The following is a 56,179-nucleotide window of genomic DNA, read 5'->3' as shown; positions in this document are numbered from 1 at the left end:
TTCGTCGAGAAGTTCACCGAGCGCACGCTCGCGCAGGCCCAGGGCCTCGCCCCGCTGTCCTCCGTCGCGGCGGCCGAGCGCCTCGAGCAGCAGGTCCAGCGGGCCGTCGCCGCAGGTGCGACGCTGACCAGCGCCGGCCCGCGCACCGGCGCCTACTTCCCGCCCGGCGTGCTGACCGGTGTCGAGCCCGGCTCGCCGGCCGCCGCCGAGGAGCTCTTCGGGCCGGTCGCGACCGTCTACAAGGTCGCGTCGGAGGACGAGGCCGTCGAGCTCGCCAACGCCACATTGTTCGGCCTCGGCTCGTACGTCTTCACCACCGATCCCGCGCAGGCCGAGCGCATCGCGCACGCGCTCGAGGCGGGGATGGTCTTCGTCAACGGCGTGAGCCTCGAGTCCGTCGAACTGCCCTTCGGCGGCGTCAAGCGGTCCGGCTTCGGCCGCGAGCTCGGCCGCTACGGCATCGACGAGTTCGCCAACAAGAAGCTCATCCGGAACGCCACGGCGTAGCCGGCGCACCACCTCTCCCCCTCACACAAGGAACCACGACCATGACCATCGAATTCAACGCCGCCGTCTTCCGGACACCGAACGAGCCCATGACGATCGAGCGCGTGACGCTCCCGTCGACCCCGCCGCCCGGCGACGTGCTCGTCAAGCTCTCCGCCAGCGGCCTGTGCCACAGCGACCTGCACGTGCTGGTGGGCGAGTGGGACGCGCCCGCGCCGATGATCCTCGGCCACGAGGGCGCCGGCGTCGTCGAGGCCGTGGGCGAGGGCGTGACGAACGTGCAGGTGGGCGACCACGTCATCCTGTCCTGGACGCCCTCGTGCGGACGGTGCCGGTACTGCGTGAGCGGCCGGCCGGTCCTGTGCGACATGGCGGCCGAGCACTCGGCCAACCACCTCTCGTTCGACGGGAAGACGCGGGTCCGCAGCGCTGACGGCGACGAGGTCTACAGCTTCGCAGGGCTGGGCACCTTCGGCGAGTACACCATGGTGCCCGCGTCGGCGGCGATCGCGGTCCGCAAGGACGCGCCCTTCGAGCAGTCGGCCCTGGTCGGCTGCGCCGTTACCACCGGCGTCGGCGCGGTCGTCAACACCGCGAACGCCCGACCCGCCGACGTGGTCCTGGTGATCGGTTGCGGCGGTGTGGGACTCAATGCCGTGCAGGGCGCCCGGCTGGTCGGCGCCCGCCGGATCATCGCCGCGGACATCTCGGACGACAAGCTCGAGCAGGCCCGCAAGTTCGGCGCGCACGAGACGATCAACACCCGGACCGAGGACTTCGCGGCACGGATCGCGGAGCTCACCGACGGCCGCGGTGTCGACATCGCGGTGGAGGCGATCGGCCTGCCGCAGACCATCGAGGCGGCGTACTCGGTCCTGGCCCGCGGCGCCACGGCCGTGGTCGCGGGCCAGGTCGCCGACGGCGTCACCATCACCATCGACCCGTTCGTCATGTCCGACCAGGAGCGGCGCCTCATCGGCTCGAACTACGGTTCCAGCCGCGCCGAGGTCGACTTCCCCGTCCTCGTGGACCACTACATGAACGGCCGGGTCGACCTGGACTCGCTGGTCACCGATGTCATCACGCTCGAGCAGATCAACGAGGGCTACGAGGGCATGAAGCGCGGCGAGGGCATCCGCTCCGTGATCCGCTACAGCTGATTCCGCCCGGGCCGAGACACAAGGAGAAACATGGCGATCGCCTCTTCCCGGACCGCCTTCGAGCGGACCCGAAACAGCCTCGCCGGGGGCGTCAGCTCCGGGCTGCGCGCCACGATGCGGCCGACACCGCTGTTCGTGGACCGGGCGCACGGCGCCCACGTCTGGGACCTCGACGGTGACCAGTACATCGACTACGTGATGGCCTGGGGGCCGCTGGTCCACGGCCACAGCCATCCCCACGTGCTGGAGTCGGTGCAGCGGGTGCTGACCGACATGCAGGTGGTGGGCATGGGGCACCCGCTCGAATACCAGGCGGCCGAGGCCGTGCTGGAATCCGTCCCGGGCGCCCAGCGGCTGGTGTGGGCGAACACCGGCACCGAGGCGGTCCAGGTGGCACTGCGGTTCGCCCGCGCGGCGAGCGGACGCAATCGTTTGGTCAAGTTCGCCAAGGCGTACCACGGCTGGCACGACAGCGTGTACGCGAGCATCGGCGCCGACGACACCGGGGAGACCCCGGTCGGCGCGAGCCGCGGCCAGAGCCCCAGTGCCTACGCGGATCTGATCGTCGGCCGGTTCAACGACATCGACGCGGCGACCGCGCTGCTCGAGCGCGCCGAGGAGCGCGACATCGCGGCGGTGCTCATCGATCCGATCATGAGCAACGCCGGTGTCACCGACCCGGCGCCGGGCTTCCTCGAAACCCTACGGGCCCTGTGCGATGCGCACGGTGTGGTCCTGATCTTCGACGAGGTCATCACGGGGTTCCGGATCGCCCGCGGCGGCGCGGCGGAGCGCTTCGGCGTGACCCCGGACCTGTCGGTCTTCGGCAAGGCGATCGCCGGCGGATTCACGCAGAGCGCCGTGGTCGGCCGCGCCGACATCCTCGATCTGGTGACGGACGGGGTCATGCACGCCGGGACCTTCAACGGGAACCCCGTCGCGCTGGCGGCCGTCACAGCGTCCATGGAACTCTGTGCCGCGCCGGACGTGTACTCGATCCTCGAGGACCGCTCCGCGCTCTTCGAGGCGGAGGTCGGCGCGGTCCTGCACGCCGCGGGGTCCGTCGGCGAGCTGCGCCGGGTGGGCTCCCTGCTCCAGTTCGTCCCCCACGGCCGGGCGACGAGCCTGCACGGCACGGGCGGCACCTGGTCCGAGATCGCCGGCGCGATGCTCGAATCCGGCGTCGCCTTCATGCCGTCCGGGAAGATCTTCCTCAGCACGGCGCACACCGCCGAGGACATCCGGCTCACCGCCGAGCGCTTCGACGCGGCACTGCGGCGGGTGTCCGCATGACCCGCATCGGAGTCGCCGCGCCTACCGCCCCGGACCCGTTGCACGCGTGGTCGGCACTGACGCCGACGGCCTTCCTCGACCGGGCGGCCGCGGCCCACGGGAGCCGGATCGCGGTGATCGACGGGGACCGGCGCTGGACCTACGACGAGTTCCGGAGCAGATGCCTGCGGCTGGCCGGCGCACTGCGCGACCTGGCCGGCGGATCGCCCGTCGCGGTCCTGGCCCCCAACAGCCACGTCCTGCTCGAGGCGCACTACGGCGTCCCGTGGGCCGGGGTACCGCTGGTCGCGCTGAACACCCGGCTCGGCACCCGGGAGCTGGCCTACATCCTGCAGCACTCCCGATCGGGTCTCCTCATCGCCGATCGGCAGTTCGCCGCGTTGGTCGCGGAGGTCGTCGGCGCGATGGCCGCCCCGCCGCGGGTCGTCATCGCCGACGGGGACGGTTCGGAGTACGAGGCCCTGCTGGCGGAGGCCGAGGAGTTCCGTGCGGAGGTCGACGACGAACGGGGCGTCCTCGCCATCAACTACACGTCGGGGACCACGGGATCGCCGAAGGGCGTGCAGTACCACCACCGCGGTGCGTACCTCCAGGCTCTCGCGATGTCCAGCCACTTCGACTTGAGCCCCGACACCGTGCACCTGTGGACCCTGCCGATGTTCCACTGCAACGGCTGGTGTTTCACGTGGGCCGTCACCGCGGTGGCCGGAACGCACGTCTGCCTGCGCAAGGTGGACGCGGAGGAGATCTGGCGCCTGATCGACGAGGAGAAGGTGAACAGTCTCAACGGCGCGCCCGCGGTGCTCGACATGATCGCGCACTCGCCGTCCGCCGTGCCGCTCGAGGGCGGCATCAGACTCGGGACCGGCGGAGCCCCGCCGGCGCCGGCGGTCCTGCGCCGGATGGGCCGCATCGGTTTCCAGGTCACCCACCTGTACGGCCTGACCGAGACCTTCGGCCCCGCGCTGCTGTGCGAGGTCCCGCCGGAGTGGCGTGGACTCGACGACGAGACGCGCGTCCGGCTCACCGCACGACAGGGGGTCGGCAACGTCGTCTCCCTGCCGCCGCGGGTGGTCGCGGCGGACGGGTCGGACGTCCCCGCCGATGGGACGACGATCGGCGAGATCGCGCTGCGCGGCAACAACGTGATGCTCGGCTACCTCGATGACGACGAAGCCACCCGCCGGGCCGTTCCGGACGGCTGGTTCCGCACCGGCGACCTCGGGGTGCGCCACGCGGACGGGTACATCGAGCTGCGTGACCGCAGCAAGGACATCATCATCAGCGGGGGCGAGAACATCGCCAGCGTCGAGGTCGAGCACGTGCTCGCGGAGCACCCCGCCGTCCTCGAGTCGGCCGTCGTCGGAACGGCCGATGCGCGGTGGGGCGAGATCCCGGTCGCCTTCGTCCAGCTCGTCCCCGGCGCCGAAGCCACCGCGGACGAGCTGATCGAGCACGTCAAGAAGCACATCGCGCGGTACAAGGCGCCCCGCCTGGTGATCTTCACCGACCTGCCCAAGACCACGACCGGCAAGACGCAGAAGTTCCTCCTCCGGGACCGAGCCGCACAGGAGCACGACCCGGGCGCGTGAATCCCTCGGTGCCGGTCAGTACACGGGCAGCGACGGGTCCACCTGCCGGGCGTACGCGGTGATGCCGCCCTGCAGGTGCACCGCGTCGCGGTAGCCCGCGCCCTGGACGGCGGCGAGCACCTCCGCCGACCGGATGCCGGTCTTGCAGTACAGGACCAGCTTCTTGTCCGCGGACACCTGGGCCAGGCCCTCGCCGGTCTCGAAGGCACCCTTGGGGACCAGCTTCGCGCCGTCGAGGTGCACGATCTCCCACTCGACGGGCTCGCGTACGTCCACCAGCTCGTAGTCGACGCCCGCCGATCCCATCTCGACGAGTTCCTTCGGCGTGATGGTGCTGCCGGCGGCGGCGCGCTGCGCCTCGTCGGAGACGACGCCGCAGAACTCGTCGTAGTCGATGAGGCCCGTGATGCGCGGGGCGTCGGGATCCTTGCGGATGGACAGGGTGCGGTAGCTCATCTCCAGGGCGTCGTAGACCATGAGCCGGCCGAGCAGGGACTCGCCGATGCCGGTGATCAGCTTCACCGCCTCGGTGCCCATGATCGAGCCGATCGAGGCGCAGAGGATGCCCAGGACGCCGCCCTCCGCGCAGGAGGGCACCATGCCGGGCGGGGGCGCGACCGGGTACAGGTCGCGGTAGTTCAGGCCCTGCTTCTCGCCGTCCGGGCCGTCCGGCGCGTCCTCCCAGAACACGGACACCTGGCCCTCGAACCGGAAGATCGAACCCCACACGTAGGGCTTGTGCGCCAGCACCGCCGCGTCGTTGACCAGGTAGCGGGTGGCGAAGTTGTCGGTGCCGTCGAGGATGAGGTCGTACTGCTCGAAGAGCTCCACCGCGTTCTCGGGCTCGAGCCGGATCGGGTGCAGGTTCACGGTGACCAACGGGTTGATCTCGGCGATCGAGTCGCGGGCGCTCTCGCCCTTCGGGCGTCCCAGATCCGAGACGCCGTGGATCACCTGGCGCTGCAGGTTGGACTCGTCGACCTCGTCGAACTCGACGATGCCGATGGTGCCGACGCCCGCGGCGGCCAGGTAGAGCAGCGCCGGGCTGCCGAGCCCGCCGGCGCCGATGACCAGCACTTTCGCGTTCTTGAGGCGTTTCTGCCCCGTGACCCCCATCTCGGGGATGATCAGATGCCGCGAGTAGCGCGCGACCTCGTCACGGGTCAGTTCGGCGGCGGGTTCCACAAGCGGGGGCAGCGTGCTCACCTTCAGTGGAACGACGGTGCGCTGCCCGCCATTCCCGGGCCCGTCACCGTCGGGCCGGACGGACCGTCACTTGAGGACCGGGGCGACCCAGGCGTTGGGCCGGCAGGCCAGGTCGTTGCCGAAGCCCTCGGACTTGTCGAGGTCGAAGATGTCGCGGTTCTTCACGCCGAAGGACTGCTGCATCATGATCGGCGCGAGCGCGCCCTGCGCGGGGCACGGCACGTGCTGCGGGTAGCCGATGGCGTGGCCGACCTCGTGGTTGATGGCGTACTGCCGGTAGCCGGTGAGATCGCCCTCGAACGCCGTGGCGCCGCGCACCCAGCGGGCCAGGTTGAGGACCACCCGACCGAGTTCGCCGTTGTAGCAGGACGACTCGAGCTGGATGGTGTAGCCGCAGGCCGACCGGGTGGTGATCGGCGAGGTCAGCGAGATGGTGAAGGTGGGCGTGCCCTTGTCGATGCGCTGGAAGGCGACGGCGGGGTCGTGGATCCAGCTGCGCGGATCGGCCAGGGTGCGGTCGATCATGGTGGCGAAGGGCTGATCGCCGCCGAGTGCCCCCATGTCGACGCCGTCCTCGACCGCGATCATGTATGTGAAGAGCTGCTGCTTGCCCTCGTCCTGCTTTCCGATGCGCGGCGTGCTGCCGGGCACGACGTGCCAGATGCCCTGGCCCTTCTCCGTGAACGGCCCGCCCTCGGGGAGCATGCCCGCCGGGGGCACCGGTCCGGGCACCGTCTTACTCGGCGCGCCGACGATCGTCTTGCCGGGCGTCGGGTTGCGGGAGAGCTGGCCCTCGGGAGAGGTGTCGGTGGTCTCCTTGGTCCCCAGGGTGTCGCCGCCGAAGGTCAACACCAGGGCCACCACGGTGAGCACCGCGAGCACGGGCACGGCGTAGGCGCGCCACCCGTAGGTGCGCAGCAGGCGGCCGAGCCGCCCCTGCTTGGCGTAGACCCGCTCGCGCGGCGGCCGGTTGCGGTGATCGCCCGAGGTCGCGGACGGGGAGTTGATGGGGTCCCACTCAGCCCGAAGCGGCGCACGCCCGTCCGGCCGGGGACGCCTCGGGTTCGAAGGACTACTCACGTCGTCAACGATTCCACGATCAGGGCCCTCGGAGTGGAACCGACACGCGCCACGGTCCGGTCAGCGCGGCCGGTCGGTGCCGGCGATGAGGTCCGAGACGATCCGGGCGGTCTCCGCGGGCCGCTCCATCTGCGCGACGTGGCCCACGTCCTCGAAGACCGTGAGGGTGCTGCCGCGGATGTGGCGCACCACCTTCGGGGCGACGCCCACGCTTACCAACAGGTCGCGTGCGCCCCACAGCACCGCGGTCGGCACCGACACCGATCGGGCCGCCGCCCAGTGCGTGGCGCCGAAGTCGACGATCCAGCTGCGCACCAGCGCGTTGAAACTCGCGGCGAGCGCGTCGGGCGCCCATCGCATGGACGCGCGCGCCGCGGCCTGGTCGACGGCCTGCTGCCGCCGCACGGGCCCCATCACCGCCGGGTCGACGAGGATCTCGCGGAAGGTCTGATCCACCTGCCGCTCCGGGTAGGCGCTCGCGATGAGCCGGAAGCCCGCGGGGCCGACGCCGGGGACCCGCACCAGCGACAGCGGGAGGAACTGGAGCCGTCGCACCCGGGGCCGCAGGTCCGGGAACGCCGGGGAGATCAGGGTGAGCGAGCGCAACAGGTCGGGCCGCAGCATCGCGACCCGGACCGCGATCGCGCCGCCGAGGGAGTTGCCGAGCAGGTGCACTCCCCCGCCGCGCACCGCCACGATCGTCTCGAGATAGGCGATCACGGTCTGGGCGAACTCCTCGATGGAGTAGTCGCCGTCGGCAGGCGGATCCGAGAGCCCGAAACCCGGCAGGTCGAGCGCGTACGAGGCCGCGACCGGCGCGAGCACCTGCCCGAGGTCGGTCCAGTTGATCGACGAGCCGCCGAGCCCGTGGATCATCACCGCCGTGGGTCGCGGATCGGGCGGCGCCGTGATCGCCGCCGCCTCGTCGACGTGACGCGCGAAGACGCGTCGGCCGCGGAGGGTGAGGAACTCCCCGGGCCAGACGTCACTGGTCCGATTCACCTGTGCGAGTGCCGACACACCGGGCAGCTTGCCAGAGCAAGCGGAGGTCGGCGCGACGGTCGGGAGTATTGTCGACGGGTCAGGACCGAGCGCGGCCCTGGGAAACGGTGAGGTGGACTACATGGCGGACCTGGGCGCGACGACCGCGGCGGGCGATCCCCGCGGCGGGACGAATCCTGCGCCGCGCCGCACCGCTCGCCTGCCGCGGAGCGCACGCCGCATCCAATTGCTGGAGGCGGCGAGCAGTGTCTTCGTCGACCTCGGCTACCACTCCGCGGGCATGGACGAGATCGCCGTGCGGGCCGGGGTCAGCAAGCCGGTGCTGTACCAGCACTTCCCCGGCAAGCTGGAGCTGTACGTCGCGGTCCTCAACTCGCACAGCGAGGCGCTGGTGACCGGCGTGCGCGAGGCGCTGAGCAGCTCCACCGACAACCACGCGCGCGTGATCGGCGCCGTCCGCTCCTTCTTCGACTTCGTCGATCGGGACAGCATGGGCTACAAGCTGATCTTCGAGTCCGACGTGCTCGAGCCCGTCGTGCAGGAGCGCGTCGAGGGCGCGGTGGACGCGTGCATCGACGCGGTCTACGACCTCGTCTCCGAGGATTCCGGCCTCGACCCCTACCGCGCGCGGATGCTCGCCGTGGGCCTCGTGGGCGCCAGCCAGGTCAGCGCGCGCTACTGGCTGTACGCCGACCGCCCCATCCCGAAGGAGGAGGCGGTGGCGACCACCGTCGAGCTGCTCTGGGGCGGCCTGAGCCACGTCCCGCTGCAGGCCCAGCGCCGCGCCCAGTAGCTCGCTCGTCGCTCACGCCACGCGGTGCATCATCATCTCGATCGGACCGCGGGAGAAGCGGCGGGTCCACAGCGCCGAGGCCACGAGTAGGCAGATCATCACCGCGACGTAGACCGCCACCGTGAAGGCCAACCGGTGGTCGCCGCCGTAGCGCGCGGCGAGCCCGAGGCCCCAGCCGTAGCAGAGCGCCGAGGCGATCACGTTCTGCAGCACGTAGCAGCTCAGCGCGGTCCTCCCGACGTTGCTCAGCGCGCCACCGATGCGGCCGACGCTCCGCCGCTGGTAGAACTCGGCGATCAGCGCCAGTAGGCCCAGCGCCACCAGCGGGGCCACGACGTACCGTCCGACGAAGACGGCGGGCCCCGACAGTCCCAGCGGCGCACCGGCGATCCCGATCGCGAGGTCGACCGGGGCCGCGATGCCGCCGATCCACATCATCCGGCGGCGCAGCGCCGCGCCCTCGGGCGCGAAGAGCCCACCCTGGAACAGGGCCGCGCCCGTGAGGAACATCGCGATCGTCAGCGGGATCATGAAGATCGTCTCCGCGCGGAAGAGCAGCCCGTGGTCCACACGGAAGAGGACCAGGTCCCAGAACGAGCCGTCGGCGTACGGATTCCACGCCGAGCGCTCGGGCCTGGACATCCCGCCGCCGCCCAGCATCATCCCGGCCACCGCGAGGCTGACCACCGCGAGGTGCACGGCGACGGCGCCGATCGCCCAGCGCATCCGCACCCGGGGCCGCAGGATGAGCAGCGCGGAGACCAGGAAGGAGACGAGCGCGTAGCCCATGAGAACGTCGAATTCGGCGACCAACACGAAGTGCACGAGCCCGTCGAGGAACAGGACCAGGGCGCGGCGCCAGTAGCGGCCCGGCCACGGACGGTCGTGGCGCGCCGCGGAGGCCTGCTGGATCGCCAGGCCCACACCGAACATCAGGCTCAGCAGGCCGAGGAACTTGCCCTGTGCGAGGGTCTGCAGCACCCGGATCGGCAGCGATTCGCCGCCCACGGTCTCGAGGTAGCCGACCATGCCGCGGGGCTCGGTGAAGATCCACACGTTGGTGCCGAAGGTCCCGAGGATCGCGATGCCGCGGGCGACGTCGAGGGAAGCGATGCGGCGCGTCGTGGATGCCTGAGCGCCGACGGTGCCGATGGGGGCGGGGGTCGAGGTCATGGCGACCACCTTCCCCCGGAAAGCGAGGACCCCGCGACCACCGGATGGTGATCGCGGGGTCCGTCGTTCGGGGGACCTACTCCGCCGAGGCCTCGGCGGTCGCGGTGCCGTCGGCCTTCTTCGCGCCGGAGCGGCGACGGCGGCGGCGCTTGCGGGCGGGGGCGTCGCCCTCGGCGCCGTCGTTCGACGGTGCCGGCGACTCGGGCCCGGCGGTGGCGGGCTTCGCCTCGGCGGGCGCGCCGTCGGCCTTGCGGCCACCGCGCGTCCGGGTGCGGGTGCGGGTGCTCTCGCGCTTCTCGCGCGGCTTGCGCTCGACGACCTCGCCCTCGGCGCGCTTGCGCACGCCGGGCAGGCTGCCCTTGACCTTGGGGTCGATGCCCAGGTCGGTGAACAGGTGCTCGCTCGAGCTGTAGGTCTCGACAGGCTCCGGCCGGCCGAGGCCGAGGGCCTTGTCGATGAGCTCCCAGCGGTGCAGCTCGTCCCAGTCGACGAAGGTCACGGCGGTGCCGGTCTTACCCGCGCGGCCCGTGCGGCCGATGCGGTGCACGTACGTCTTGTCGTCCTCGGGGCACTGGAAGTTGATGACGTGGGTGACGTCGTCGATGTCGATGCCGCGCGCCGCGACATCCGTGGCGACCAGCACGTCGATGGAACCGTCGCGGAACTTGCCGAGCGCCTTCTCGCGCGCGACCTGGCCGAGGTCGCCGTGCACGGCACCGACCTTGAAGCCGCGCTCGGCCAGCTCGTCGGCCACCTTCTGCGCGGTGCGCTTGGTGCGGGTGAAGATCATCGTGGCGCCACGGCCCTCGGCCTGCAGGATCTTCGCCACCATCTCGACCTTGTCGAGGGCGTGCGCGCGGTAGACGAACTGGGTGGTGCGCTCGTGCACCGCGGAATCGTCATGGTGCTCGGCGCGCACGTGCGTCGGCTGCTTGAGGAAGGTGCGGGCCAGCGTGATGATCGGCCCGGGCATGGTGGCCGAGAACAGCATGGTCTGCCGGTCGGTGGGCACCATCGTGAGGATGCGCTCGATGTCGGGGAGGAAGCCCAGGTCGAGCATCTCGTCGGCCTCGTCGAGCACCAGGATCTGGATCTTGCCGAGCACCAGATGGCCCTGGTTCGCGAGGTCGAGGAGGCGGCCGGGCGTGCCGACGACCACGTCGACGCCCTTCTGCAGCGCCTCGATCTGCGCCTCGTACGGGCGGCCGCCGTAGATCGACGTGATCTTCAGGTCGCGCTCGCCCTTGGTGGTCTGCACGCGAACGCCGTCGGCGGCGCGCTCCAGGTCCTCGGTGACCTGCACGCACAGTTCACGGGTGGGGACGATGATGAGGGCGCGCGGGGTGCCGTCGAGCGCACGGAGGCCGTCCTCGCCGACCTCGGCGCGAGCCTGTGTGATGAGGCGGTTGAGCAGGGGCACGCCGAAGCCGTAGGTCTTGCCCATACCCGTGCGGGCCTGGCCGATCAGGTCGTTGCCGGCCAGGGCGAGCGGGAGGGTCAGCTCCTGGATGGCGAAGGTGCGCTCGATCCCGCGCTTGCCGAGGGCGTCGACGATGCCCTGATCGACGCCGAGCTCGGCGAAGCTGGGCGAGACGTGATCGTCGCCGATGACGTGGACGTCGGGCATGCCCTCTTCGGTGGCGGGCTCGGTGTGGATGTCGTTGTTCGCGGTGGTGATGGTTCTGCCTTTCATCGGCGGCGAATGCGTCGCGTTCATGTCTCACGCGCGCACTGTTCCGGCCAATGAATCCCCGGCCCGCTCACGGGCCGTCATCGTCGCCTCGACACCCCTGCCGTTTCGGCGACGGAGGCGGAGTGCGCGCACAACTACCGGCGACCGAAGTCGATCGCTGCAGACCATGGTACCCCGCGGAGCGGCCCGCACTAGCATGTGCACCATGAGCGAACAGTCGCAGGACCCGGGAATCACGACGGAGCACCCGGGCGTCGCGGCCCTGTTCGCGGTGCTCGCGTACGGCGAACTCGCCGCCTTCGAGCGTCTCGCCCGGGAAGCCGAGATGGCGCCGGACCTGCGCGGCCGGATCGCCGTCTCGTCGATGGCCTCGGCGCAGATGCGCAACTTCGAGCTGCTGGCGACCGAGCTGGACCGTCGCGGTCAGGACGTGGAGACCGCGACCGCGCCGTTCGCGCCGGTGATCACCCGCTACCACGAGCGCACGACGCCGCGGAACTGGAACGAGTCGCTGGTCAAGGCGTACATCGGCGACGGCCTCGCCGCCGACTTCTACTCCGAGGTCGCGCGGGCGCTGCCGGGCGAACCGGCGACGATCGTCGCCGCAGTGCTCTCCGACACCCGGGAATCCGACTTCGCGGTCGAGCGGGTGCGCGCGGCCGTCACCGCGAACCCGGCGCTGCGCTCCCCGCTCACGCTGTGGGGCCGGCGCCTGCTCTCGGAGGCGATCACCCAGGCGCAGGAGGTGCTCGCCACGCGCGACGAGCTGGCCGCGCTGCTGTTCGAGCACTCCGGCGACCTCCCCGGGGTGGCGCAGTTCTTCGAATCGCTGCAGACCCGGCACGCCGAGCGGATGAGCACACTCGGGCTGGCCTGAGCCGCCGGGGCGAAGACACTGCCGAGAACCACGAGCGCTGCCGAACGGTGGCAGCGTTCACCGATTCCGGCAGCTCGAGCGCCGTGCACGCTGCCCTCAGCGGAAATCCGCGGTCCGGCGGCGCGAGTACTCGGCCTGGACCGATAGCCTCGTGCCATGGAGATCAAGATCGGTATCGCGGACTCGAACCGCGAACTCGTGGTGCAGAGCAAGGACTCGACGGACGACGTGAAGAAGGCCGTCGCCGACGCGCTGGCGGGCCGCACGGAGCTGCTGGAGCTGACGGACGAGAAGGGCAAGCAGTACCTGGTCCCCGCCGCCCGCGTCTCGTACGTCGAGGTCGGGACGAACGAGAGTCGCTCGGTCGGCTTCAACGCCAGCTGACGGATCTCGGCACGGCGCGCCAGTAGGCTCGGGCGCGTGGTGGAACCCGAACGCAGGACCCGCGTCGATCTCGCGGTCTCGGCCGTGATCCTGGTCGCGGCGGTCGTCGCGGGCGTCGTGGCGTGGAACGTCGGCTCCGCGAGCAAGGCCGTGAGTGAGACCGCCCCCGCACCGTCGACGGTGCCCGCCTCCCTCGTCGAGTTGCCCGCAACGCTCCGCGAGGCGTGGACCGCGGTGTCCGACCGCCCGGCGCTGTCACTGAACGGCTCCCTCGTCCTCGCGCGCGGCGGCGAGGTCACCGGCCACGATCCGGCGACCGGCCAGCGCACCTGGCGCTACCAGCGCGAGAGCGGGCTCTGCGGCCTCACCGACAACGCCGGTCTCGTGCTGGCTTTCTACCGCGACGTCCGCGGCTGCGGCGAGGTCATGGCGCTCGATCCCGCCACGGGACAGCGGCGCGCCAGCCGCACCGGGCGCGAGGACCACGACGTCACTCTCACCGGCGACGGCAACTACGCCGTCGTGCAGGGGCCCACGCGGGTCGACGTCTTCCGCTCGGACCTGGTGCGCACCGTCGAATACGGCAAGCCCGACGTCCCCGTCAACCCGGGTGTCCAGCCCCGCTCCGGGTGCACGATCGGTTCCGCGCTGCCCGCCGGCGCATCGATCGCCGTTCTCGAGGCCTGCCCCACCGAACCCTTCCCGCGGCTCACCGTGATCGGCGCCTCGCCCAAGGAGGCGGCCGAGCCGCAGGAGACCTCGTCGGTCGTCAGCCCGGACCTCGGCGCCGCGGTTCCCGAGGAGAGCACCGAACGGCCGCGGCTCATCACCGCCACCGCGAACGGCGCGGTGGTCTACGTGCCCGCCCAGGACGGGCGTCCCGCGCGCGCAACCACCGTCGACCTGCAGGGCCGAACGCTGCGCTCCGTCGACCTCACGACCGGTCCGGGAGGGGCACCGCCCACGGTCCCGGTGGTGACCGAGGCCGGCATCGCCGCGTTCTACACCGGAACGTCGACGGTGGTGGTCGACGCCGCCTCGTTGGCCGTGGAGATGGTGATCCCGGGGACGCTCGGGCCGGGCGCGGTGGTCGGCGGCCAGCTCGTGGTGCCGGGCCCCACGTCGCTCAGCGCGTACGACCTGACCACGCGGGCCATGACGCGCTCCACCCCGATCGCCAAGCCCGGCTACACCGAGGGCCCCGTGCTGTTGACCGAAGCGGGCACCACACTGCTCGCGCAGTGGGGATCGACGGTCCAGGCCTACCGGGCGGCCTGACCCGGACCGCTACTCGGACGCCCAGGTGGCCAGCGGCGCACCGTCGGAGACGTGGGCCTTGATGCTCTGCGCGAGCTCGCGGTAGGCGGTGGCGCCCTTGTTCTTCCGGCCCGCGAGGACGGTGCGTCCGGCGGCGTTCGCCTCCGCGAACCGCACGGTGCGCGGGATCGGCGGCGACAGCACGGCGAGGTCGTAGCGGTCCGCGACGTCCGAGAGGATGTCGCGGCTGTGCGTGGTGCGGGCGTCGTAGAGGGTGGCGATGGCGCCGAGCATGGTGAGCTCGGGGTTGGTGATGGCCTGCACGTCGCGGACCGTCTTGAGCAGCTGCCCGACGCCGCGGTGCGCGAGGGTCTCGCACTGCAGCGGGATGGCGACCGCGTCGGCGGCGGTGAGGCCGTTGAGCGTGAGTACTCCCAGGCTGGGCGGGCAGTCGATGATGACCACGTCGAACCGGTCCGCCACGTCGGCGAGGGCCCGCTTGAGCGCGTACTCCCGGCCCGCGCGCATGAGCAGGAGCGCCTCGGCGCCGGCGAGGTCCAGTGTGGCGGGCAGCACGGTGACGCCGTCCTCGGTCTCGAGCAGCACGTCGCCGATCGCGTGATCGCCCAGCAGCACGTCGTGCACGCTGCGCTCGATGCGGTCGGGGTTGTGGCCGAGCGAGAAGGTCAGGCAGCCCTGCGGATCGAGATCCACGACGAGCACGCGCGCGCCGAGCTCGACGAGGGCCGCCCCCAGGCTGGCGACGGTGGTGGTCTTCGCGACGCCGCCCTTCTGATTGGCGACGGCGAGGACGAAGGGCGTGTCACCGGTCATGGTGCGAGGGTACCCACCGATGCACCACGATGAACGGATGAGCACCGGACACCGCCTCGTGTACATCCGCCACGGCGAGACCGCCTGGTCCCGCTCGGGCCGCCACACCGGCGCCACCGACGTCCCGCTGACCGACACCGGCGTCGAACAGGCGAGGGCCCTCGGCCCGGTCCTGTCCGACCTCGCCCTAATCGATCCGACCGTCCTGGTGAGCCCGCGTGCGCGTGCGGCGGCCACCGCGGAACTCGCGGGGCTGACCGTCACCGCGGTCGACCCGGACCTCGCGGAATGGGACTACGGCGACTACGAGGGCCGCACCAGCGCGGAGATCCGCGTCGACGATCCGGGGTGGACGGTGTGGGAATCGGACACACCCGGCGGCGAGACGATGGCGCAGGTGGCGGTGCGGGCCGACCGCGTGCTGGCGCGGGCGCGGGCCGCGATGGCCGACGGTGACGTGGTCCTCGTCGCGCACGGCCACCTGGGCCGCGTGCTCACCGCGCGGTTCCTGGGCCAGCCGGCGGAGTTCGGCCGCCACGTGATGATCCTGCCCGCGTCCGCCGCCGTCTTCGGCGACGATCGCGACGGCGTCCCCCAGATCAGCCGCTTCGGCCTCACCGGGTACGCGGCCGCGCACTACGCGGGCCGGTAGGCGTATCACCGGGCCGCCGCCCGCGAAGAACGCCGTCAGTCCCGGCGGTACTCGCCCTCGAGCCAGGCCACCGTCGGCGGACTGAACAGCAGCACGAGCACCGCGGCGGCCACCGCGACGAGCGGCAGTCCGATCTCGGGGCGACTCTGCGCGAACGCGCCGCTGATGCCCGCGCAGCCCAGCAGCAGATTGGTGAGCACGCCGACGGTGCGCCCCCAACGCCGGCCGCGGAGCAGGGCGATGCCGCCCGCGAGCACGCCGAGGCCGATCGGGATCATCCAGAAGGCCATGCCGTAGGCACCGGTCGTGGTGTCGGCCGCGCCGGTGATGCCGCGGATCAGCTCCACCACGCCGAGCGCCAGGGCCGCGAGGCCCTCGAGCGCGACGATCGCGCCCGCGGCGCGGACGGTGCCGGGCGCGGCGGTGCGCGTGTCACCGGAGCGGGCGGTGCGGGAGCGGGTAGCGGCCGGGCGGGGGTCGCCGCCGCTTCCGTTGGTCGATGTCACGACCCCAGGGTATCGGGACGGCCTGGGTAGGCTGCTCGGTGTGCGCGCGCTGCTGATCGTCAACCCGAACGCCACGTCCATCACCCCCGCCGGCCGGGACCTCGTGGCGATGGCGCTGGCCTCCACCCTCGATGTGCAGCTGGTGCAGACCGAGCGCCGCGGTCACGCCGCCGAACTCGCGGCCGCGGCGCGGGACGACGGCACCGAGTTGGTGATCGTCCACGGCGGCGACGGCACCGTCAACGAGGTGGTGTGCGGCATCCTCGGCCGGGAGGGGCTGCCGGGCGGCGACTCCCCCGCCCACCCCGACGCCCTGCCCGCCGTGGCGGTCATCCCCGGGGGCAGTGCGAACGTCTTCGCCCGCTCCCTCGCGGTGCCCCGCGACCCGCTGCAGGCCACCGTCCATCTCACGGATCTGTTGGCGCGCCGCAGTTTCCGCACCATCGGCCTCGGCTGCGCCGACGAACGGTACTTCCTGTTCAACGCCGGCGTCGGCGTGGACGCCGAGGTGATCGCGAACATGGAGGAGCTGCGCGACAAGGGCAAGGCCGCCACCCCGTCGCGGTACGTGCGCACCGCGGTCCGCACCTTCTTCTCCGCCGCGCGGCGCGAGCCGCAGCTCACCGTCCACCTCCCCGGTGAGGAGCCCGGCACGTGGCAGGACATCGACGGGGTGCACTTCGCCTTCGTCTCGAACGCGAGCCCGTGGACCTTCCTCAACAATCGCGCGGTGTTCACCAACCCGGGGACGGATTACGGCACCGGGCTGGGGGTGTTCGCGTCACGGTCGATGCGCACCCTCCCGAACCTCATGCTGGTGCGCCAGATGCTGTCGTCCCGCCGCACGAAGGGCCCGACGGTGCGCCACCTCGTCCGGCACGACGACCTGCGCGAGCTGCGGGTGAGCAGCGCGGTTCCCGTCCCCGCGCAGGTCGACGGCGACCATCTCGGCGACCGCACGGAGGTCCGGTTCTGGTACTCCCCCGAACGGATCCGCGTGGTCGCCGATCTGCCGCCGCTGCCCCGCGTGCGCTGACCCTCACGGGGCCGCCGCAGCGACCCTTCCCGACGACTCGGGGTGATGCGATCGGAGGGGCGGATTGAGCGATTCGTCACGACGGCGCAGATACCTATTGCAAACCCGCAGCTTGTGAGGATATTCTTGCGGGCACGCCGCTGAACCGGCAGGAGTGTAGCTCACCTCTCGGAAGGGGGTACTCACCGCCCCCGCTGTGAGATCCCCCACCTCTGAGTCGGAATCTATTGACTCTCGTCGGGAACGTGGAAACATTCATGACGTAACAACGCGGAAACAGTTCGGTTCTCTCTGCGTTAACAGCCTGGAAATTCGGTGTCGGATCGGCACCTGCGATGAGTGGCGCGCCCGCGCGCCTGAAGGAGTGTACTGACATGGATTGGCGCCATAAGGCCATCTGTCGCGACGAGGATCCCGAGCTGTTCTTCCCCGTGGGCAACAGCGGTCCGGCCATCGCGCAGATCGCGGACGCCAAGCTGGTCTGCAACCGCTGCCCCGTGACCGCCGAGTGCCTGTCCTGGGCCCTCGAGTCGGGCCAGGACGCCGGCGTGTGGGGCGGCATGAGCGAGGACGAGCGTCGCGCGCTGAAGCGCCGCAACGCGCGTACCCGCACGCGCACCGCTGTGTGACACAGCTCTACCTGACGAAGGCCCGGTGGTTCGCCACCGGGCCTTCGTCGTGCGCGGGCACGGCGGACCGGCGCCGATCGGCCCGCCCCGGGCCGGCTGCACCCCTCAGACCGGCTGGAGCGGCACGTGGAGCAGGGCGTCCGTGCCGCCGTCGCGCGACGTCAGGGTCAGGGTCCCGCCCAGCTCGGACTTCACCAGGGTCTGCACGATCTGCAGACCCAGCCGGTCGGAGCCCGCGAGGCTGAAGCCGGGCGGGAGTCCGGCACCGTCGTCCCGGACCGTGACCTCCAACATCCTGGTGGACCGGTGCGCCAGGAGTTCGATGGTGCCCGACTCCCCCGGCTCGTAGGCGTGCTCGATCGCGTTCTGGATCAGCTCGGTGACGACCATCACCAGCGGCATCGCCCGGTCCGCGTCGAGGAGGCCGATGTCCCCGCGGCGCACGACAGTGACGGCCGCCGACCCGCCCGCGGGGGCCACGTCGCCCATGATCGGGATCAGCCGGTCGACGACCTCGTCGATGTCGACGTGCTCGTCGACGCTCATGGAGAGGGTCTCGTGCACGAGGGCGATGGACGCGACGCGGCGCACGGACTCCAACAGGGCCCGCTTGGCCTCGTCGTTGCGGGTGCGGCGGGCCTGCAGCCGCAGCAGGGCCGAGACCGACTGCAGGTTGTTCTTCACACGGTGGTGGATCTCACGGATCGTCGCGTCCTTGGAGATCAGGGCGCGGTCGCGGCGCTTGAGCTCGGTGACGTCGCGGAGCAGGACCACCGCACCGTCGTGCCGGCCGCCCGGATGCAGCCCCAGGACGCGCAGCACGACGGTGACGCCGCCCTTCGTGAGCTCGATCCGGGAGCCCTCGCCGCGGTGCAGCGCCCCGTCGAGGGCGGCGGCGAGGTCCTCGGACTCGAAGCTGTCGCCGACGAGCTCGGCGGTGGCGACCGCGAGCTCGCTGCTCTCGAGGTCGGTGGGCGCGCCCATGCGGCGGTACGCGGATTGCGCGTTGGGGCTCGCGAAGACCACGCGGCCGTTGCCGTCGAGGCGGATGAAGCCGTCCCCGGCGCGGGGCTCCGCCTCCCCCGTGGGCAGTTCCTCCGGCTCGGGGAAGGTCCCCTCGGCCACCATCGTGCACAGGTCGTCGGCGCACTCCGTGTAGGCGACCTCGAGCGGGCTGGGGGTGCGCGGGTGGGTGACGTTGAAGTCGCGCGTGAGCACCGCGACCACCTCGCCGTCCGAGGGCACCGGGACCGCCTCGCGCCGCACCCGGGCGGGCCCCGTCCAGGCCGGGGTCACGCCGCGCACCACGACGCCGCCCTCGAAGGCGGCGTGCAGCGTGGGCGCCTCCCACGGGGGGACCACGACGCCGACCCCGTCGGAGTCGTAGACGGTGGAGGTGGTGTTGGGCCGGCACTGCGCGATGCAGATGTACGCCGGATCGGTGGTGTCGCCCTCGGGGTCGTTGCGGACCCACAGCCGCAGGTCGGCGAACGACAGGTCGGCCAGCAGCTGCCACTCGCCGGCGATCCGCTGCAGATGCCGCGCGGCCCGACCGGGGAGGTCGGTGTGGATCGCCAGGAGGTCGGCGAGGGAGGCCATGGGACCGCCTTTTTGTCGTCGTCGGTGCCGTCGTGAAACAATAGCCGGTACTGCGAAGATCCTCGGGACAGGAAGGAGACCGCCATGGGCAAGCGTGGACGTAAGAAGCGCGCGCGCAAGAAGAACGCCGCCAACCACGGCAAGCGCCCGAACTCCTGATCCCTCAGGTTTCATGTGACTTGCGCACGAGGGCCCGTCGACGATCATCGTCGACGGGCCCTCGTCATGCGTGCGGCGTCACGACGCCGCGCGGGTCACTACTCCGGGCGGAAGCGCACCTCGGTGTGCCGGATGCTGATGGTCAGGCGCTCGCGCAGTCCCTCGGGCGCGCGCTCGCCGCCGCACTTGCGGTTCACCAGCGACTTGATCTGCTGCTCGATGCCGTAGTGCGACAGGCACTGCGAACAGCCGTCGATGTGCGCCTTGAGGCGCTCCTTGGCGGCGGCGTCGCATTCGTTGTCCAGGAGCAGCCAGATGTCCGCCATCACGGCGGAGCAGTCGAGCTCCAGGTCCGGGTTCCCGTCCGACGAGTACGTCACTTCTCATCCTCCTGCTCGGCGGAGCCCTCGGCACCGTCGGAATCCTGACCCCGCAGGAAGCCGCGCTCCCGCGCGACGCCCTCCAGCTCGGCGCGGAGCTGCCGCCGGCCGCGGTGCAGCCGCGACATCACGGTGCCGATGGGGGTCCCCATGATCTCGGCGATCTCCTTGTAGGGGAATCCCTCCACGTCGGCGTAGTACACCGCCATGCGGAACTCCTCCGGGAGCTTCGCGAGAGCCTGCTTGATCTCGTCGTCGGGCAGCGCGTCCAACGCCTCGATCTCCGCGGAGCGCAGGCCGGTGGAGCTGTGCTCCGCCGTGGCCGCGAGCTGCCAGTCGGTGATCTCGTCGGTGGGGTACTGCGCGGGCTGCCGCTGCTTCTTGCGGTAGCCGTTGATGTAGGTGTTGGTGAGGATGCGGTACATCCACGCCTTGAGGTTGGTGCCCTTCTTGAAGCTGCGGAAGGCGCTGTAGGCCTTCACGTAGGTCTCCTGGACCAGGTCCTCCGCGTCGGCCGGGTTGCGGGTCATCCGCAGCGCGGCACCGTACAGCTGGTCGAGCAGCGGCAGCGCCTCGGCCTCGAAGCGGGCCGTGAGCTGTTCGGGCGTCTCGGTCACCTCGTCGGGGGCCGAGTCCAGTTCCGCTACGTCCGCGTTCTCCTGGTCGGTCATACCGACGAAGGCTACCGGTCGCTCGAGGACCGCTGCTCCGCTACCTGCACTCACGACCTCTGCAACAGCGCCGCACGTCGGCTTGTTCCCGCCGTGTCCGGATCAGTGCAGGCGGAGCCGAACCATGGGCAGACCGTCGACGGTGTGTCCCACGGCGTGCTCGATCGCGCCGCGCAGCCGCTCCCAGGCGGCGGGGTGCGCGGCGCGGTACCGGTCCAGGACCGCGGCCGAGTCCGCGCCGCCGAGGAGGTCGGCGTGCGCCGCCCGCTCGCGCCGGCCGACGGTGACCCGGCACTCCGGCTGCGCCCGCAGGTTGCGGTACCACTGCGAGGTCTCGCCGAAGCCGCTGCACACGATCACGGTGTCCGGATCCGGCCGGTCGACGACCTCGAGGACGACGAAGCGGGGCTCGCCGGACTTCCGCCCGGTGTGCTGGATCATCACCATGCGCGGCCCCAGCACCGGCCCCAGCCCGTGCCGGAACAACCAGATGGGCGCCCGGACCAGCCGTCGCGTCCGCAGCGCCCGCGCCGCCAGCGCGGTGGGACTCAGGTTCTCCATCATCGACGCCACCGCCACGACGGTACGCCCGCTCCCGCGGGGCCATCCGCACACGTCCAGCGACCGTTCGCGCGCGGCACGTGCACGGGGCCCGGCGCCGCCGGGTCTGATTGACTGGCGACATGGGTAAGAAGAGCGCCGCGGCGACGCCGGCGATCGCGGCGCTGCAGGCCGCGGGCGTCGAGTTCGCCACGCACGAGTACGTGCACGATCCCCGCGCCGAGTCCTTCGGTGGTGAGGCCGCGGAAGCCCTCGGCCACGACCCGGCGCGGGTCTTCAAGACCCTGGTCATCGGCGACGGCACGCGGCTCGCGGTGGCGATCGTGCCCGCCTCGGGCAAGCTCAGCCTCAAGGCGGCGGGCGCCGCGCTGGGGCTGCACCGCCCGGCGATGGCCGACCCGGCGGACGTGCGACGCGTCACCGGCTACGTGCTCGGCGGCGTCTCCCCGCTGGGGCAGCGCAAGCGGCTGCCGACCGCGATCGACGAGTCCGCGCTGGGCTTCGCCACCGTCTTCTGCTCCGCCGGCCGACGGGGCCTGGAGATCGAGGTGGCACCGTCGGAGCTGGTACGACTGACGTCGGCGACGGTGGCGCCGCTCGCCGCGCCGTGATAATCAGGGGATGACAAGCGGCCCGCCCGGGTGAGGCGGCGACCGCAGCGGAAAGTAGGTTCGTGGTATGGCCAGCTACTTCGTCACGGGCGGGACGGGCTTCATCGGCCGTGCCGTCGTGGCGCGGCTCGCTGCCGCGGACCGCGACGGCACGATCTACCTGCTGGTGCGCGACGCCTCCCTGCCCCGGTTCGAGCGGCTCATCGCCGACCTCGGGCACGAGCTCGCGCCGCAGGTGGTCCCCGTCGCGGGCGATATCACCGAGCCGGGCCTGGGCATCGCCCCCGGCGATCTGCCCGAGCACGTCGACCACGTGGTCCACCTCGCGGCCGTCTACGACATGGAGGCCTCGGAGGAACTGCAGCAGCGCGCCAACGTCGATGGGACGCGCAACACCCTCGCGCTGGCGGAGCGGCTCGGCGCCACGATGCACCACGTCTCCTCGCTCGCCGTCGCGGGCAACCACGAGGGCTGGTTCTCGGAGGCCGACTTCGACGTCGCGCAGTTCTTCCCCACCCCGTACCACCGCACCAAGTACGAGGCCGAGCGCCTCGTCCGCGAGTCGGCGGTGCCCTGGCAGATCTACCGGCCGTCCATCGTGGTCGGCGACTCCATGACGGGCGCGGCCGACAAGATCGACGGTCCCTACTACTTCTTCCCGTTCCTGCGGCTGATGGGGACCATCCCGCACCACCTGCACGTGCCCTTCGCCAATCTCGGATACACGAACATCGTGCCGGTGGACTTCGTGGCGGCGGGCATCGCCGCACTGGTCACGGCTCCGCCGGCGCCGGGCTCCGTCTACCACCTGGCGGATCCCAAGGGCCAGAGCATGGCCACGATCTACGAGGCGATCGCCCCCGCCTTCTCGGGCCCGAGGACGCTGCCGGTCCCCAGCGCGCCACTGGGCGAGTTCGCGGCGCGGATCGGCCGGCGCGGCGAGGTGCGGGCCCTGCGGGACACCATCGCCCGCCAGATCGGGATCCCGCCGACGATCCTGGACCACCCGTTCTACAACACCCGGTTCGACTCGGAGGCCACGTTCCGCACGCTCAGCCGCCTGGGCGTCGCGCTGCCGCGCCTGAAGTCCTACGGGCCGCGGCTGTTCCGTTACTGGGCCGAGCACCTCGACCCGTCCCGCAACCGCCGCGACGATCCCCGCGGACCGCTCGTGGGCAAACACATCCTGTTGACCGGCGGCTCGTCCGGCATCGGGCGCGAGGCGGCGAAGCAGGCGGTCCTCAAGGGCGCCAACGTCTTCATCGTCGCCCGCAAGCCCGAGGACCTGGCCGACGCGGTGCAGCGGATCGAGGCCGAGCCCGGTATGCCGGGGGTCCCGAAGGGCATCGTCCGCGCCTACCAGTGCGACGTCACCGACCCCGAGGCCGTGCGCACCACCGTCGCGCAGATCCTGGCCGAGCACGGTCACGTCGACGTCCTGGTCAACAGCGCCGGCCGGTCGATCCGGCGGGCCACCGTCGACTCCGTGGACCGCGCGCACGACTACCAGCGCACGATGGCGGTGAACTACTTCGGTGCCGTCTACCTGATCCTGGAGCTGTTGCCGCACATGGTCGCCCGCAAATCGGGGCACGTGGTCAACGTCTCCTCGATCGGCGTCCAGGTGCGCGGCCCGCGGTTCGCGGCGTACATCGCCTCGAAATCGGCGCTCGAGGCGTTCAGCGACATCACGGCGGCCGAGACGATGTCGGACCACGTGACCTTCACCAACATCCACATGCCGCTCACCCGGACCCGGATGATCGAACCGACCGACGCCTACGACAACGCGATGGCGCTGTCCGTGGAGAAGGCTGGGCAGATCGTGGTGCGCGCCATCGTCGAACGGCCCCGTCGCATCGACACCCCGCTCGGCACCCTGGCGCAGTTCGGCCAGTTCCTCTCGCCGCGGATCGCCGCCGCCGCGCAGCACCAGGGCTACCTGCTCTTCCCGGAACCCGAGGGCGACGAGGAGGGCGCGGCGAAGGTCCTGGAGGTCGACGTGGCCGAGGTCGACACGCCCCGGGGACGGCTCGCGGCCACCCGCGCGGCGACCAAGGACCTCTCGAAGGACATCTCCACCGCCGCCGTCAGCCCGCTGTTCGGCATCTCCGGCGATCAGGGCCTGCGGCGCCTGGCCCGCAAGACCCTCAACCGGCTTCCCGGCATCAACTGGTGACTCGGCGCAGCGCAGTGGGTGGGGAGCCCGTGAGCGCCTTCACCTCCCGGGTCAGGTGCGCCTGGTCGGCGTAGCCGGACGACGCCGCGACCTCCGCCAGCGCCCGGCCCGCGCGGATCGGCCCGACGGCCCGTTGGAAGCGCTGGATCCGCGCGAGGGTCTTCGGGCCGTAGCCGAAGGAACGCCGGGACAGGCGGTGCAGTGCGCGCTCCCCGAGCCCGGCCTCCGACGCGATCTCCCCGACGGTGCGCCCGGCCCGCAGTCGCGCTGCGATCGCGCCGATCCGGGGATCCAGGTCCACCCCGTCGAGAAGTGCGACCGCGAGCGCCACCGGGTCGGACGTGCGCGGAATCCTCCTGCGCGGCACGATGTCCGCGAGGCCGACCCGCATGCCGGTCAGTTCGTCGGCGGCGATCCCCAGCAGCTGCGGCAGCATACCCGAGGGGAGGCGCAGGCCGTCGATCCGGGCCCCGCCGAAGCCTTCCACCCGGGCGGCCACGGCGTCCGGCCCCGCGACGATCGGCGCACCGTCGACGACGATGACGTCCATGCACCCGTCGGGCAGGACGAGCGCCGGACCGGCCCCGCCCACCGAGGTCCACCGGACCGCTCCGGGGACCGCCGACGGCCACTCGCTGTACACGCCTCGAGTATGTCCGAAACGTTCAAGACGCGGGCCGCGCCGCGGCATACCGTGGCCGCATGACAGAACGACTGCGCTTCGACGCGATCGGCATGGTGACCGAGGACCTGCCCGCCTCCCTCGCCTTCTACCGGCGGCTGGGTCTCGCGATCCCCGACGGCGCGGAGAACGAGCCGCACGTGGAGGCAGAGCTACCGGGCGGGATGCGGCTGATGTGGGACTCCGTCGCGGTGGTCCGCTCGATGGAGCCCGACTGGGTCAAGCAGCCCGGCCAGAACGCCACGCTGTGCGTCAGGTGCGCCTCGCCCGCGGTCGTCGACGAGGTGCACGCGGAGCTGGTCGCCGCGGGCAGCCCGAGCGCCATGGACCCCTTCGACGCCCCCTGGGGACAGCGGTACGCGGGGGTGCTCGACCCCGACGGCTACCAGGTGCAGCTCTTCGCGCCGCAGTAGCGCGGCACGGGTCCGGCCGAGCGGGCGCGCGGACGTCGCGAACTGCCTATCGTGGGAAGGGAACCGTTCCCGTGTCCCCCACAAGGAGATCCGACGATGCCCGACATCCAGTACGCCGTGACCGACCCCGCCACCGGCGAGGTGCTGCAGACCTACCCGACCGCCGAGCCCGCCGAGGTCGAGGCGGCGATCGACGCGGCATCGCGGGCGGCGCGGACGTGGCCGCGGGAGTCGACGGTCGCGGAGCGGGCCGCGCTGGTGCGTCGCGTGGCCGAGTTGCACACGGAGCGCCGCGAGATGCTCGCCGGCATCATCCAGCGGGAGATGGGCAAGCCGCTCGAGGACGCCCTCGGCGAGGTCGACTTCTCGGCGGCGATCTACACCTACTACGCGGACAACGCGGAGAAGTTCCTCGCGGACCAGCCGCTGGACCTGCTCGAGGGCGACGGCACCGCGGTGATCCGCCGCAGCCCCATCGGCGTGCTGTTCGGCATCATGCCGTGGAACTTCCCGTACTATCAGGTGGCGCGATTCGCCGGCCCGAACCTGGCCGCGGGCAACACGATCCTGCTCAAGCACGCGCCGCAGTGCCCCGAGTCCGCCGAGGCGATGCAACTGATCTTCGACGAGGCGGGCCTGCCGTCGGGCGCGTACGTCAACATCCGGGTGGGCAACGAGCAGGCGGCCGAGATCATCGCCGACCCGCGGGTCGCCGCGGTCTCGCTGACCGGCTCGGAGCGGGCCGGCGCCGCGGTCGCGGAGGTCGCCGGCCGGAACCTCAAGAAGTGCGTGTTGGAACTCGGCGGCTCGGATCCGTTCATCGTGCTGTCCACCGACGACCTGGACGCGACCGTCGACGCCGCCGTCGCCGGAAGGCTCGACAACACCGGCCAGTCGTGCAACGCGGCGAAACGGTTCATCGTGGCCGCCGACCTCTACGACGACTTCCTCGCGAAGTTCACCGGCAAACTGCTCGCCGCGGGCGACGGGATCGCGCCCCTCTCCTCCGAGCGCGCCGCGGAGAACCTGGAGAGGCAGGTCAACCAGGCCGTCGAGGCGGGCGCGAATCTCGCGATCGAGGGCCGCCGTGACGGCGCGTTCTTCCCGCCCGCCGTGCTCACGAACGTCACCGAGGACAACCCTGCGTTCGGTCAGGAACTGTTCGGCCCCGTCGCCACCGTCTACCGGGTGGAGGGCGAGGGCGAGGCGCTGGCGCTCGCCAACGACACCCCGTTCGGCCTCGGTTCCTACGTCTTCACCACCGACCCGGAGCAGGCCGCCCGCGTCGCCGACGGCATCCAGGCGGGCATGGTCTTCGTCAACGGCGTGCTCGCCGAGGGCGCGGAGCTGCCCTTCGGCGGCGTGAAGCGCTCCGGCTTCGGTCGCGAGATGGGACCGCTCGGCATCGAGGAGTTCCTCAACAAGAAGCTCATCCGCACGCTCCGGTGACCCGGCGGGGCGGTTCCCCGGCCGGACGCGGAACCGCCCACCGCACCGGTGCATCACCGGCGTCTCTGCGATTACGTTTAGTAATCCGTACGATAAGCGGAGTACACCCTGTGATGCGAGAGGACAACGGTGGCTTCCGGCGACAGCTTCTTCGTTCCGACCATGAGCGCGACGGTCGTCTTCGTGATGACGGTGATCGCGGTGCCCTCGCTCGGCCTCCTCCGCGCCCGGCTGCCCGACTGGACCGCGTGGGCCTGCTTCGCCGCGGGCGTGCTCGCGGGGTTCACCACCGCCACCCAGCAGATGTCCGTCCTGCTGCCCCTGAGCCTTCTCGCCTACTCACTGATCGCGCTGGTGGGGTGGAGTAGAGAGGAGCACTGGGCAGGGCGCTACGACGCCAGCCTCCTCGGCCGCGGGGCCCTGTTCCACGCGTACGGCCTCGGCGCCTTCTTCACCGCGGCGATCGGGCTGGTCCTGCGGGTGATCTGACCGCCGACGAGGACGCACCTCCCCGCCGAACCGGTGCACACTGTGTCGCACACCCGTTGTCGCACATCCTGTGTCGTTGGACACGGATCCCGCGGATACGCGGCGCTCGAGTTGAACTCGGGTAATGGTTTCCGTTACAAACGATGAGTGAATGATAGAGAAGGTGACGTCGTCTCTCACGCCGGGTGGGATGTGTGGTATCCCAACGCCTTCGAGATCACGACCGAAGGCGTCCGTTCCTTCGGGCGCGCGACGCGATGCTGGCACACGCCGTGGGAGAGCCTCGGTGTGCCGCCGCTGGACACGCCCGTCCCCGCCACGCTGCTGGCGGCGCCGATGCTCCACGCGGTGGCCGCGCTCGTCGCCGCGTCGATCAACAGCCCGAACATGTCGCGGATCCTGCACGCCGGCCAGTCGTACCGCTACGACCGGCATCCCGTGGTCGGTGACCGGATCGACATCGGCGCGCGGATCGTCGACCGAACGCAGCGCGGCGGCGCGGACTTCTTCACCGTCGAGAGCGGCGCCGTGGTCGACGGCGTGCCCGGCGTCGTGGGGACGAGCCAGATCGTGTACCTGGGCGACGCGGTCGAGGGGCCGGCCCTCGAGGACGCCCTCGTCGAGAACGTGATGCTCTTCGGGACCGGGCCGCTCACACAGCAGCTGGCCTGAGTGCGGTCGGCGGCCCTACAGCAGGCTCAGCTGCCCCGGCTCGCTCCCGGGTTCGACGCGCTCGATCAACGCGGGTCCGGTATTGGCGACCGCGTTGACGAGCGCTGAGACCGGCCGGATCTCGATGCGCTCGACCACGTCGAGCGCGGGCGGGCGGAGCAGGGCCGGATCCGCCGGCCCGTCCGGGTTCAGCCACTCGTCGAAGACGTCCGGAGTGAGCACCAGCGGCATCCGGTCGTGCACCGCGCGCAGCGGGCCGACCGCGTCGGTGGTGAGCACCGTGGCCGACAGCACCGGCGGCACGTCGAGCCCCGCCCCGGCGGGGCGCCACACGGACCACAGGCCGGCGACGTACATCCGCGTCCCGTCGACCGGCGTGAGGTAGGTGGGCTGCTTGCGCGGCTTCTTCGCCTCCGGGTCGAGCACCTGCCACTCGTACCAGCCGTCCATCGGGATGAGGCAGCGCTTGGACCTGATCGCCGTGCGGAAGGCGGGCTTCTCGTCCACGGACTCCGCGCGCGCATTGAACAGCGGCGGGCCGCTCAGCGTCTTCTGCCAGTGCGGCAGCAGGCCCCACCGCATGGCGCGCAACCGCCGGGTCGCCGGATCGCCGGGTGCCTCCCGGGAATGCCGGGAGACGACGGAGACGATGGTCGTCGTGGGCGCGACGTTGAAGCCGGGGACGTCGAGGTCCGCGCCCTCGGTCTCGTCCTCGGCGTCGATCTCCGCCGCCAACAGCGCCGGATCGGTGGTCACCGCATAGCGTCCGCACATGTCCCCAGGGTACGACGGTGCCCCGACAGGTTCCGGCGGAGCGACGGGCGCCGGCCGAGCGGGTCAGCCCTCGAACTCGTCGAAGACGCGGCGCGGCCCGGCGCCGGTGGTGGCGAGGGCGTCGTGCGGGTTCGCGAGCGCGCAGGAGGCCATCGACAGGCACCCGCAGCCGATGCAGTCGGTGAGGTTGTCCCGCAGGCGCGTGAGCTCGTCGATCCGGTGCGAGAGGTCGTCGTGCCAGTACCGCGACAGCCGCTCCCAGTCCGCCTTCGTCGGGGTGCGGCCGTCCGGCAGCGTGGCCAGGGCCTCGCGGATCGTCGCGAGCGGAATGCCCACGCGGTGACTGATCCGGATGAAGGCGACGCGGCGCAGCATCTCGCGCGGGTACCTCCGCTGATTGCCGGAGGTGCGCCGCGCGGAGATCAAGCCCTCGCGCTCGTAGAAGTGCAGCGCCGATACCGCGACACCGCTGCGCGCGGACAGCTGGCCGACGCTGAACTCCCGGGTGGTCTCCACGCCGGGAACACTACCTGAACGTTAGTTCAGGGATCAGCGTGCGGCGGGCTTCGGCGCCGACGAGGACGCGGGTGCCGGCTTCGCGGCCGGAGCCGCGGGCTTCGCCGACGGAGCCGCGGGCTTCGCCGACGCGGCCGGGGCGGCCGGCTTGGCCGAGCCGCTCGCGGCGGGCGCCGGGGCGACCGCGGGCTTCGGCGGGTTCTTCAGGATCGAGATCTGCACCCCGAGCAGGTCCACGGCCAGCTGGTCGTCGGCACCGACGAAGGGGGCGGGCTCGCGGGACTGGCGGCCGCCGCGCAGCGACATCGTCACACCGTTGACGACGGCCGTGTACTGCCGCGACTGCAGGTACTCGGTCTGGTTGCCGCGCTTGGTCTTGGTGGTGAACTCCAGGCCCAGGCCGTCCGGGGCGCCGGTGACGGCGATCGGCCGCACGCTGACCTCGGTGGTGGCGCCGTCGCGGACGGCCTTGAAGGTGCCGCACTTGGGCAGCGCGGCGCGCAGCGGCGCGACGTCCATCGCGAACTTCGAAACCACCATCGACCAGTTCACCCCGCGGGTCGAGCCGTTCGTCTGCGCGGTGTCGGTGCCCTTGGGGATGGGCAGGCCCGCGTACAGCACCTTGCACTCGGCGGGGGTGACGGTCGCGCGGTTCAGCGACGCCCACGCGCCGTTCCAGCCCGCAGCGGCGCCGGAGAGCACCGCGCCGCCGAAGTTCATGCCGTCGGGGAGGTTGCCCGAGCCGATGACGAGCTCGCCCGCCTTGTTGGCGGGGGCCGCGGCCGGCTTCGGGTCGGCCGGCTTCGGATCCGCGGATGCGGCCGGAGCGAGCACGCCCACGGTCGTGGCGAGGGTGGCGACGGTGGCGGCGGACACGACGGCCCTGCCCACGAACGTACGAGTGCGCTTCATCGAAAGATCTCCCGGCGGTGATGACCTGACCTGTTCCGCACAGCAAGGTAGCACGCGGTGAGGCCACCCTCATGTGCAAGGATGTGCGCGTGGAGCAGTTGGAGCTATGGCCCGCGCCCTTCGCCGCAGGTCCGGTGACGGGCACCGTCGCGCTCCCCGGCTCGAAATCGATCACCAATCGTGCGTACGTCCTTGCAGCACAGGCACCCTCGCGCTCGACGCTGACGAACGCGCTCCGCAGCCGCGACACCGACCTCATGGCGGGCGCGCTCGCCGCGCTCGGGGCGCAGGTCGAGCCGCTAACCGACACCACGGTTGCGGTGACCGGCGGCGCGCTGCACGGCGGCACCGTCGACTGCGGGCTGGCCGGCACGGTCATGCGCTTCCTCCCGCCGCTCGCGGCCGGGGCGCGCGGCACCGTCGCCTTCGACGGTGACCCCCAGGCCCGGACCCGGCCGCTGGGCACCGTGCTCGACGCGCTGCGTGGGCTCGGCGCCCGGATCGACGGCGACGCCCTGCCCTTCACCGTGCACGGCGACGGGCCGATCCGCGGCGGCACCGTCACCATCGACGCGTCCGCGAGCTCGCAGTTCGTCTCCGGCCTGCTGCTGAGCGGCCCGAGCTTCACCGAGGGCGTCACGGTGCACCACGACGGGAAGCCCGTCCCGTCGATGCCGCACATCGAGATGACCGTCGACATGCTGCGCGCCGCGGGCGCCGAGGTCGACACGTCCGCGGCGAACACCTGGCGCGTCGCGCCGGGCGGCCTGCGCGCGCACGACTGGATCGTCGAGCCGGACCTGTCGAACGCCACCGTCTTCCTCGCCGCGGCCGCGGTCACCGGCGGTGCCGTCACCGTGCCGCACTGGAACCCGCAGTCCACCCAGCCCGGCGTGCAGTTCGCCGACATCCTCGCCGCGATGGGCGCCGAGGTGACGTCGGCCGACGGCGCGCTGACGGCCCGCGGCACCGGTGAGCTGCACGGCGTCGACTGGGATCTGCGCGACATCGGCGAGCTCACACCCACCGTCGCGGCCCTGGCCGCGCTCGCCGACTCGCCCTCGTACCTGCGCGGGATCGCGCACCTGCGCGGCCATGAGACGGATCGGCTCGCGGCCCTGACCGCCGAGATCACCGCCCTCGGCGGGCGCTGCACCGAGACCGAGGACGGGCTCACCATCGAACCCGCGACGCTGCACGGGGGCGTCTGGCACAGCTACGCCGACCATCGCATGGCGACCGCGGGCGCGATCCTCGGCCTGGTCACCGAGGGCGTGCAGGTGGAGGACATCGCGACCACGGCGAAGACGATGCCCGACTTCCCCGCCTTGTGGCGCGGTCTCCTCGGCGGCGAAAAGTGAGTCTTGGGTAAGCGCGAGTACGACGAGACCGATGTCCGGGTGCGCCCGGGCAAGAGCAGTCGGCCGCGCACCAAGAACCGGCCCGACCACAGCGACGCCGAGACGGCGATGGTGGTCTCCGTGGACCGCGGGCGCTGGGGCTGCGCGCTCGGCGGCGACCCCGACCGGATCATCACCGCCATGCGGGCCCGGGAACTGGGCCGCTCCCCCATCGTCGTGGGCGACTCGGTGGGCGTCGTCGGCGACCTGTCGGGCCGCAAGGACACCCTCGCCCGGATCGTCCGCGTCGACGAGCGCGCGACCGTGCTGCGTCGCACCGCCGACGACACCGACCCGTACGAACGGATCGTCGTCGCGAACGCGCAGCAGCTGCTCATCGTGACGGCGCTCGCCGACCCGCCGCCCCGGACGGGGTTCGTCGAGCGCACCCTCATCGCCGCCTACGCCGGCGGCCTGACTCCGGTGCTGTGCCTGACCAAGGGCGATCTCGCCGACGCGGAGGAGTTCACGGCCGCCTTCGCCGATCTCGACCTCACCGTGATCGCCGCGGGCCGCGACGACCCGCTCGACGCCGCTCACGAGCTGCTCGCCGGCCGCCTCACGGCGCTCATCGGGCACAGCGGCGTCGGCAAGTCGACGCTGGTCAATCGGCTCGTCCCGGACGCCAACCGCGCCACAGGCGTGGTCTCCGGAGTCGGCAAGGGCCGGCACACGTCCACGCAGTCGGTGGCGCTGTGGCTGCCCGACGGCGGCTGGGTGGTCGACACCCCCGGCATCCGCAGCTTCGGCCTCGCGCACATCTCGACCGACGACGTGGTCGCGGCCTTCCCCGACCTCGGCGAGGCCGTGGAGGACTGCCCCCGCGGCTGCACCCACCTGGGGCCGCCCGCCGACCCCGAATGCGCCCTGGACCGGCTGGAGGGGACGGCGCACCGTCGGGCGATGGCGGTCCGGGGCCTGCTGGCGGACCTGTCCTCCACCCCCGACTGGGCCTGAGTGCGGCGGAGCCCGGCTCCGATATTGTTAGTTACGTGAACATTTTGCTGACCGGCATCGCCGGCTACTCGCACCTGGTCCCGTTCGTCCTCCCCGCGGCGTCGGCTCTGCGCGCCGCCGGTCACCGGGTGACGATCGCGGTCCCCGAGGCCGGCGTGGACCTCGTCGCCGAGTACGGCTTCGAGGCCCTCCCGCTGCGCGGCGTGCCCGAGCTGCGCGAGGTCGTGACCGACCCGGCGCTGCGCGCCGACGACTTCAGCGTGGCCGGCTACGTCCCGCCCGCCTCGCTCCCGCCGATCGACGGGGCGCTGCCGACATCGTCGGTCCTCATCTCCGCGCGCGCCTTCATCGGGGTCATCGCGCACCGCGCGGCGACCGCTCTGCTCGACGCGCTCGGCGACAGCGTGCCGGACCTGATCCTGCGCGATAACACCGAGTTCGGCGGCCACCTCGTGGCCGAGCGGCTCGGCTGCCGCGAGGCCGTCCTGGACGTGGCGCCGATGCTCGACGAGCGGGCCCCGGAACTGGTCGCGATACTCAACGAGGTGCGCCGGGAGCACGACCTGCCCGTGGTCACGGCACTCCCCGTCGCCCCCCGGATCGCGCAGACGCCGCTCGACTTCTACCCGCCCGAGCGGCCCGTCGGCGACGTGCACTGCTTCCGCCCGGGCACCCGCACGCACGCACCGCTGGACGCCGCGATCGCGGATCTCCCCGCCGACGGGCCGCTGGTGCTGGCGAGCCTCGGCTCGGTGGCGCCGCGGATCGGCATCGGCGGTGTGCTCCTGGACCGCATCGTGGAGGCGCTGGGTTCGCTGGAGGTGCGCGCCGTGGTGGCGGCCGGCTCGCACGCGGTGCCGAATCCACCGACCAACGTCATCGTCACCGACTTCGCCGACCAGCAGACCGTCCTGTCGACCTGCGATGCCTTCGTCTCGCACGGCGGTTTCAACGGCGTGCGGGAGTCGCTCCAGGCCGGCGTCCCGACGGTGCTGCTCCCCCTGTTCGGGGATCATCCCGGCAACGCGGCCCAGGTCGAACGACTCGGCGCCGGTATCGCCCTCGATCCGGCCACGGCGTCGGCCGAGGAGATCGCCGCGGCCACGGCGAAGATCCTGGCCGACCCCGCGTACCGGCGCAACGCCCAGCGGTTCGCGCGCCGGACACAGGCCCTCCCCGAGCTCGGCGCCTTCCCCGCCGTACTCGCCTGAGCCGGCGGGCCGGCGTGGGCCCGCGGGCCGCCCGGCCCCGCTACGCGGACGCGCGCTTGGGGAGCTTCCAGCCCGGCCGGGGGAAGTGGCAGGTGTAGCCGTCGGGGTACTTCTCCAGATAGTCCTGGTGCTCCGGCTCGGCCTGCCAGAACGGGCCCGCCGCCTCGATCGTGGTGACGGCCTTGCCCGGCCACAGTCCGGAGGCGTCGACGTCCGCGATGGTGTCGCGGGCGACCCGCTCCTGCTCCTCGCTCAGCGGGAAGATCGCCGAGCGGTAGCTCGAGCCGACGTCGTTGCCCTGCCGGTCCTTGGTCGACGGGTCGTGGATCTGGAAGAAGAACTCCAGCACGTCGCGGAAGCTGGTCTGCTCCGGATCGAAGACGATCTCGACGGCCTCCGCGTGCCCGGGGTGGTTGCGGTAGGTGGCGTGGTCGTTCGTGCCACCGGTGTAGCCGACGCGCGTCGCCTCGATGCCCGGCTGCCTGCGGAGCAGATCCTGCATGCCCCAGAAACATCCGCCCGCCAGGACCGCCGTCTCGCGGCCGGGGATCGTGGTGATGGTGCCGTTGTCAGTCATGCGCAGCTCCTTCCGCCGGGAGACCAGTGCTCCCGCTGTTCGCTTCAACACCGCCGTCAGTCGCACGATTCCGACGCTACTCCGGATACCCGCTCCGATGTCGTCTCCAGCGACGTGAGGCCCCGCGCGAGGCCGGCCTTGTCGGACGGCCGTGCCGCTCAGGGCGACGTCGGCCCGGGCACCCAGGTGAAGTAGGCGCTGTTCGGGTCGTCGGCATAACTCCCGAACGGCGGGCAGGAGACGAAGCCGTGGGCCCGGTACAGCGCCCGCGCCGGGGCGAAGAAGTCCTGAACGCCGGTCTCGAGCGAGATCCGGTGCACGCCGCGGGCGCGGGCGTCCTCGAGGGCGAAGGTCAGGAGCCGGCGCCCGATCCCCCGGCCGCGCACCCGCGGTGCGGTGCGCATCGACTTCAGTTCCTCGTGACCGGGTGCCAGTTCCGCCAGTGCGACGGTACCGACCAGCGCGCCGTCGTCGTGCAGGGTCCACAGGCGCACGTGCGGCGCGCGCAGCTCGTCCAGGGCGAGCGCGTGCCGGCTCTCCGGCGGCGCGGTGGGCGCCATGTCCGCGTGGTGCGCGGCCAGGAACGCCGCCAGGGCGGGATCGTCGAAGTCGGCGCGCGTGATCACTCCGACGCGGCCTGTGCCGCGTCGATCATCGCGTCGACGCTGGTCAGCTTCACCCGGGGGCGCGCGTCCTCCTCGGCGAGGGCGGTCTCGTGCGCGTCGATGGCCATCCAGCCGTCGTACTCGACCAGGTTCGGCACCCGGTCCACGATGAGCTGCTCGACCTGCGCGCCGTCGAAGTCGCTGCGGACCAGCTTGCCCTCGGCGACGTCGGAGAGCAGGACCGAGACGGTGTCGCGGGCGCAGTCCCGGTTGGTGGGGATCACGCCCGAGGGGCCGCGCTTGATCCAGCCCACGACGTAGTGGCCCGGCAGCGGCGCACCGTCGTAGCCGACGATCCGGCTGTCGGCGTTGCGGAAGACGCCCCGCTCGGTGTCGAAGGGGATGCCCGGGATCGGCGTGCCGTGGTAGCCGACGGCGTGGATGACCAGGCCCGCGGCGTGCTCGGCGACCGCACCGGTGGGCTGCGCCTCGACGGTGCCGTCCTCGCCCTCGACGAGCGCGTTGGTCGCCACGGAGACGGTGCGCACACGCTCGTCGCCGCCGATGCCGACCACGGAGCGCAGGAACTTCAGCACGATCCGGCGGTCCGCGCCGGTGGGCTCCTGCGCGGCCAGCTTGCGGAGCTGCTTGAGGTTGTTGCGCTGGACCGGCGGGCGGGCCTTGTCGCGCTCCTTGTCCTCGGCGGGGACGTCGGCGGGATCGACGATCACGTCGACGCCGGGCAGCTTGCCCAGCTCGGCGACCTCGGACGGGGTGAACGCGGCGTGCTCGGCGCCGCGCTGCCCCAGCACGACCACCTCGCGCACCGACGACCCGTGCAGGGCCTCGAGGGCGTGCTCGGCCATGTCGGTGCCGGAGAGCTTGTCGGTGTCGGTGACCAGGATGCGGGCCGCGTCCAGCGCGACGTTGCCGTTACCGATCACGACGGCGCGCTCGACCCCCAGGTCGACGTCGAGATCGCAGCGGTCGGGGTGGCCGTTGTACCAGCCCACGAAGTCGCTCGACGGATGGTTACCGGGGAGCCAGGCACCCTCGACCTCGAGCCGGCGGCCGCCGGACGCGCCGATCGCGTAGATGACCGCGTCGTACCACTGGGCGAGCTCGGAGGCCTGGATGTCGGTGGCGATCTCGACGTTGCCGAAGTAGCGGAAGTTCTCGTGCTGCGCCGTGCGGTCGAAGATCTTGGTGACCGACTTGATCGCGGGGTGATCGGGGGCCACGCCGTAGCGGACCAGGCCGAAGGGCGTCGGCAGTCGGTCGAAGACGTCGACCTGGACGTCGAGATCGTCCTGCTCCAGCAGGTTCCCGGCGGCGAAGAATCCCGACGGCCCGGACCCCACGATGGCGACGCGCAAGGGCTTCATCAACAACACTCCCGAAACGAACGGCGCGACAGCCTTCTTAGGCTGCCCAAAGTACGAAGTCTACGCGACGCCCGAGCGGCGGCGACGCGCGCGACGCGCCCGTTTGGCCTCGACCTCGAGCCGCTTCTGCTCGACCTTGTGCCGCGCGGCCTCGGCGATCGCCGACCGCAGCCCCACGCGCTCGACCTCCTCCTGGGCGGCGTGCGCGGCCTCGCGGGCGTGGACGAGCCGCTCGTGGGCGTTCTCCTGCGCATGCGCCAGCCGGTCCTGCGCGGCCTCCTGCGCGTGCTGCAGGCGCTCGCGCACCGCGGCGAACCGCAGCTCGGAGGCCGTCTCGGGGGCGTCGTCCGAGGTGGCGCGGAGCCAGCGGTCGGGCAGCGAGAGCTTGGCGATGGTGCGCTGCGAGAGGTAGTACTGCCGCAGCAACGGACCCTCGGTGTAGGGCAGGTCGTACTTCTCGCAGATCGCGCGCACCTTGGTGGCGATCTCGGAGAGCCGGTTCGACGGCAGGTCCGGGAACATGTGGTGCTCGATCTGGTAGCTCAGGTTGCCGGTCATGAAGTCCATGGCGGGGCCGCCGGAGATGTTCGCGCTGCCCAGCATCTGCCGGAGGTACCACTCACCGGGCGTCTCGTCGACGATCGACTCGGTGGTGAACTTCTCGGCACCGTCGGGGAAGTGCCCGCAGAAGATGACGACGTACGTCCAGATGTTGCGGGCGACGTTGGCGGTCAGGTTCGCGGTCAGCGTGCGCCCGAAGGAGCCGCCGACGGCCTTGCTGATCGCGGGATAGAGCAGGAAGTCCTTGCCCAGCTGGCGGGCCGCCTTCACGCCGAGTTCGCGCAGCTGCTTGCGGGTCTGCGGCCAGGGCTTGTTGCCGGCGATCGCCTCGGCGAGCTCGATGTCGTGCAGGGCGATGCCCCACTCGAAGGTCAGGCCGAGGAAGAGGTTGTTGAGGAACTGCGCGGACCGCTTCGCCTGCCACTGCTCGTCGCGGGTCACGCGGAGGACGCCGTAGCCCACGTCGAGGTCCATGCCCACGACGTTGGTGTACTTGTGGTGCAGGAAGTTGTGCGAGTGCTTCCAGTGGGCGCCCGGGCACGCCATGTCCCACTCCCAGGTGGTGGAGTGGATCTCGGGATCGTTCATCCAATCCCACTGCCCGTGCATGACGTTGTGCCCGAGCTCCATGTTCTCGATGATCTTGGCGACCCCGAGCATGCCCGCGCCCGCGGCCCAGAACCAGCGGTTCCTGGAGCCGAGGATCGTCAGCCGGCCCGCGGCCTCCAGGGCGCGCTGCGCCCGGATCACGCCACGGATGTACCGGGCGTCCCGCTCGCCGCGGGAGGACTCGACCTCGGCGCGGATCGCATCCAGTTCGGCCGCGAGCCGCTCGACGTCGGCGTCGTCGAGATGTGCGTATTCGCCGACATCAGTGATAGCCACGTCTTCAGGCTACGCGCAGTCCGGAGCGGCGCGTTACTTCGCGGCCGCCAGCTCCTCGACGTGCGAGCGCAGGCCACGACGGTTGCCGTCTGCATCGATCTCGCCCTTGACCACGGTGGTCTCGCCGGACTCGTCGTAGAAGCGCTTGTTCGAGTGGGTCTCGGGCGCGTCGTCGACGGTGGCCTTGAGGAACCGGTCGGGCAGCGACAGCTTGATGATCGTGCGCCACGACTCGGCGTACTGCCGCCACATGGGGCCGCTGTTGTAGGGCAGGTCGTACTTCTCGCAGATCTCGACGAGGCGCGAGTTGATGTAGTTGTAGCGGTTCGAGGGCAGATCCGGGTACAGGTGGTGCTCGATCTGGCGGCCCAGGTGTCCGGTGATGAAGTGCAGCGCATCACTGCCCTCGAAGTTCGCGGTGCCCAGCATCTGGCGCAGGTACCACTCGGGGAGCGTCTCGTTCTCGATGTCCTCGATGGTGAACTTCTCGGCATCGTCCGGGAAGTGGCCGCAGAAGATGGTCATGTGGTCCCACACGTCGCGGACCGTGTTCGCGACGAGGTTGGCCGAGGCCGCCTTCTTGTAGCCGCGGGCGCCGGTGAAGGGCACGGCCATCGCGGGGAACAGGACGTAGTCCTTCGCCGTCTGCTTGGCGATCTTGGTGAGGACCACCTTGAGCCGGCTGCGGAACTCCTCCCAGTCGTAGTTCGCGTACTGCTCGCCGCCGTTGAGCGCCGCCTTCATGGCGTTCATCAGCTCGAGGTGCTGCACGGCCTTGCCGTACTGGAAGCCCGTCATGAGGATGAGGTTGTACACCGGGTTGAACAGCATGTACGGCTCCCACGGCTGGTCGCGCGTGACGCGCAGGATGCCGTAGCCGATGTCGTCGTCCATGTCGGTGACGTTGGTGTACTTGTGGTGCATGTAGTTGTGGGTGTGGCGCCAGAACTTGCCGTCCGAGGCGCTGTCCCACTCCCAGCTGGTCGAGTGGATCTCCGGATCGTTCATCCAGTCCCACTGGCCGTGCATGATGTTGTGGCCGAGCTCGTTGTTCTCGATGACCTTGGCGTAGCTCAGGCACGCGGCGGAGGCGGCCCACGCGGCCTTGCCCTTCCAGCCCTTCATGCCGGCGCCCAGGCCGAAGACGCGGCCGGCGGTCTCGGCGATGCGCTGGCTCTTGATGACGCGGCGGATGTACTTGGCGTCCTCCTCGCCGCGGCTCTCCTCGATCTCGCGGCGCAGCGCGTCCAACTCGGCACCGAGCGCCTCGATGTCGGCGTCGGTCAGGTGCGCGTACTCCGCGACGTCAGTGATAGCCACGAGGCGATCCCCAATCGGTACGACCGCATGGCGCGGCCTCAAGAACAGAACGATTCCACTGTAACAGCCGGGTAGGACAAAGTCATCGATCTTGTTCCAGGAGTGACGTAGCCCGCACCAACGCCCGATGCCCGACGGTGCGCGGCACCGTCGGGCATCGGAGAGGCGAGATCAGGGGCGGCGACGGCCCCGTCGGGCGTGCACGGCCGCACGCGCGGCCTTGAGGCCGAAGCGGCGGCCCGTGCGCTCGTCGACGCGCGGCTCCGCGAACTCGGTCCCGGCGAACATGGCCTCGGACGCGGTCTCCGGGGCGTCGTCGGCGGTGTCGCGCAGGTACTTGTCGGGCAGCGACAGCTTGGCGATGGTCCGCCATGACTTGTAGTACTGCACGTGCAGCGGCCCGATCGTGTAGGGCAGGTCGTACTTCTCGCACAGCGCGCGGACCCGGACGCCGATCTCGGCCAGCCGGTTCGACGGCAGGTCCGGGAACAGATGGTGCTCGATCTGGTAGCTGAGGTTGCCCGAGAGGAAGTCGATGACGGGGCCGCCCGAGAGATTGGCGCTGCCCAGCATCTGCCGCAGGTACCACTCGGCCTGGGTCTCGTTGTCGACGTCCTGCTTCGTGAACTTCTCGGCACCGTCGGGGAAGTGGCCGCAGAAGATGACGGCATTGGTCCAGACGTTGCGGATCACGTTGGCGGTGATCGTCGCGGTGAGCGCCTTGCGCCAGCCGCGCTTGCCGCCGAACGGGACGCCGACCAGCGGTGCCGCGACGTAGTCCTTGAGCACCTGGCGGCCGATCTTGCGGCCGACGTCCGAGGCGTCCGCCTTGAATCCCGCCTGGTCGAACCAGGGCTTGTTCCACTTGGTCGCCGCGCGGCCGAGCTCCAGGTGCTGGATCGCCACCCCGTACTCGAACAGGAGCATGAGCAGGGTGTTGTAGGCCAGGTTGCCCGCGTTGAACGGGGTCCACGGCTGGTCCCGGGTCACGCGGAGGGTCTTGTAGCCCACGTCGTCGTCCATGTCGAGGACGTTCGTGTACTTGTGGTGCACGTAGTTGTGCGTGTGCTTCCACAGGCGCGACGTGCCGGCGTTGTCCCACTCCCAGGTCGTGGAGTGGACCTCGGGATCGTTCATCCAATCCCACTGCCCGTGCATGATGTTGTGCCCGAGCTCCATGTTCTCGATGATCTTCGCCAGCCCCAGCGAGACCGCCGAACCCCACCAGAAGCCGCGCTTGTGCGCGCCGAGCAGCATGAGCCGGCCCGCGACCTCGAGACCGCGCTGGGCGGCGATGGTGCGCTGCAGGTAGCGCACGTCCGATTCGCCGCGGACGGCCTCGATGTCGCGCCGGATCGCGTCGAGCTCCGCCCCGAGCGTCTCGACGTCGGCCTCGGTGAGGTGCGCGTACTCGGGGATGTCGGTGATCGCCATGCGGGGCAGCCCTCCGTGGTCGGTCTCGGATCTAACCTACGCAACCGTAAGTTACGGGGTCGTAGGTGTCAATCGGAGACCGGCCGGGCCGCCGTACGGCGTCGGACGTCGAGGGTGCAGTCGCCCACAGCACGGTGATGCACTGGGGCACCGCTCCGGGCTAGACGTCGAGCGTGCAGTCGCCGACGGCCACGCTGATGCACGTCTGGATGCGCTCACCCTCGGTGTGCAGGTCGCCGCTGCGCAGGTCGCGGACCTGGCCGTCGGCGAGCTGCACCACGCAGGTCTGGCAGATGCCCATGCGGCAGCCGAAGGGCATCTGCACTCCGGCGGCCTCGCCGGCCTCGAGAAGGGTGGTGGCACCGTCGACGTCCGTGGTCTTGCCCGCCTTGAGGAAGGTGACCTCGCCGCCGCTCGCGGAGACGTCCGCGCGTTCGACGGTGAACCGCTCCTGATGCAGGCGCGACTCGATGCCGCGGTCCTTCCAGGCCTTCTCCATGTCGTTGAGGAAGACGCCGGGGCCGCAGATCCAGGTCTGCCGCTCCTGCCAGTCCGGCACGGCCTCGCCCAGGTTGGCGGGCGTCAGGCGGCCGACGTCGCGGGTGTAGCGCAGCTGGACGGCGACGTTCGCGTGATCGGCGTCGAAGGCCTCCAGCTCGTCGCGGAACAGCGCGGAGTCGGCGTTGGGTGCGGAGTGCACGGCCACGATGTCGGTGGACGCGGGGATGCCGCGTCGCTCCAGCGTGCGGAGCATCGCCATGACGGGCGTGATGCCGCTGCCCGCGGTGAGGAACAGGACCTTGGGCGGCAGCGGGTTCGGAAGCGTGAAGTCGCCCGACGGGGCCTGCAGGCGCACGATGGTGCCCTCCTGCACGCCGGTGACGAGGTGGTTCGAGAGGAAGCCCTCGTTCATCGCCTTGACGGTGATCGACACCTCGCGCGGCGCGCGGCCGTGGCCCATGTCCGGCACGGAGGTGAGCGAGTACGAGCGCCAGGTCCACTTGCCGCCGACGAGGACGCCGATACCCACGTACTGGCCGGCCTCGTACTTGGTGTTGAAGCCCCAGCCGGTCTCGATGGTGAGGGTGACGGACTCGTCGGTCTCCTGCTGGACCTTGACGATCTTGCCGCGCAGCTCGCGGGCCGACCACAGGGGGTTGATGAGGTGCAGGTAGTCGTCCGGCAGCAGCGGCGTCGTCAGTCGCGCCACCGCGCCGCGCACCAGGTTGGTGCGGGGATGCTCGGCGGAGACGCCCTTGGCCGGGGCCTCGAGCCAATCACGGAAGGCACGGAAGGAGTTGCTCATGGGGGTGAGCCTACGGTGCCGTAACCTGTTGGGACAATTTCTGTGAGGTTGTCCTATCGGGCGCCGCGCGGCGAGGGCTTCGCCGGGCCGTTCGCGACGAAGTCCCAGTAGCCCCGCGGACCGTCGGAGACCCGCAATCGGTCGCCGGTGACCTTGACGGTGCGCGCACCGTCGAAGGCCGTGCGGAACTGCTCACCCGCGCCGGGCGCGAAACACGCCCGCAGCGTGGAGACCAGGCCGCCGAAGACGACGCGCTCCCCCGTGACCGCGGCGGTCATGCCGAAGACGTTGCAGCCGTCGTTGCCGCCCGCCCCGTCGCCCGTGATGCTGAAGTACGCGGGCGCGCCGGTGTACTTGATCGGGGCCGTCCGCGCGAACCCGTGCGCATCGAATCGCCACTGCGTGCCGGTGAGCGGCACCGGCGCCGCCGACGCCACAGGTGCGGACACGACGATGCCCGCCCCGGCGAGGAGGGCCGCAGCGGCGCGGGCAGCACGCACAGTCATGGCTCCACCGTAGCGCCGGTCCCGGCGCGCGGTCAGAGGAGTTCGAGAAGGAAGGGCAGTTCCTGCGTGGCGTACCACGCCAGGTCGTGGTCCTCCGCATCGCCGACGGCGAGCTCGGCGTCCTCGTCGCCGAGGTCCGCGGCGTCGACCAGCTGGGCCGCGCGGGTCACGGCGTCCTCGGCCTCGGAGACGTCGACGTGCACCGCCAGCACGTCCTTCAGCCGGATCGGCTCGGTCACCTTGAGCACCGCGTCATCGAGGTCCGGGCGCTCCTTCGCGGCCGGTACGTCGACGGTGATCACCACGCGCCGAACGGGTTCCGGCTCACCGTCGGCCGTGGCGCCGTCGTCCGGTCCGTCGACGGCGAGCAGGCGCAGCGAGGCGCGCGCGGCCTGTCGCATGGCGGCCTCGGCGAGTTCCTCGTCGTCGCCCGAGGTGTACGCCTCGCGCAGCGCGGGCGTCACCCCGAAGACGGTGCCGCCCAACGGGAAGAGCTCACCGTCGCGCTGCAGGACCTGCAGCCCGGCCAGAGTGCTGGGCACGTACACGCGGACGGTCATCTACTCCCCTTTCGCGGACGCGGCGAGCTCGTCCAGTGCCTCGTACAGGAACTCGGTCATCGAGATCACGTCCCACATGCCGTCGCGGTCGGCGTTGAGGCCGATGTACACCGTCCCGTTGTACGACGTGATGCCGATCGACACGACCTGGTTCGCGATGAGCGGCGGCACCGGGTAGACCTGTTGCACCTCGATGCCGGACAGATACACCGGCGCCTGCGGTCCCGGCGCGTTGGTGACCAGGGTGTTGAAGGATCGCGGCGAGACGCTCATCGCGGTGCGCGCGCCCAGCGCGTGCAGGGTCGGCGGGGTGAAGCCGCCGCTCGCGGCCAGCGCTCGCGCGGCGACCTGCCGGTTCCGGTCCACCTGGGCGGCGGCGCCGTGGGCGATCTGGCGCATCCGGACCACCGCGTTGCCCTCGGCGACGGGGAGCCGCACGATGTACGCGCGTACCTGCTCGCCGACGCCGAGCCCGACGTCGTCGACGGCGATCGGCTCGAGCACCCGTACCTCGGTGCCGGCGCTGATCGGCTCCCCGCGCGAGATGAGCCACGTGCGCAGGCCGCCCGCGATCACCGACAGGAGCAGGTCGTTGACGGTGCAGCCGTAGGCCGCCCGCAGCCTGCGGAACTCGTCGAGGTCCATCCGGGCGACGGCGAACCGCCGGCTCCGGGAGATGGGGACGTTGAGCGAGCGCACCGGAGTGACGGCCGTCCGGGCGCGCACGAGTGACGACGCGCGCTCGAGGACGTTGGCGGCGTCCTCCTGCAGACCGGTGATCGACTCGGCGACCTCACCGACGACGCCCTGGATCATCGCGGCGGTGCGCTTGGGCCGGGAGAGCATGTCGATGACGGCGCCCATCACCAGCTCCCCGTCGCTGGGCTCGTGCTGCCCCATCCACAGGTCCTCGGGCGGCTGCGGCGTGTGCGGGGACTCCGTGAGCAGCAGCTGCATCAGGTCGACGTTCGCGCGGCCGTCGACGAGCGCGAGATGGGTCTTGGAGAACACCGCCAGCCGGTCGTCGGCGAGGCCCTCGATGAGGTACACCTCCCACAGCGGCCGCTCCCGGTCCAGCGGCCGGGAGTTCAGCCGCGCCACCAGGTCGTGCAGCTGGTCGTCGCTGCCCGGCTGCGGCAGCGCGGAGACCCGCACGTGGTAGGTGATGTCGAAGTCGCGGTCCTCGATCCAGACGGGTCGGGCAATGCCCAGCGGCACCGTGCGGACCTTCTGCCGGTAGCGGGGGACCTCCGCGAGCCGCTCCTCGACGGTGTCGAGGAGGCGCTCGTAGTCGAGCCCCTCCTCGGGTCGGCTCAGGATCACGAGCGAACCGACGTGCGTCGGGGTGGTGGAGTTCTCCAACGCGTAGAACTCCGCGTCGGACTGGCCGAGCCTGCCCTTCACCTGCACCTCCCCCGGGGACCGATCGTCGGCGCCAGCATACGGGATCGGCCGCCCGGCACCCCCGGGAGTCGATGGGATCCGAACGGCGTCGTGATGCGTCTAATCAGTATGGGGGCGATCATTCTCGCGACCGACGGGGCACGGTCCCGCGCGCCGCGCACACCGGTACCGGGCTTCGTTCTGCTGCGGGCACCGGACGCCGAACCGCCGGCGCAGCCGCTGACGCACGTCCGGGCGGCACGGGCCGCTCCGCCGCTGCCGGCACCGGCGGAGACCGCACCGCCGGAACCGATGCCCGCGCCCGGGCCCGTGGCCGCGGTGCACCCCGATGCGCACCGCTTCGTGCTCTCGACGCTGCGGCCGGTCTTCGAGGTGCTGGACCGGCGGCGCCCGGCGAAGCATCTGGCGACGATCGCGTCGGGCACCGTCGTCGACGTCCTGCGGACGCTCGCGGAGAGCGGGCCCGTCGGGCCCGTCTCCGGGTGGGGGAACGTGCACGTCGGGACGCCGCGCGCCCTGGCGCAGCGGCCCCGCCGCCCGCGCGGCCCGGAAGTGGGCGCCGAGATCTTCCTGACCTACACGCGCGGGGAGCGGGTGCTGGCCGCGGCGGGCCGGGTCGAGGCCGCGGCCGGACGGTGGCGGTGGGTCGCGTTCACGACGGCGGCCTGAACGCGGGTTCGGGGTGTTTGCGCGAATCACGACCGCCCGGCCCGGCGGGGCGGTACACAAGGGACATGTCGCTGAGCTCGCTGCGTGCCGCGTTCCGTTACCGGGTGGCCCGCCACCTCCTGATCGGCCCCCTGCTGTGGGCATGGGGGCGCCCCGAATACACCGGGCTGGAGAACATTCCGCGCAGCGGACCGGTGATCCTCGCCGCGAACCACCTCGCGATCTCGGACTCCTTCTACGTGGTGCAGAGCGCGCGGCGGCCGGTCAGTTTCCTCGCCAAGGCGGACTACTTCACCGAGCCGGGCCTCAAGGGCCGGTTCAAGAAGGTCTTCTTCTCCGGCATGGGGCAGATCCCGGTCGACCGCCGCGGCGGCTCCGTCTCGGCGCCCGCGCTGGAGGCGGCCACGAGGATCGTCGAGGACGGCGGCGCCTGGGGGATCCACCCCGAAGGCACCCGCTCCCCCGACGGCCGGCTCTACAAGGGCAAGACCGGCGCGGTACGCGTCGCGCTCGCCACGGGCACCCCGATCATCCCGATCGCGCTGGGCCGCACCGACAACCGCACGCGGAAGAACTTCTGGAAGAGCCGCGTGACCGTCGACGTGCTGCCGCCGCTGGACCTGAGCGATGCGAGCCTCGACGACCAGGATTCGATCCGCCGCGCGACCGACCGGCTCATGGACACCATCGGCGAGCACACCGGCCAGACCCGGGTGCCCGAGTACGCGAAGAAGGGCGGCAAGTAGCCGCACGCCCGCACTGCGGCAGGCCCTCTGGTTCGCCCTGGTCCGGCATCGGCGCCGGCGGACCCGGTGTAGGCCCGCCGGGCACCGTTACCGGCGGTGCTTGCCCCGCGCCGCGGCGGCCTTCTGCGCGGCCCGGTCGGCCTCGCGCTTGGCGGCACGGCGCTCGGACCGCGAGCCCTGCGGCTCGTCGGCGTTTTGCGAGATCTCGGTGAGCTCGCCCTGCTCGGAGGGCCCGGAGAGGGTGATCTTCTCGGGGTCCGGCTCGGCGACGGGGCTGCTGAGCTGCGCCTGCGGGGCGGCGGCACCGTCGGCCGGTGCGGCGCCCTCCTCGGGCTCCTGCACCTGGACCTTGAACAGCGTCGAGACCGACTCCTCCTTGAGGCCCTCGAGCATGCCGTTGAACATGTCGTAGCCCTCACGCTGGTACTCGACCACCGGATCGCGCTGGGCGATCTGGCGCAGGCCGATGCCCTCCTTGAGGTAGTCCATCTCGTAGAGGTGCTCGCGCCACTTCTGATCGAGGACCGACAGCAGCACGGACCGCTCGACCTGGCGCATGGCGCCCTCGCCGGCGGCCTTCTCGATGTTCTCCTGGTGCGTGTCGTAGGCCGCGTGGATGTCCTTGAGCAGGACGTCCTTGAGTTCGGCGCTCGTGATCTCGTCGCGGTCGCCGTTCTCGTCCTCGCCGACGACCTGCTTCCAGTCGAGCTTGATCGGGTACAGCGTGCCCAGGGCCGTCCACAGTTCGTCGAGGTCCCAGTCCTCCACGTAGCCGGTGGAGGTGGCGGCGTCGACGTAGGCGGAGACCACGTCGTCGGTCATGTGGTTGACCTGATCGAAGAGGTCCTCGCCCCGGAGGATCTTGCGGCGCTCGTCGTAGATGACCTTGCGCTGCTCGTTCTGCACGTCGTCGTACTTGAGGACGTTCTTACGGATCTCGAAGTTCTGCTGCTCGACCTGGGTCTGCGCGCTGCGGATGGCGCGCGAGACGAACTTGTTGTCGATCGGCACGTCGTCGGGCAGGTTGACGCGGTTCATCCACGCCTCGATCTGGGCGCCGTTGAAGCGCCGCATCAACTCGTCGCCGAGCGAGAGGTAGAAGCGGGACTCGCCCGGGTCGCCCTGGCGGCCGGAGCGGCCGCGGAGCTGGTTGTCGATGCGCCGCGACTCGTGCCGCTCGGTGCCGAGCACGTAGAGGCCGCCGGCGGCGCGCACGTCGTCGCCCGCCTCCTTCGACTCCTTCTTGACCTGCTCGATGGTCTCGTCCCACGCGGCCTCGTACTCCTCCGGCGTGGTCACGGGGTCGAGGCCCCGCTCGCGCAGCGCGAGGTCGGCGAGGATGTCGGGGTTGCCGCCGAGCACGACGTCGGTACCGCGGCCGGCCATGTTGGTGGCGACCGTGACGGCGCCGGGCGTGCCGGCCTTGGCGATGATCGCCGCTTCCTGCTCGTGGAACTTGGCGTTGAGCACGGTGTGCGGGATCTTCTTGCGCTCGAGCTGGCGCGAGAGGTACTCCGACCGCTCGACCGAGGTGGTGCCGATCAGCACCGGCTGGCCCGCCTCGTGGCGCTCCGCGATGTCCTCGACGATGGCGGCGAACTTCGCCTCCTCCGTCTTGTAGATCAGGTCCGTCTGGTCCTTGCGGATCATCGGCTTGTTCGTCGGGATCGGGATGACGCCCAGCTTGTAGATCTGGTGCAGCTCGGCGGCCTCGGTCTCCGCCGTACCGGTCATGCCCGAGAGCTTGTCGTAGAGGCGGAAGTAGTTCTGCAGCGTGATCGTGGCGAGGGTCTGGTTCTCGGCCTGGATCTCGACGTTCTCCTTCGCCTCCAAGGCCTGGTGCATGCCCTCGTTGAAGCGGCGGCCCGCGAGCACGCGGCCGGTGAACTCGTCGACGATGAGGACCTCGCCGGAGCGGACGATGTAGTCCTTGTCGCGCTCGTAGAGCTCCTTGGCCTTGATCGCGTTGTTCAGGTAGCTGACCAGCAGCGAGTTCTGCGCGTCGTAGAGGTTCTCGATGCCCAGCTGGTCCTCGACCAGCTCGACGCCGGCCTCGTTGACGCCGATCGTCTTCTTGCGGATGTCCACCTCGTAGTGGACGTCCTTCTCCATGAGCGGGACGATGCGCGCGAACTCCGTGTACCACTTCGACGAGGCGTCGGCCGGGCCCGAGATGATGAGCGGCGTGCGGGCCTCGTCGATGAGGATCGAGTCGACCTCGTCGACGATGGCGTAGTTGTGGCCGCGCTGCACCAGCTCCTCTTCGCTGTGCGCCATGTTGTCGCGCAGGTAGTCGAAGCCGAACTCGTTGTTCGTGCCGTAGGTGATGTCGGCGCCGTAGGCCTGCCGGCGACGGTCCGGGTCCTGCCCGGCGAGGATGCAGTCGACCTCGAGGCCGAGGAAGCGGTGCACGCGGCCCATCCAGTCCGCGTCGCGCTTGGCGAGGTAGTCGTTCGTGGTGACCAGGTGGACGCCCTTGCCGGTGAGCGCGTTGGCGTACGCCGCCATCACCGAGGTCAGGGTCTTGCCCTCACCGGTCTTCATCTCGGCGATGTCGCCCTGGTGCAGCGCGCCGGCGCCCATGATCTGCACGTGGTACGGCTTCTGCCCCAGCACGCGCCACGCCGCCTCGCGGGCGGTGGCGAAGGCCTCGGGGAGGATCTCGTCGAGCGACTCGCCCTTCTCCAGGCGCTTCTTGAACGTCTCGGTCTTGGCCTGCAGCTTCTCGTCCGAGAGCGCCTCGTACTCGTCGTTCAGGCTCTCCACGTAGGAGGCCAGGCCGTCGAGCCGCTTGACCATCCGGCCTTCGCCGAACCGCAGCACCTTGGAGAGAACCACTGAGCAACCTCAATCCGTTACAAGACAAACTCTGGACGCACGAATCCCGGCCGCGTCACCGCGACCGGGATCCATGGTAGGCGAAACGTCAGGTCAGGCGGAGAAGGCCGTAGTCGAAGGCCTTCCGTCGGTAGACCACGGACGGCTTCTCGGCCTCCTTGTCGAAGAAGAGGAAGAAGTCGTGGCCGACCAGTTCCATCTGCGACAGGGCGTCGTCGACCGTCATCGGTGTGCCCGGATGGTCCTTGATGCGGACGATCTGGCCGGGCAGGTGGTCCTCGACGAGCGCGGCGTACGGATCGTCGTCCGCCTCGGACGCGGGCGGCGCGTCGGGCAGAGCCGACGGTGCCGTGGCCTCGGCCACCGAGACCGGCGTGCGGTTGCCGTAGTGCACCTTCTTGCGGTCCGAGGCCTTGCGCAGGCGGCTCTGCAGACGGGAGAGAGCCGTCTCGAACGCGGCGTAGAAGTTCTCCGCCGCCGCCTCGGCGCGGGCGACGCCGCCCTTGCCGCGCACCGTCAACTCCAGCCGCTGGCAGGACTTGGACTGCCGCGGATTGGGCTCGTGGAAGAGGCTGACCTCGAACAGGGTGATGGTGGAGCGGAACTTCTCGAGCCGCGCCAGCTTGTCTCCCAGGTAGACGCGGAAGTGCTCGGGCACCTCCACGTTGCGGCCGTCGATGGCCACGGGGGCGTTGGGAGTGAGGTAGTCCTTGTCGCGCTCGTCAGTCACGTGGCTGGGTTCGCGGAAGGGGTCGACCTCGACGTTGGGGGTCGCGTGGGCGCGATTCGTGTCGCGCGGGGACAGAAGGGTCATGTGGAACCTTTCGTGCAGGCCCGGATCCTTTGCGCTCGTACGGATCACCAGTCCGTCACTTCGGTCAGGCGCGCGTGGGAGCAGGCTCAGATTCGAACGGCGGGCGGACTGCCCGACGCCAGGAAGGTGTGCGATCACCTCCTCTTTCTCGAACCGGGAAAGGTACCCCCGAAGATAGCCCGGGTCGCCGGTTCCCGCCAGGATTTGGTCATTGCGAGTTCATCGACACGTCACGCCGCGGCCAGAGTGAGGGCGGCGGCGACGGGCACGCCCCGTCGGGCCAGGGCGGCGACGGACTCGGCCAGAGTGGCCCCGGTGGTCACCACGTCGTCGACCAGGACGACGGTGCCGGCGGGCGGCAGCGACCGCACCCGGACGGCGCCGCGCACGTTGGCCGCGCGCGCCGACGCGCTCAGCCCCACGGACTCCGCGGCCCCCACGGCCCGCAGGACCGGCGCGACGGTCACCGGGCACGCCGGTTCGGCGGTGCGGGCGGCGGCGCGGCACACAGCGGTGACCACGTCGCCGCCCCGGCGTCGCGCGGCCCACGCCGTCGTGGGCGCGGGCACCAGGACGACGTCGCCGGCCAGCTCACCCCAGGCCCGCAGGCGCAGCACCGCGTGCGCGAGCGCGCGCCCCAGCGGGACGGACAGGTCGCCCCGTCCGCGCTCCTTGAGTTGCAGCACGGCGCGGCGGCGCGCACCGTCGTACCGGCCGAGCGTCCAGACGGGCACCCCGGGGTCGACGGTGGCGCGGATCAGCGCCGGCACGTCGTGCAGGGCCGCCTCGCAGCGCGCGCACCAGCGCACGCGGGGGAAGCCGCAGCCGCCGCAGGTGCGCGGCACGGCGAGCTCGATCAGGTCGTCGACCCCACCGAGGACACCCCGGACGATGCGCACGGCTCCCCCGATCCAGGTGCGTTCCTAGCCCGGCAGCACCGGGTTCGCCCGGCCCCCCGCCAGACGATCCACCTGGCTCCAGTATTGCTCGTCACTGTCCGGGCCGATGCTGATCTCCCAGACCCCCGACGAGTCGGTGGCGTAGACCGTGCTCGCGGACACCGCGACGTTGTAGACGGGCGGCGAGAGGTTGCGGCTCGGGAGCGCGGCGACCTCGCCGGAGTCGTAGCGCACGGACAGCACCGGCGAATCGGAGGTGTTGCGGCCGATGAAGATCGTGTCGCCGGACTGCCAATCGACCGACGACGCCACCAGCTCGCGGTCGGTGACCACGGACATGAGTCGGGTGAGCTTCGCCTGCCCGTTCGCCGCCGACTGCACGACGCCGACCAGCACCCGCCCGCCCACGACGAGGGCCGCCCGCACACCGTCGCGCGAGAGGCGCAGCTCGGTGATCGCGCCGGGCGCGACCGCCGCGACCTCGCTCGTGTCGACGTCGGAGGTCGAGACCTCGCCGGTGGTCTGGTCCTGCCGGACCCGGACCACCCGCGTCCCGTCGAGCACGGTCCAGACGCCGGCGTCGTCGGGCGTCCAGGACGGCCGGGTCATCGAGCCGGCGGTGAGCACCTGCGTCGGCACGCCGCCGTAGGGGGCCAGAGCGAGGGCGGCTCCGGGGACGCCGCGCCCACCCGCGTCGAGCACCGCCGCCACCTGCCGGCCCGAGCTCGACAGCCCGATCGAGCGGATCGACGTCGACGCGCCGAGCGGGCCCGCGACCGGAGTGACCTGTCCCCCGGTGCCCGGCCCGCCCGTGATCTTGACGAACCTGCCGTCGAGGACGCCGTGCAGGCCCACCGCGAGGTCGGAGGACGCGTTCGGGCTGATCGACGCGACGTCGTTGGGGTTCCAGCCCGACTGGTGCTTGTCGTCGAGCGGCGAGCCGTCGACGGTGATGACGTACGGCCCCTGCACGTCGGCGCCGGCGAGGCTCCACACGATCTGCCCGGCGACCAGCCGCGCCACGTCGGGCTCGATCCGCGGCAGGCCCGTGAGGTCCACCCGCACGCCCGCGAAGCCGACGCCGGGATCGCGCTGGTTCCCCTGCGCGTCCGTGACGGCACCGCGCACGGCCGCGTTGGCCCCGAAGGGATTGAAGACGGCGTCCTTGAGCGCGGCGCGGGGGCCGCGGACCAGCAGCACGAGCAGGTCGGAGGCCAGCTTGGAACGCGGTCCGGCCAGCCAGCGGGCGTCCGGCACCAGGGTGCGGCCCGTCGGGTCCGGGAAGTAGAGCAGGTACCGGCGGTAGACGAGGCGGAACTGTTCCGTGTCGATCACCAGCATCGGGGTGTCGCCCACCGAGCTGAGTCCCTGCACGCGCCACTGCCCGTCGACCCGCACGAGCTGCACGTTCTGCGTGATCGACTGCGAGGCCGGTTCGAAGGTGCCGTCGGCGCCGAGGAAGCCCGTGGCCTGCGCGCGGATCGTCGCCTTCATGAAGTTCTCGGTGCGCTCCGTGGGCAGCACGTCGATGTCCTTGACCACGACCGCCTGCTGCGGCACCTGCCAGTTCGCGTTCGGGGTGAGGAACTTGCGGGAGGCGGCGTAGTTGCCGTCGGCGACCGCATTGGCCTTGAGGAAGTCGCGGACGATGAGCTCGGGCTGCACGTCGCGGCGCGGCGCCAGCCCGCGGTCGGGCGCCGCGGTCTCCCCGCCCAGGTCGCCGATCACGCGCGGGCTCGTGGACTCGGGGATGTTGGCGCAGCCGGTGAGGACGAGCAGTGCCGCGAGCAGCACCGTCAGGGCCCGGCCGGGGTGCGTGCGGAGCACGCGGGCGAGCCTAGGCATCGTCGGAGCCCCCTTCCGCGCCGCGTCGCGCCATCGACTTCAGGGGCAGGGGGCTGACGGTGACCTTGCCGCCGCGGGTGCGGGGCAGGGTGAGCCGGAAGCAGGAGCCGCTGCCGGGCTCGCCCCACGCCTCGAGCCGGCCGCTGTGCAGCCGCGCGTCCTCGATGCTGATCGCCAGGCCCAGCCCGGTGCCGCCGGAGCGTCGCACGCGGGACGGATCGGACCGCCAGAACCGGTTGAAGACCAGCTTCTCCTCCCCGGGCCGCAGGCCCACGCCGTAATCGCGGACGGTGATCGCCACGGCGTCGTCATCGGCGCGCATGGTGAGGATCACGGGCTTGCCCTCGCTGTGGTCGATGGCGTTGGCGAGCAGGTTGCGCAGGACCCGCTCGACGCGCCGGGTGTCCGCCTCGACGATCACGGGATCGTCGGGCATGTCCAGGATGAGCTCGGTCTCGGACTGCTCGGCCAGGTGCCGCACGGTCGCCATCGCCGAGGCGATCGGCACCTCGATGTCGATCTGTTCGGCGTGCAGTTCCGCGACGCCGGCGTCGTGCCGGGAGATCTCCAGCAGCTCGGCGAGCAGGGTCTCGAAGCGGTCGAGTTCCTTCTGCATCAGCTCCGTGGTGCGCCGCAGGCCGGGGTCGAGTTCGTCGGCGGAGTCGGCGATCATGTCGGCCGCCATCCGGACCGTCGTGAGCGGCGTGCGCAGCTCGTGCGAGACGTCGGAGGTGAACTGGCGCTGAAGGTCGCCGAACTCCTCGAGCTGGCCGATCTGCTTGGACAGCGATTCGGCCATGTCGTTGAAGCTCATCGCCAGGCGCGCGATGTCGTCCTCGCCGCGCACGGGCATGCGTTCCTTGAGCCTCCCCTCGGCGAACCGCACCGCGATGCGCGCCGCCGACCGGACGGGCAGCACGACCTGGCGCGCGACGAGCAGGCTCACCGCGGCGAGCAGGATCAGCAGCACGGCGCCGCCCGTGTACAGCGTCCCCTGCATCAGGCTCAGCGTGTTCTCCTCCTGGGTGAGGGGGAACACCAGGTACAGCTCGAGGCCCGCGATCGTCGACTGCACCGGGGTGCCGATCACCAGCACCTTGCCGTAGCGGCCGGTGCTGTCGGTGACGGTCGCGTGCTGGGAGGCGGTCTGCCCGCTGCGGACGAAGGTCTGCAGCGTCTGCGGGACCTCGCTCTCGCTGCCCAGGACGGTGGGAGGTCGACCGGAGCCGTGCGGCACGATCAGCACCGGGTCGTAATTGCCGGAGCGGGCGGCCGTCGGGCCCACGTCGAGGCCCTGGCTGACCAGACTCGACCGGACGCTGCGCAGCACCGACTCGACGCCCTCGGTGCGCGGCTCGCTCCGCGCGAGGGCGATCTCCACGTTCTGCTTGACCCGGGCCGTCTCCTCCTTGCCCGCGGTGAGCTTCGCGTCGATCAACTGGTTCGCGATCTGCGAGGTGAGCACGAAGCCCAGCAGCAGCAACACCGTCAGGCTGAGCACCAGGGTCTGCGTGACCACCCGCAGCTGCAGCGAGCGGCGCCACACGCGGCCCGCGTAGGACACGCCCATGCCCGCGTACCGGGCACCGTCGCGCAGCACCACCGCGGGATCCGACCGGACCGCGTGCACCGCCTCGCGCGCCCAGTCCGCCAGCCGGGCCGCCCCGGCCCGGTCGATCACGAGCCGATCGGCCCGCTCACGCCGGCCCCGCCTTGTAGCCGACGCCGCGCAGGGTGAGGACGATCTCGGGGTTCTCCGGATCCTTCTCGATCTTCGCGCGCAAGCGCTGGATGTGGACGTTCACCAGGCGCGTGTCCGCCGGGTGCCGGTAGCCCCACACCTGCTCGAGCAGCACGTCGCGGGTGAACACCTGCCGCGGCTTGCGGGCCATCGTGACCAGCAGGTCGAACTCGGTGGGCGTGAGCGAGACGACCTCGCCGTCGCGGGTCACCTTGTGCGCCGGCACGTCGATGATCACGTTGCCGATCGACAGCAGCTCGCTGGGTTCCTCGTCGGTGCGGCGCAGCCGCGCCCGCACGCGCGCGACGAGTTCCTTCGGCTTGAAGGGCTTGATCACGTAGTCGTCGGCGCCCGACTCGAGGCCCAGCACGACGTCGACCGTGTCCGCCTTCGCCGTGAGCATCACGATCGGCACCGACGAATCGGCGCGCAGCACGCGGCACACGTCGATGCCGTTCATGCCCGGGAGCATGAGGTCGAGCAGCACCAGGTCGGGGCGGAACTCGCGGGCCGCGCTCAGCGCCTGGGTGCCGTCGCCGACCACCGTCGAGTCGAAGCCCTCGTTGCGCAGGACGATGGTGAGCATCTCCGCCAGCGCGGGATCGTCGTCGATCACCAGTATCCGGGGTTTCATGCTGTCCATATTGTCACTGCTGCCCACGTTCCGGCTCTTACGACACCTTACGATCCTCAGCATGGGACGACTCGTCGCGATCGAGGGCCTCGACGGGGCCGGCAAGAACACGCTCACGCGGGCGGTCACGGCGCGGCTGGAGGCGTCGGGACGGACCGTGTGCGCGCTCGCCTTCCCGCGCTACGGCACCCAGTTCGCCGACCTCGCCGCGGAGGCGCTGCGCGGCGGCAACGGCGACGTCGCCGAGTCGGTGTACGGCATGGGGCTGTTGTTCGCCTTCGACCGGCAGGCGGCGGCGCCCGACATCCGCGCCGCGCTCGCCGCGCACGACGTCGTGCTGCTGGACCGCTACGCCGCCTCCTCCGCCGCCTACAGCGCCGCCCGCCTGGGCGAGGGCGCCGACGGTGCCGTGACCGCCTGGGTGCGCGAGCTCGAGTTCGGCCGGTTCGGGCTCCCGGTGCCCGACCTGCAGGTGTACCTCGACGTGCCGGTGACCGTCGCCGCCGAACGCGCGCGGAGCCGCGAGGCGAGCGACGCCGCCCGCGAGCGGGACGCCTACGAGAAGGACGGGGACCTGCAGGCGCGGACGGGCGCGGTCTACGCCGGTCTCGCGGCGACGGAGTGGGTCTCGCCGTGGCGCGTGCACGGAGTGAGCGACGCCCCGGCGCTGCTGGCGGACGCGATCGCCGCCCTGTCCTGACCCAGCAGGGCATCGCCTCACGATGACGCGTTCTGCGGCTGCGGACGTGCACAGGAACACCCGTGGCGTCCCAGAACCCGGCGTCGGGAGCCCGAGCGCGCCCGCCCCGAACCTGAATGACATCTTTGATTTTCACTGAAGTCCCACCCGCACCGGTACTCCCCCGCAGTAACGTCCGCTCCGAGAACTGACTCGTCAGTAACCGGGAGGGGCGACCGTGCGGATCCTCGGGGCCACCGCCGCAGCGGGTGCCGCTGCGCTACTGCTCGGCGTCGCGGGCGCCGACACCGCCGCACCCGACGTGCCCGTCGCGCACCGTTCCCCCGGTCCCGAGCTGGTCGCGCAGGCCGCGATCGGCCTGGCCGACCTGCGCCCGCCGGCACCGTCGGACGCGCCGGCCGCCCCGGCACCGCGCCACGTGCCGATCCCACCGCGGCCGGAGGCCGTGAAGGTCGCGCCCGGGCCGCTCGGCATCCCCGGCGCCGCGTACGCCGCCTACCGCGGAGCCGCCGACCGGATGGCCCTCGAGGCGCCCGGCTGCGGGATCGAATGGAACCTCGTGGCGGCCATCGGCCGGATCGAGTCGGGGCACGCGGACGGCGGCAACGTCGACGCCGCGGGCAACACGCTCACCCCGATCCAGGGTCCGGTCCTCGACGGCTCACTGGCCGGGAACGCCGTGATCCGCGACGGCGACGGCTTCGCCCGCGCCCTCGGCCCCATGCAGTTCCTCACCACCACGTGGTCACTGTTCGGCGGCGACAACTCCGGCGACGGCAGGGCCGACGTCAACAACGTCCGCGACGCCGCGTACGGCGCCGCGCGGTACCTCTGCTCCAGCGCGTCCGGGCTGCAGAGCGAAGCCGCGCAGCGGGTCGCGGTGTTCGCCTACAACCAGTCGAACTCCTACGTCGACAACGTCGTGGCCTGGTCGAAGGCCTACCGCGACCGGGCGATCCCCGTCGGTGGCATCCCCGACATGACCGCGCCCATCGCGCCGCCCACGCAGCTGCCCAAGCCCCTGCCGCCCGGCCAGGTGGTCGTCGTCGGCTGCGGTGTGCCCGACGGTGCGCCCTCCCGCCCGGCCGGGCCGTCCGGCTCGGCGGCACCGTCCGGGCCGGGGAGGCCCTCGGCGGCCGTGTCCTCGGCGCGGCCCGGACCGGCGACGACCTCGGCTAAGCCGCCCACCGGGCCCTCGGCGGCGTCCGGTGCGGCCCGCGGCCCCGGCGGCACGCCGGCACCCACCACCGTGCTCGACTGCGCGCCGCCGCCCAGCGGGCCCAGCGCACCCGCCGCCCCGTCGGGCCCGCCCCGCCCGATTCCGACCGGCCCGTCCCTTCCCCCCCCCCCGCCCCGTCCCCGCCGGGCGCTGCCCACCCCCCCCACCGGACCGCCGCCCCCCCCGCCCGGCCCCCCCCCCACCGCCCGCCCCCCCCCCCCC

The 56,179-nt window shown here is 71.4% G+C and carries 56 protein-coding genes (1 of these 56 cut by a window edge); 25 read left to right on the top strand and 31 right to left on the bottom strand.

Annotation, left to right across the window (positions count from 1 at the left end; all coding sequences use genetic code 11):
* The 4 genes in view from FK530_RS12445 to FK530_RS12430 are tightly spaced (at most 41 nt apart) and all read left to right on the top strand, a layout consistent with a single transcriptional unit that may run on beyond the window.
* Window positions 1-507, top strand: partial view of an NAD-dependent succinate-semialdehyde dehydrogenase gene (locus tag FK530_RS12445; protein WP_146487353.1) — the end only. 846 nt of this gene lie to the left of the window's left edge; the window shows 507 of its 1,353 coding nt (coding positions 847-1,353); the start codon falls outside the window, past its left edge; its stop codon occupies window positions 505-507.
* A 41-nt stretch (window positions 508-548) separates the two neighbouring features.
* Window positions 549-1,667, top strand: a complete 1,119-nt coding sequence (locus FK530_RS12440) for a Zn-dependent alcohol dehydrogenase (protein ID WP_146487352.1) — start codon at window positions 549-551, stop codon at window positions 1,665-1,667.
* Window positions 1,668-1,697: 30 nt separating this feature from the next.
* Complete coding sequence (locus tag FK530_RS12435) at window positions 1,698-2,960, top strand: aspartate aminotransferase family protein (RefSeq protein WP_146487351.1); 1,263 nt, start codon at window positions 1,698-1,700, stop codon at window positions 2,958-2,960.
* The gene (locus tag FK530_RS12430) at window positions 2,957-4,552 is read left to right on the top strand and encodes an AMP-binding protein (RefSeq protein ID WP_146487350.1); all 1,596 of its coding nucleotides are present in this window, start codon (window positions 2,957-2,959) and stop codon (window positions 4,550-4,552) included. Before FK530_RS12435 ends, FK530_RS12430 begins: the two co-directional genes overlap by 4 nt.
* A 15-nt stretch (window positions 4,553-4,567) precedes the next feature.
* Here FK530_RS12430 and moeZ read toward each other — a convergent pair whose 3' ends face one another.
* The 3 genes from moeZ to FK530_RS12415 form a co-directional block, all read right to left on the bottom strand.
* Window positions 4,568-5,758 (bottom strand): adenylyltransferase/sulfurtransferase MoeZ, encoded by a 1,191-nt coding sequence (moeZ, locus tag FK530_RS12425; RefSeq protein ID WP_146487349.1) that lies wholly within the window; start codon window positions 5,756-5,758, stop codon window positions 4,568-4,570.
* Between the two features lie 66 nt (window positions 5,759-5,824).
* Entirely contained in the window at window positions 5,825-6,838 is a 1,014-nt protein-coding gene (locus FK530_RS12420; RefSeq protein WP_146487348.1) for a DUF3152 domain-containing protein, read from the bottom strand.
* Window positions 6,839-6,898: 60 nt separating this feature from the next.
* On the bottom strand, window positions 6,899-7,858 hold the full coding sequence (locus FK530_RS12415) for an alpha/beta fold hydrolase (protein WP_146487347.1): 960 nt from the start codon (window positions 7,856-7,858) through the stop codon (window positions 6,899-6,901).
* Between the two features lie 103 nt (window positions 7,859-7,961).
* Between FK530_RS12415 and fasR the strand changes: the two genes are divergently transcribed.
* Window positions 7,962-8,633 carry an HTH-type transcriptional activator FasR gene (gene fasR / locus FK530_RS12410; protein ID WP_146487346.1) on the top strand — a complete coding sequence of 224 codons (672 nt, stop codon included), beginning with the start codon at window positions 7,962-7,964 and terminating at the stop codon, window positions 8,631-8,633.
* 12 nt (window positions 8,634-8,645) lie between these two features.
* Here the strand turns inward: fasR and FK530_RS12405 are convergent, their stop codons facing one another.
* Together FK530_RS12405 and FK530_RS12400 are read right to left on the bottom strand one after the other, a co-directional pair.
* Window positions 8,646-9,806, bottom strand: coding sequence for a DUF418 domain-containing protein (locus FK530_RS12405; protein WP_146487345.1), 1,161 nt, complete (start codon window positions 9,804-9,806; stop codon window positions 8,646-8,648).
* A 76-nt stretch (window positions 9,807-9,882) separates the two neighbouring features.
* Window positions 9,883-11,499: a DEAD/DEAH box helicase gene (locus FK530_RS12400; protein ID WP_410468430.1), complete on the bottom strand. Its 1,617-nt coding sequence runs from the start codon at window positions 11,497-11,499 to the stop codon at window positions 9,883-9,885.
* A 205-nt stretch (window positions 11,500-11,704) separates the two neighbouring features.
* Here FK530_RS12400 and FK530_RS12395 point away from each other — a divergent pair, with 205 nt between their 5' ends.
* The 3 genes from FK530_RS12395 to FK530_RS12385 all read left to right on the top strand — a co-directional run bounded on the left by FK530_RS12395 (window position 11,705) and on the right by FK530_RS12385 (window position 14,038).
* Window positions 11,705-12,376, top strand: a complete 672-nt coding sequence (locus tag FK530_RS12395; protein WP_146487344.1) for a ferritin-like fold-containing protein — start codon at window positions 11,705-11,707, stop codon at window positions 12,374-12,376.
* Window positions 12,377-12,532: 156 nt separating this feature from the next.
* A complete protein-coding gene (locus tag FK530_RS12390; RefSeq protein ID WP_146487343.1) occupies window positions 12,533-12,760 on the top strand; it encodes a DUF3107 domain-containing protein in 228 nt (75 codons plus the stop codon).
* Window positions 12,761-12,796: 36 nt separating this feature from the next.
* Window positions 12,797-14,038 carry an Rv3212 family protein gene (locus FK530_RS12385; RefSeq protein WP_146487342.1) on the top strand — a complete coding sequence of 414 codons (1,242 nt, stop codon included), beginning with the start codon at window positions 12,797-12,799 and terminating at the stop codon, window positions 14,036-14,038.
* Window positions 14,039-14,047: 9 nt separating this feature from the next.
* Here the strand turns inward: FK530_RS12385 and FK530_RS12380 are convergent, their stop codons facing one another.
* The gene (locus FK530_RS12380) at window positions 14,048-14,851 is read right to left on the bottom strand and encodes a ParA family protein (RefSeq protein ID WP_146487341.1); all 804 of its coding nucleotides are present in this window, start codon (window positions 14,849-14,851) and stop codon (window positions 14,048-14,050) included.
* 37 nt (window positions 14,852-14,888) lie between these two features.
* On the opposite strand from FK530_RS12380, the gene FK530_RS12375 reads away from it, so the two are divergent.
* Window positions 14,889-15,503, top strand: a complete 615-nt coding sequence (locus tag FK530_RS12375) for an acid phosphatase (protein ID WP_146487340.1) — start codon at window positions 14,889-14,891, stop codon at window positions 15,501-15,503.
* Window positions 15,504-15,538: 35 nt separating this feature from the next.
* Here the strand turns inward: FK530_RS12375 and FK530_RS12370 are convergent, their stop codons facing one another.
* Window positions 15,539-16,009, bottom strand: a complete 471-nt coding sequence (locus tag FK530_RS12370) for a hypothetical protein (protein ID WP_146487339.1) — start codon at window positions 16,007-16,009, stop codon at window positions 15,539-15,541.
* Between the two features lie 40 nt (window positions 16,010-16,049).
* On the opposite strand from FK530_RS12370, the gene FK530_RS12365 reads away from it, so the two are divergent.
* Together FK530_RS12365 and FK530_RS12360 are read left to right on the top strand one after the other, a co-directional pair.
* Window positions 16,050-17,045 (top strand): diacylglycerol/lipid kinase family protein, encoded by a 996-nt coding sequence (locus tag FK530_RS12365; RefSeq protein WP_146487338.1) that lies wholly within the window; start codon window positions 16,050-16,052, stop codon window positions 17,043-17,045.
* Window positions 17,046-17,419: 374 nt separating this feature from the next.
* Window positions 17,420-17,674, top strand: coding sequence for a WhiB family transcriptional regulator (locus tag FK530_RS12360; protein ID WP_013125780.1), 255 nt, complete (start codon window positions 17,420-17,422; stop codon window positions 17,672-17,674).
* Window positions 17,675-17,779: 105 nt separating this feature from the next.
* Here FK530_RS12360 and FK530_RS12355 read toward each other — a convergent pair whose 3' ends face one another.
* Window positions 17,780-19,273 carry a sensor histidine kinase gene (locus FK530_RS12355; RefSeq protein WP_146487337.1) on the bottom strand — a complete coding sequence of 498 codons (1,494 nt, stop codon included), beginning with the start codon at window positions 19,271-19,273 and terminating at the stop codon, window positions 17,780-17,782.
* Between the two features lie 84 nt (window positions 19,274-19,357).
* On the opposite strand from FK530_RS12355, the gene FK530_RS27285 reads away from it, so the two are divergent.
* Entirely contained in the window at window positions 19,358-19,432 is a 75-nt protein-coding gene (locus tag FK530_RS27285) for a 50S ribosomal protein bL37 (protein WP_370452957.1), read from the top strand.
* 98 nt (window positions 19,433-19,530) lie between these two features.
* Here FK530_RS27285 and rsrA read toward each other — a convergent pair whose 3' ends face one another.
* The 3 genes from rsrA to FK530_RS12340 form a co-directional block, all read right to left on the bottom strand.
* Window positions 19,531-19,812 carry a mycothiol system anti-sigma-R factor gene (rsrA, locus tag FK530_RS12350; RefSeq protein ID WP_126196694.1) on the bottom strand — a complete coding sequence of 94 codons (282 nt, stop codon included), beginning with the start codon at window positions 19,810-19,812 and terminating at the stop codon, window positions 19,531-19,533.
* Window positions 19,809-20,483, bottom strand: coding sequence for a sigma-70 family RNA polymerase sigma factor (locus FK530_RS12345; RefSeq protein ID WP_146487336.1), 675 nt, complete (start codon window positions 20,481-20,483; stop codon window positions 19,809-19,811). The genes rsrA and FK530_RS12345 overlap by 4 nt, the downstream gene beginning before the upstream one ends.
* Before the next feature lie 102 nt (window positions 20,484-20,585).
* Complete coding sequence (locus FK530_RS12340) at window positions 20,586-21,047, bottom strand: nitroreductase family deazaflavin-dependent oxidoreductase (RefSeq protein ID WP_146487577.1); 462 nt, start codon at window positions 21,045-21,047, stop codon at window positions 20,586-20,588.
* A 119-nt stretch (window positions 21,048-21,166) separates the two neighbouring features.
* Here FK530_RS12340 and ybaK point away from each other — a divergent pair, with 119 nt between their 5' ends.
* Together ybaK and FK530_RS12330 are read left to right on the top strand one after the other, a co-directional pair.
* Complete coding sequence (gene ybaK / locus FK530_RS12335) at window positions 21,167-21,655, top strand: Cys-tRNA(Pro) deacylase (RefSeq protein ID WP_146487335.1); 489 nt, start codon at window positions 21,167-21,169, stop codon at window positions 21,653-21,655.
* A 67-nt stretch (window positions 21,656-21,722) separates the two neighbouring features.
* Complete coding sequence (locus FK530_RS12330; protein ID WP_146487334.1) at window positions 21,723-23,834, top strand: SDR family oxidoreductase; 2,112 nt, start codon at window positions 21,723-21,725, stop codon at window positions 23,832-23,834.
* Here FK530_RS12330 and FK530_RS12325 read toward each other — a convergent pair.
* Complete coding sequence (locus FK530_RS12325; protein ID WP_146487333.1) at window positions 23,824-24,477, bottom strand: helix-turn-helix domain-containing protein; 654 nt, start codon at window positions 24,475-24,477, stop codon at window positions 23,824-23,826. The genes FK530_RS12330 and FK530_RS12325 overlap by 11 nt on opposite strands.
* A gap of 59 nt (window positions 24,478-24,536) precedes the next feature.
* On the opposite strand from FK530_RS12325, the gene FK530_RS12320 reads away from it, so the two are divergent.
* The 4 genes from FK530_RS12320 to FK530_RS12305 all read left to right on the top strand — a co-directional run bounded on the left by FK530_RS12320 (window position 24,537) and on the right by FK530_RS12305 (window position 27,539).
* The gene (locus FK530_RS12320; protein ID WP_146487332.1) at window positions 24,537-24,929 is read left to right on the top strand and encodes a VOC family protein; all 393 of its coding nucleotides are present in this window, start codon (window positions 24,537-24,539) and stop codon (window positions 24,927-24,929) included.
* 96 nt (window positions 24,930-25,025) lie between these two features.
* Window positions 25,026-26,378, top strand: coding sequence for an NAD-dependent succinate-semialdehyde dehydrogenase (locus tag FK530_RS12315; protein WP_146487331.1), 1,353 nt, complete (start codon window positions 25,026-25,028; stop codon window positions 26,376-26,378).
* Window positions 26,379-26,507: 129 nt separating this feature from the next.
* Complete coding sequence (locus FK530_RS12310) at window positions 26,508-26,867, top strand: hypothetical protein (RefSeq protein WP_146487330.1); 360 nt, start codon at window positions 26,508-26,510, stop codon at window positions 26,865-26,867.
* 147 nt (window positions 26,868-27,014) lie between these two features.
* Complete coding sequence (locus tag FK530_RS12305) at window positions 27,015-27,539, top strand: FAS1-like dehydratase domain-containing protein (RefSeq protein WP_146487329.1); 525 nt, start codon at window positions 27,015-27,017, stop codon at window positions 27,537-27,539.
* 15 nt (window positions 27,540-27,554) lie between these two features.
* Here FK530_RS12305 and FK530_RS12300 read toward each other — a convergent pair whose 3' ends face one another.
* From FK530_RS12300 to FK530_RS12290, 3 genes are all read right to left on the bottom strand, one after another.
* Entirely contained in the window at window positions 27,555-28,313 is a 759-nt protein-coding gene (locus FK530_RS12300) for an SOS response-associated peptidase (RefSeq protein WP_146487328.1), read from the bottom strand.
* Between the two features lie 63 nt (window positions 28,314-28,376).
* Entirely contained in the window at window positions 28,377-28,829 is a 453-nt protein-coding gene (soxR, locus tag FK530_RS12295; RefSeq protein WP_146487327.1) for a redox-sensitive transcriptional activator SoxR, read from the bottom strand.
* 33 nt (window positions 28,830-28,862) lie between these two features.
* Window positions 28,863-29,741 (bottom strand): hypothetical protein, encoded by an 879-nt coding sequence (locus FK530_RS12290; RefSeq protein WP_146487326.1) that lies wholly within the window; start codon window positions 29,739-29,741, stop codon window positions 28,863-28,865.
* A gap of 71 nt (window positions 29,742-29,812) precedes the next feature.
* On the opposite strand from FK530_RS12290, the gene aroA reads away from it, so the two are divergent.
* From aroA to FK530_RS12275, 3 genes are read left to right on the top strand one after another with little or no spacing between them, the layout of a single operon-like run.
* A complete protein-coding gene (gene aroA, locus FK530_RS12285) occupies window positions 29,813-31,102 on the top strand; it encodes a 3-phosphoshikimate 1-carboxyvinyltransferase (protein ID WP_146487325.1) in 1,290 nt (429 codons plus the stop codon).
* Between the two features lie 3 nt (window positions 31,103-31,105).
* The gene (gene rsgA, locus FK530_RS12280) at window positions 31,106-32,098 is read left to right on the top strand and encodes a ribosome small subunit-dependent GTPase A (protein ID WP_146487324.1); all 993 of its coding nucleotides are present in this window, start codon (window positions 31,106-31,108) and stop codon (window positions 32,096-32,098) included.
* A gap of 35 nt (window positions 32,099-32,133) precedes the next feature.
* Entirely contained in the window at window positions 32,134-33,309 is a 1,176-nt protein-coding gene (locus FK530_RS12275) for a glycosyltransferase (RefSeq protein ID WP_146487323.1), read from the top strand.
* 40 nt (window positions 33,310-33,349) lie between these two features.
* Here the strand turns inward: FK530_RS12275 and msrA are convergent, their stop codons facing one another.
* The 10 genes from msrA to FK530_RS12225 all read right to left on the bottom strand — a co-directional run bounded on the left by msrA (window position 33,350) and on the right by FK530_RS12225 (window position 43,852).
* Window positions 33,350-33,886, bottom strand: coding sequence for a peptide-methionine (S)-S-oxide reductase MsrA (gene msrA, locus FK530_RS12270; RefSeq protein WP_146487322.1), 537 nt, complete (start codon window positions 33,884-33,886; stop codon window positions 33,350-33,352).
* A 158-nt stretch (window positions 33,887-34,044) separates the two neighbouring features.
* Window positions 34,045-34,512, bottom strand: coding sequence for a GNAT family N-acetyltransferase (locus FK530_RS12265; RefSeq protein ID WP_231706613.1), 468 nt, complete (start codon window positions 34,510-34,512; stop codon window positions 34,045-34,047).
* Window positions 34,509-35,876, bottom strand: coding sequence for a ferredoxin--NADP reductase domain-containing protein (locus FK530_RS12260; protein WP_146487320.1), 1,368 nt, complete (start codon window positions 35,874-35,876; stop codon window positions 34,509-34,511). The genes FK530_RS12265 and FK530_RS12260 overlap by 4 nt, the downstream gene beginning before the upstream one ends.
* 60 nt (window positions 35,877-35,936) lie before the next feature.
* Window positions 35,937-37,322 (bottom strand): fatty acid desaturase family protein, encoded by a 1,386-nt coding sequence (locus tag FK530_RS12255; protein WP_146487319.1) that lies wholly within the window; start codon window positions 37,320-37,322, stop codon window positions 35,937-35,939.
* 33 nt (window positions 37,323-37,355) lie between these two features.
* Complete coding sequence (locus FK530_RS12250; RefSeq protein ID WP_146487318.1) at window positions 37,356-38,642, bottom strand: fatty acid desaturase family protein; 1,287 nt, start codon at window positions 38,640-38,642, stop codon at window positions 37,356-37,358.
* A gap of 171 nt (window positions 38,643-38,813) precedes the next feature.
* On the bottom strand, window positions 38,814-40,076 hold the full coding sequence (locus FK530_RS12245; RefSeq protein ID WP_146487317.1) for a fatty acid desaturase family protein: 1,263 nt from the start codon (window positions 40,074-40,076) through the stop codon (window positions 38,814-38,816).
* A gap of 160 nt (window positions 40,077-40,236) precedes the next feature.
* Window positions 40,237-41,382, bottom strand: a complete 1,146-nt coding sequence (locus tag FK530_RS12240; protein ID WP_146487316.1) for a ferredoxin reductase — start codon at window positions 41,380-41,382, stop codon at window positions 40,237-40,239.
* Between the two features lie 53 nt (window positions 41,383-41,435).
* Window positions 41,436-41,888: an META domain-containing protein gene (locus tag FK530_RS12235; RefSeq protein ID WP_146487315.1), complete on the bottom strand. Its 453-nt coding sequence runs from the start codon at window positions 41,886-41,888 to the stop codon at window positions 41,436-41,438.
* Window positions 41,889-41,920: 32 nt separating this feature from the next.
* Window positions 41,921-42,448: a DUF6912 family protein gene (locus FK530_RS12230; RefSeq protein ID WP_146487314.1), complete on the bottom strand. Its 528-nt coding sequence runs from the start codon at window positions 42,446-42,448 to the stop codon at window positions 41,921-41,923.
* Window positions 42,449-43,852, bottom strand: coding sequence for a WS/DGAT/MGAT family O-acyltransferase (locus FK530_RS12225; RefSeq protein ID WP_146487313.1), 1,404 nt, complete (start codon window positions 43,850-43,852; stop codon window positions 42,449-42,451).
* A 108-nt stretch (window positions 43,853-43,960) separates the two neighbouring features.
* Here FK530_RS12225 and FK530_RS12220 point away from each other — a divergent pair, with 108 nt between their 5' ends.
* Both FK530_RS12220 and FK530_RS12215 read left to right on the top strand, forming a co-directional pair.
* The gene (locus tag FK530_RS12220) at window positions 43,961-44,521 is read left to right on the top strand and encodes an Rv3235 family protein (RefSeq protein WP_146487312.1); all 561 of its coding nucleotides are present in this window, start codon (window positions 43,961-43,963) and stop codon (window positions 44,519-44,521) included.
* Window positions 44,522-44,586: 65 nt separating this feature from the next.
* A complete protein-coding gene (locus FK530_RS12215) occupies window positions 44,587-45,267 on the top strand; it encodes a lysophospholipid acyltransferase family protein (RefSeq protein WP_146487311.1) in 681 nt (226 codons plus the stop codon).
* Window positions 45,268-45,354: 87 nt separating this feature from the next.
* Here the strand turns inward: FK530_RS12215 and secA are convergent, their stop codons facing one another.
* The 6 genes from secA to mtrA all read right to left on the bottom strand — a co-directional run bounded on the left by secA (window position 45,355) and on the right by mtrA (window position 54,047).
* On the bottom strand, window positions 45,355-48,066 hold the full coding sequence (secA, locus tag FK530_RS12210; protein ID WP_223120137.1) for a preprotein translocase subunit SecA: 2,712 nt from the start codon (window positions 48,064-48,066) through the stop codon (window positions 45,355-45,357).
* 127 nt (window positions 48,067-48,193) lie between these two features.
* The gene (hpf, locus tag FK530_RS12205; protein ID WP_223120129.1) at window positions 48,194-48,919 is read right to left on the bottom strand and encodes a ribosome hibernation-promoting factor, HPF/YfiA family; all 726 of its coding nucleotides are present in this window, start codon (window positions 48,917-48,919) and stop codon (window positions 48,194-48,196) included.
* A 230-nt stretch (window positions 48,920-49,149) separates the two neighbouring features.
* On the bottom strand, window positions 49,150-49,818 hold the full coding sequence (locus FK530_RS12200; protein WP_438947246.1) for a ComF family protein: 669 nt from the start codon (window positions 49,816-49,818) through the stop codon (window positions 49,150-49,152).
* Between the two features lie 24 nt (window positions 49,819-49,842).
* The gene (lpqB, locus tag FK530_RS12195) at window positions 49,843-51,645 is read right to left on the bottom strand and encodes an MtrAB system accessory lipoprotein LpqB (protein WP_158645090.1); all 1,803 of its coding nucleotides are present in this window, start codon (window positions 51,643-51,645) and stop codon (window positions 49,843-49,845) included.
* Between the two features lie 10 nt (window positions 51,646-51,655).
* Window positions 51,656-53,266, bottom strand: a complete 1,611-nt coding sequence (gene mtrB, locus FK530_RS12190) for an MtrAB system histidine kinase MtrB (RefSeq protein WP_231706626.1) — start codon at window positions 53,264-53,266, stop codon at window positions 51,656-51,658.
* Window positions 53,267-53,360: 94 nt separating this feature from the next.
* A complete protein-coding gene (gene mtrA, locus FK530_RS12185) occupies window positions 53,361-54,047 on the bottom strand; it encodes an MtrAB system response regulator MtrA (RefSeq protein ID WP_146487308.1) in 687 nt (228 codons plus the stop codon).
* Between the two features lie 52 nt (window positions 54,048-54,099).
* Between mtrA and FK530_RS12180 the strand changes: the two genes are divergently transcribed.
* Window positions 54,100-54,738 carry a dTMP kinase gene (locus tag FK530_RS12180; protein WP_146487307.1) on the top strand — a complete coding sequence of 213 codons (639 nt, stop codon included), beginning with the start codon at window positions 54,100-54,102 and terminating at the stop codon, window positions 54,736-54,738.
* A 217-nt stretch (window positions 54,739-54,955) separates the two neighbouring features.
* Window positions 54,956-56,179: lytic transglycosylase domain-containing protein (locus tag FK530_RS12175; RefSeq protein WP_146487306.1), on the top strand; the 1,224-nt coding region annotated here is incomplete at its 3' end.

Source organism: Tsukamurella conjunctivitidis (genome assembly GCF_007858475.1).
GTDB classification, from domain to species: Bacteria; Actinomycetota; Actinomycetes; order Mycobacteriales; family Mycobacteriaceae; genus Tsukamurella; species Tsukamurella conjunctivitidis.
This window is presented reverse-complemented; position numbering and strand designations above follow the sequence as displayed.

Coding starts and splice junctions, on each gene's coding strand:
- FK530_RS12315 (WP_146487331.1), top strand. CDS start 25,026: ATGCCCGACATCCAGTACGCCGTGACCGACCCCGCCACCGGCGAGGTG.
- FK530_RS12405 (WP_146487345.1), bottom strand. CDS start 9,806: ATGACCTCGACCCCCGCCCCCATCGGCACCGTCGGCGCTCAGGCATCC.
- FK530_RS12345 (WP_146487336.1), bottom strand. CDS start 20,483: ATGACCGACCAGGAGAACGCGGACGTAGCGGAACTGGACTCGGCCCCC.
- FK530_RS12375 (WP_146487340.1), top strand. CDS start 14,889: ATGAGCACCGGACACCGCCTCGTGTACATCCGCCACGGCGAGACCGCC.
- FK530_RS12290 (WP_146487326.1), bottom strand. CDS start 29,741: ATGAAGCGCACTCGTACGTTCGTGGGCAGGGCCGTCGTGTCCGCCGCC.
- msrA (WP_146487322.1), bottom strand. CDS start 33,886: ATGACTGACAACGGCACCATCACCACGATCCCCGGCCGCGAGACGGCG.
- FK530_RS12435 (WP_146487351.1), top strand. CDS start 1,698: ATGGCGATCGCCTCTTCCCGGACCGCCTTCGAGCGGACCCGAAACAGC.
- FK530_RS12360 (WP_013125780.1), top strand. CDS start 17,420: ATGGATTGGCGCCATAAGGCCATCTGTCGCGACGAGGATCCCGAGCTG.
- FK530_RS12340 (WP_146487577.1), bottom strand. CDS start 21,047: ATGATGGAGAACCTGAGTCCCACCGCGCTGGCGGCGCGGGCGCTGCGG.
- FK530_RS12220 (WP_146487312.1), top strand. CDS start 43,961: ATGGGGGCGATCATTCTCGCGACCGACGGGGCACGGTCCCGCGCGCCG.
- aroA (WP_146487325.1), top strand. CDS start 29,813: ATGTGCAAGGATGTGCGCGTGGAGCAGTTGGAGCTATGGCCCGCGCCC.
- FK530_RS12235 (WP_146487315.1), bottom strand. CDS start 41,888: ATGACTGTGCGTGCTGCCCGCGCCGCTGCGGCCCTCCTCGCCGGGGCG.
- FK530_RS12430 (WP_146487350.1), top strand. CDS start 2,957: ATGACCCGCATCGGAGTCGCCGCGCCTACCGCCCCGGACCCGTTGCAC.
- FK530_RS12215 (WP_146487311.1), top strand. CDS start 44,587: ATGTCGCTGAGCTCGCTGCGTGCCGCGTTCCGTTACCGGGTGGCCCGC.
- FK530_RS12390 (WP_146487343.1), top strand. CDS start 12,533: ATGGAGATCAAGATCGGTATCGCGGACTCGAACCGCGAACTCGTGGTG.
- hpf (WP_223120129.1), bottom strand. CDS start 48,919: ATGACCCTTCTGTCCCCGCGCGACACGAATCGCGCCCACGCGACCCCC.
- secA (WP_223120137.1), bottom strand. CDS start 48,066: ATGGTCAAGCGGCTCGACGGCCTGGCCTCCTACGTGGAGAGCCTGAAC.
- FK530_RS12440 (WP_146487352.1), top strand. CDS start 549: ATGACCATCGAATTCAACGCCGCCGTCTTCCGGACACCGAACGAGCCC.
- FK530_RS12180 (WP_146487307.1), top strand. CDS start 54,100: ATGGGACGACTCGTCGCGATCGAGGGCCTCGACGGGGCCGGCAAGAAC.
- FK530_RS12245 (WP_146487317.1), bottom strand. CDS start 40,076: ATGGCGATCACCGACATCCCCGAGTACGCGCACCTCACCGAGGCCGAC.
- FK530_RS12400 (WP_410468430.1), bottom strand. CDS start 11,499: ATGAAAGGCAGAACCATCACCACCGCGAACAACGACATCCACACCGAG.
- FK530_RS12300 (WP_146487328.1), bottom strand. CDS start 28,313: ATGTGCGGACGCTATGCGGTGACCACCGATCCGGCGCTGTTGGCGGCG.
- FK530_RS12380 (WP_146487341.1), bottom strand. CDS start 14,851: ATGACCGGTGACACGCCCTTCGTCCTCGCCGTCGCCAATCAGAAGGGC.
- FK530_RS12230 (WP_146487314.1), bottom strand. CDS start 42,448: ATGACCGTCCGCGTGTACGTGCCCAGCACTCTGGCCGGGCTGCAGGTC.
- FK530_RS12240 (WP_146487316.1), bottom strand. CDS start 41,382: ATGAGCAACTCCTTCCGTGCCTTCCGTGATTGGCTCGAGGCCCCGGCC.
- fasR (WP_146487346.1), top strand. CDS start 7,962: ATGGCGGACCTGGGCGCGACGACCGCGGCGGGCGATCCCCGCGGCGGG.
- mtrA (WP_146487308.1), bottom strand. CDS start 54,047: ATGGACAGCATGAAACCCCGGATACTGGTGATCGACGACGATCCCGCG.
- FK530_RS12320 (WP_146487332.1), top strand. CDS start 24,537: ATGACAGAACGACTGCGCTTCGACGCGATCGGCATGGTGACCGAGGAC.
- FK530_RS12330 (WP_146487334.1), top strand. CDS start 21,723: ATGGCCAGCTACTTCGTCACGGGCGGGACGGGCTTCATCGGCCGTGCC.
- FK530_RS12260 (WP_146487320.1), bottom strand. CDS start 35,876: ATGAAGCCCTTGCGCGTCGCCATCGTGGGGTCCGGGCCGTCGGGATTC.
- FK530_RS12395 (WP_146487344.1), top strand. CDS start 11,705: ATGAGCGAACAGTCGCAGGACCCGGGAATCACGACGGAGCACCCGGGC.
- FK530_RS12355 (WP_146487337.1), bottom strand. CDS start 19,273: ATGGCCTCCCTCGCCGACCTCCTGGCGATCCACACCGACCTCCCCGGT.
- ybaK (WP_146487335.1), top strand. CDS start 21,167: ATGGGTAAGAAGAGCGCCGCGGCGACGCCGGCGATCGCGGCGCTGCAG.